Consider the following 56,660-nt stretch of genomic DNA (forward strand, 5'->3'; position numbering starts at 1 on the left):
GGATGAGGCGGTACGGTGCCATCTGCACCACCCCCCCCCCGAAACCCTCCCTGGAAGGGGGAGGGGACAAGTCACGCCCCGACCGAAGCGATCGACCGGAAACCCGTTCGATCCTGTGAACGGGGGCGTCGCGCCGTCTTCGTCCAAGGCAGGGCGCTGCCCTGCACCTTCGACGAGGTCTCGACCTCTCGAAACCGGACCTCACAGCTTCTCGGTCGGCGTCGTCGTCTCGCCGTCGGCCGGCTTGCGCTTCTCCGGCTTGGCCGGCTTCGGGCAGATGCCCTGAAGGCTCGCCCACTCGGCCTCGGACAGGATGCCCGGGCCGGCTGGCTTCTCCCCCGCCAGCGACCGGATCCGCGCCGCCCGCTCCGCCGTGAACGGGTGCGAGCGCAGGAACGAGACCGCGTCCGGCTTCTCGTCGTCCGCGTCGGTGATGCGCTCGAGGATCGCGGCGAGCGCCGCCCCGTCCCCGCCCGCCCGCTTCACCGCCGCCACCGCGTAGGCATCCGCCGCTCGTTCCGCGTCGCGGGAATAGCCCGCCGAGATCGCCGCCTGGCCGACCGTCACCAGCACCGTCGAGCCGGTGAGGTCGCCGAGCACGAGGCTCAGCAGGAACGAGGTGCCGCCCGCCGTGATCACCGAGCGCATCGGGTCGCGGGCGGCGACGTGGCCGAATTCGTGGGCGAGGATGCCGGCGAGTTCATCGCCGTTCCTGGCCTTGGCGATGATGTCGGAGAGCAGGATCACCCGGCCGCCCGGCAGGGCGAGCGCGTTGGCGACCGAGTGGCGGCGCACGCTCACCTGCGGCGTCGTCGGCAGCACCATGCCCTCGGCAAGCCGTGCCGTCAGCCGGTCCAGCACCGCCCGCGCCGCCGCCTCGTTGCAGAGCGGCGGGTCGCCGAGCAAGGTGACGATCTGCCCATCGACGCTGCGCCCCAGCTGCGACTCGACGGCCTGCGGCACCAGCGGTGCGAGCAGGCCGGACGCCGCCGGCACGCCGTAGATCGCCGTCAGCAGCACGGACACGCCCGCCGCGATCGACCAGAGCACGAGGCGGGTGAGGCCGCCCCCGCCCTCGGTCCGGTTCAGGTCGGGGCAGCGCGCCGTCAGCGCTTGCGCGAACGGCGCGTCGGCGAACTCGACGCTCTCCGGTCCCTGCGCGTGGCCGATCCGCATCAGGGGCGGCGCGGCCTCGGAAGCGCGCAGGTCGAGCAGGCTCCAGTCGCGGGACACGTCCTCGCCGACGATTTCGAGCCGGAACGTCAGCCGCAGCGTCACCGGTCGAGGCCGGGCGCTGATCCCGTCGAAGAAGGTGCCGGCGGTGGTGATCGCCTCCATCGTGACCCTAGAACCCGATCTCGAGGGCGCCGCCGACATCGAGCGCGTCGGCCAACCCCTCGTTCAGGCCGCTGGCCGGCGGGCGCGTCGAGGCGAGCACCGCTTCCAGCGCCGGCAGGTTCTCGATCTGCATCGTGGTCGCCACCGCGTGCCACAGGCGCACGGTGATGATGCGGACATAGAGCACGTTCGTGCCGAGGATGGCGCCGAGATAGAGCAGTACGGTCGAGACGATGACGAAGGCGTGAATGCCCGGATTGTCACCTCCAGTGGCGATCAGCGGCACGAGCAGGGCGAAGATGATGCCGAGCACGACGACGAAGCCGATTACCGCCAGCAGGTAGACGAGATAGGGGAAGTAGAACTGGCGCGCCTTGAGCGAGGAGCTGAGCTGCGCCCCGCCGAGATGTGTCGCGTTGAGGAACGCGCGGGTCTCGCGGGCGCGGTAATAGGGAATGAGCAGCAGCGCCAGCGGGATCGACACGCTGGCGGCGATGCCGACGGCGCTGGCGTAGGAGACCAGCGGCGAGTCGGCGTAGGCCGGGTTGAAGATGAGCTTGCTCTTCGCGCTCGCCGGATCCTGGATCAGCAGATCGGTCGGGATGTCGAACCCGCTCGCCGCCAGCAGCGCCAGGACGCTCACCAGGATCGGCAGCAGCGCGACGATGTAGAACATCAGCCACGGCAGCAGGATCGAGCGGCCGGTCGCGGTCGAGCGCATCCGGCTCTGTCCGACCAGGGTGTGGTCGATGCGGTAGCGCTCTAGGGCCGCGCGCATGAAGGGGAAGGCGAGGCCGAGGCTGAGGATGGTCCCGAGCCACCACAGGCTGGCGAAACCGGCATAGGCGAAGCCCGAACCGTCCTGGCCGAGGCGGATGCCGCGCCAGCGGGTGCGCGAGGCGCGATAGCGCCGGCCGCGGTACAGAGCGTACTGCCCGAGGACGAACAGGCCGATGAAGGAGATCGGCGCGGCGAGCGCGGCCAGCACCGGGCTCAGGAGGCCGATGATGAACAGGACGATGTAGATCGGCACGAGGATCGCGAGCGCCACGAGGAAGCCGAGGAACAGCTCCTTGCCGGTGCCGAGATACTCGGCCGGGCTGCCGGCCACGACCGTGCGGCTCCAGAAGTAGCGCCGCAGGTTGGTGATGTACCAGAACCGGTAGATCGAGAAGGTGACCAGCGAGAGGAGGAAGCCTTTGACGACGATGCCGGTGAGCCCCGCCGCCCTCCGGTCGAAGGCGATCTCCCCCGTTCGCGCCGGAGCCGGGCTCGGCACACCCTCAAGCTGGTTCATCGTCGCAATCCCCCTTGATTGGGGTGAGACTAGATTCCGTATTGGGTGCGTTGCAACAGCGCGGGCCGCACAATCTTCGCTTTAGGAGCGGCGAGCGGTCCGGGCAGGGGCCAGCGGCGCGGCTTCCTGGTTAATTTCACGTGAAAATCGGTTTGTTTACCGGCTTCTGATTCGCCATTCGCTCTGTCGCTTCGATCCCGCTTTCGTCATCGCTTCTCTGCCGCTCGCGATGACGGAGTAAGGTCAAACGAGAGGCCGTCGATCGGAAACCAGATAAGAACTCAAAACGAAGAACGCCGGGCCCCGTGAGGGCCCGGCGTTCTTGTTTGATGTCATTGCCAAACAACGGCTCCCGACGCGGAGCCGCCGCAGCTCAGCAGCAGCGGAAGCCCGACGTGTTGCCGACGCCGAAGCGGGCGTTCTCGCGGTTGCGGAAGAATTCGCGCTCCGTCATCGGCGTCTGGTCCGGATGGGTCTTGGCGATGTGGGCGACGTAGGTCCCGTAATCGCCCTGACCCACCATCAGCCGCGCGCCGTCGCAGACGCACTTGTTGAAGGCCCTGAGGCGATCGCGAAAGTTCTGCGAGGGGGCGGCGGTGCTGGTCATGTCGGCCTCACTCCGCGGGCGCGAGCTTGGGATCGGCTTCGAGGGCGGTCCAGCGGTCGGCGCGGTAGGCCTTGACGCAGGCCATCACCCCGAAGACGACGATCGCCACCACGAGGCCGACGAACATCACGGCGAGCGCCGCGTCGATCCGGTCGTTGAAGACGATCTTGTGCATGTCGTCCATGCTCTTGGCCGGGGCCAGCACCTTGCCCTCGGCGATCGCCGTCGCGAACCGGTTGGCGTGGCTGAGGAAGCCGATCTTCGGGTCGGGCGAGAAGATCTTCTGCCAGCCGGCGGTGAGGGTGCAGATGCACAGCCATACGGTCGGGATGATCGTGACGAAGGCGTAGCGCTCGCGCTTCATCTTGAAGATCACCACCGTCGCCAAGGTCAGCGCTACAGCCGCAAGCATCTGGTTCGAGATGCCGAACAGGGGCCACAGGGTGTAGATGCCGCCGAGCGGATCGGTGACGCCCTGGTGGAGGAAGAAGCCCCAGGCGCCCACGCAGAGCGCGGTGGCGACCAAGCTCGGTCCCCAGGACGCGGTGTCCTTGAAGGTCGGCGAGATCAGGCCGAGCAGGTCCTGCAGCATGAAGCGCCCGGCGCGCGTGCCCGCATCCACCGCCGTCAGGATGAACAGCGCCTCGAACAGGATCGCGAAGTGGTACCAGAAGGCCATCATCGTCTTGCCGCCGATGGCGGACGAGATGATGTGGGCCATGCCGACCGCCAGGGTCGGGGCGCCGCCGGTGCGGGAGATGATCGAGTGCTCGCCGACATCCTTGGCGGTCTGGGCGATCACGTCGGCGCCGATGGGGAAGCCGAGCGCCGTCACCGCCGCCGCCGCGCTCTCGGGCGTGGTGCCGACGAGGCCGCCCGGCGAGTTCATGGTGAAGTAGATGCCCGGCTCGATCACGCAGGCGGCGACCAGCGCCATGATCGCGACGAAGCTCTCCATCAGCATGCCGCCGTAGCCGATGAAGCGCGTGTCGAGCTCGTTGTCGACGAGCTTCGGCGTCGTGCCCGACGAGATCAGGGCGTGGAAGCCCGAGACCGCGCCGCAGGCGATGGTGATGAACAGGAACGGGAACAGGGAGCCGGCCCAGACCGGACCGGTGCCGTCCACGAACTTCGTCATCGCCGGCATCTGCATGTGCGGCGCCACGAAGACGATGCCGATGGCGAGGCCGACGATGGTGCCGATCTTGAGGAAGGTCGAGAGGTAGTCGCGCGGGGCGAGCAGCAGCCAGACCGGCAGGATGGCGGCGACGAAGCCGTAGCCGATCAGCATCCAGGTGAGCTGCACGCCGGTGAAGGTGAAGGCCGGACCCCAGTACGGGTCGGCGGCGATCTGGCCGCCGTAGACGATCGCGGCCATGAGCAGGACGAAGCCGATGATCGAGACCTCGCCGACCTTACCCGGCCGGATGTAGCGGGCGTAGAGGCCCATCAGCAGGGCGATCGGAATCGTCGCGCCGACGGTGAAGGTGCCCCAGGGGCTCTCGGCCAGCGCCTTGACCACCACCATCGCCAGCACGGCGAGCAGGATGACCATGATCATGAAGGTGCCGAACAGCGCGATCACGCCGGGGATCACCCCGAGTTCGGCCCGGATCAGCTCGCCGAGCGAGCGCCCGTCGCGGCGCATGGAGATGAACAGGATCATGAAATCCTGCACCGCGCCGGCGAGCACGACGCCGGCGAGGATCCAGAGCATGCCGGGCAGGTAGCCCATCTGCGCCGCGAGCACCGGGCCCACGAGCGGGCCGGCGCCGGCGATCGCCGCGAAGTGGTGGCCGAACAGGACCGACTTGTTGGTGGGGACGTAGTCGAGGCCGTCGTTGTGGCGGTGGGCCGGCGTCTCGCGCTTCGGATCGAGGCGCATGACGTTGTCGGCGATGTAGAGAGAGTAGTAGCGGTAGGCGATGAGGTAGACGCAGACCGCGGCGACGACGACCCACAGGGCGTTGATCGATTCCCCCCGTTGTGTCGCGACCACCGCCAGCGATGCGGCGCCCAATGCCCCGACGAGGGCCCAGGGCCCGTGTTTCTGTATTGCGCCCATGCGACGCCTCACTCCGTCATTGGCCGCATTCTTGATGCAGGCGGCCTTACACGGCTCTGTTTGACGCAATTTTTCCGGTGAGGCCAGTTGCCGGGAATACACAGGTCCGCGTTCCCCGACACGGGGAGTGACATCTTCCGGCTCGCGTTACCTCGCTGGCGGAGGGCGGACCGTCCCGCTCGCCTCGGGCCCGGCGCGTCAATCGAGGACGATGACCCGGTTGGGGAGCTGGTTGTCGGCGTCACGGCCGGGCAACTCCGCCGCGAGCACGACGCCGACCCGCTCCACCGCCGCGACGAGGCCCTCGGCCAGCGCCCCGCGCCCGGCGGCGGCGAGGAGGTCGGCGACGATGGCGTGCCACTGCGCCTCCTCGATGCGGGCCCGCACGCCCCGGTCGGCGACGATCTCGGCGTAGCGCTCGGCCAGCGCCACGTAGACCAGCACGCCGGTGCGCCCGCGCGTTCCGGTGAGGCCGTGGGCGAGGAATTCGCGGCGCGCGGCGGCATGCGCCCGCTCGCGGCGCCAGCGCCGCGGCGTCAGCGCGACCCGCAGGCCCTCGTTGAGGGTCAGGAGCAGGCTCGCGAGCACGCCGGCCGCCTGCGCGAGCGCGATCTCCCCCGCCCCGAGATCGGTGAAGACGATCAGCGGCCAGGGGAGGGCGAGGGCGACCGCCAGCGCGAGGGCGAGGCCGGGGGAGCGGTAGAGCCCGGCGCGCGCCGCCACGAGCACGACGATCTCGCCCGAGCTTCCGGCCTCCGCCCGGCCGATCGCCGCGGCGATCCGCGCCCGCTCGGCGCCGTCGAGGATCGTCGCGCTACCAGTCACCGGAGGCTCCTCCGCCGCCGAAGGAACCGCCGCCGCCGGAGAAGCCCCCGCCGCCGCCATCCGAGAAGCCGCCGCTCCAGCCGCCGGACGGCCCTGGGATGACCACGAAGCCGCCGCCGCGGCCCCGTCGTCCGCCGCCGTTCATCCGCGTCAGCACGACGACGAGGGCGATGATGACGACGATCCAGAAGATCACCGTGACGGGATCGACCGAATCTTCCCGGACCGGTGCCCGGCGCTGCCATTCGTCGGCATCGCCCGCGAGGATCGGCAGGATGGCATCCACCCCCGCCTCCACGCCGCCGGAAAAATCGCCCTGGCGGAAGCGGGGGGTGATCGCGCTGGTGATGATGGTCTTCGACAGCGCGTCGGTCAGCGCCCCTTCGAGCCCGTAGCCGACCTCGATGCGGACCTTGCGCTCCTTCGGCGCCACCAGCAGCAGCACGCCGTTGTTGGTCTTCTTCTGGCCGATGCCCCAGCTCCGGGCGAGGCGGTTGGCGTAGTCCTCGACGGTGAGATCCTGGAGGCTCGGCACGGTGGCGACGACGAGCTGATCGCCGGTCCTGTCCTCGTGCGCCTTGATCTTCCCGTCGATCCGCGTCCGCGCCTCCGGCGAGAGGATGCCGGCCGCGTCCACCACCCGCCCGGTGAGCTTGGGGAAATCGGGCTCGGCCGCGGCGGCGAGCCCGGCCCCGATCATGAGCGCGAGCGCCAGCACCGCCAGCAGGCCGGCCGCGGGGAGCCGGACGATCCGGCCGGGGCGCGTCATCACCGGGAAGCCGCTCGCGCGGGCAGGCTAGAACTTCACATTCGGTGCGCGCTCGGCGCCCGGCGTCGAGGTGAAGGTCTCCATCGGCTTCGCCTCCGGATAGAACCACGAGGCGATCCAGCGGCCGGGAATGGTGCGGATCTCGGTGTTGTAGGCCTGGACCGCCTGGATATAGTCGCGCCGGGCCACGGCGATCCGGTTCTCCGTGCCCTCGAGCTGTGATTGCAAGGCCAGGAAGTTCTGGTTGGACTTGAGATCCGGATAGGCCTCGACCGAGGCCAGCAGCCGCCCGAGCGCCCCCGAGAGCTGGTTCTGCGCGTCCTGGAACTGCTTGAATTTTTCGGGGTCGCTGACCGTCGAGGCATCGACTTGGACGCTGGTCGCCTTGGCCCGGGCTTCCGTCACCCGGGTCAGGGTCTCCTGCTCCTGCTTGGCGTAACCCTTCACGGTCTCGACGAGGTTCGGGATCAGGTCGGCCCGGCGCTGGTACTGGTTCTGCACCTCGCTCCAGGCCGATTTCGCCTGCTCCTCCAGGCTCGGCACCCGGTTGATCGCCCCGCAGCCGGAAAGGCAGGTGGCCAGCCAGAGCGCCGCGAGGGCGGAGGCGAGCCTAGCGAAAACAGACGTGCGGGATGGAGCTGTAATATTGAAGAAACAGATCATATGAATCGCCCCCACATTTGACAGGAAACTGAAACCCGGATTTGCAAATGAAACGGTACGCACGGTGAAAATTTATACGAAAGCAATGTGTTATGGATTTCGACAATTTCGAGTGATGTTGTCCAATTTTGTGCAAAGTAGATTAAACATTGACTGTCGCGATGAAAAATCATCCCTACGCTCTGGCTGAAGCCTGAGGCAGGGCATAGGAAGTTCCGTAGTTAGGGCGCGTTAGCCTTCCCATCCAAGCGTCGATGATTGATCCAACGTCCAATGCAACTCCTCCGCTTTGCTTGATTCTTGTGCAATACAATTTTCCCAAAATTCCGCCGGCAACTAGAAATAGCCGGCCATGAAGGGGCTGGCTCAGCTCGTTACATAGACTGTTGAATCTATCTGGAAAGTGCCGACCTTCTCCGGCATCGTTACCAAGCAGATGGACGTGAGCTTTCTCTCCGGGAATCCTGTAAAATTCGACATGATCAAGTTGGAAAGCCTGCTTGAGAGCTTGTGGTGCGTCGGTCATGCATGATATTAAAGAAATTTCCTTGTGATCGCGAACTAGATTCTCCAGTAGATTGCTCTGAAGCAACTCAGCATGAATCTGCTGCGTTGTCCAAGATTGCCCTCTGTCAACGGTGGGGACCTGTGCTAATCTCAGCGCATTAACTAGACATGTGATCCCAGTAGGGCTGCAAAACTTGTACTCGTGTTCGACCCACGATCGATAGGGCAAACCTAATACATCTGCATCGTACATTGCTTGTCGCAGCCCGAAGGCCGTATCAGTAAATCCAGATTTTATCAAATCGATTTCTCCATTGAACCATACTCGAGCGCGATCTTCGCGGCAATATCTATACAGATTTTGGAAGCGCTGTTCGTCTTCGCTCGAAATTCTGCAAAAAGCGCCCTCTCCATCGCCGAGCCGGATCATCGAGAAGCCACGCTTATCTCGCAAAGCGGCGCGGGTCCAATCAATTAAGCACTCCTTAGAAATATATCGATTATCTCTCTCGAATTTAGCACTGATTTTATCTGCCAAACCGGCGGGAAAAATTTCCATAAAAGCACATAGTTCACGTAGCCAAGCCGTATCAGAACTATCTGGCGACATTTCATCTACGAGGGCCACATAATTCCTTGCTGCAACGAAATCTCCGATGCGTGCCGACATACGAGCCGCAAACTTGATGCTTCGTACATCGCCGGGCATGCGTACGATGTTTTTTTCAAGACTCAGCAAGGCTTCAACGTGCCGCCCGAGCATCGCATCCAGCATTGCCAATTCATACGATGCAAAGCCATTATTAGCATTTTTGCTAAGAACATATCGGCAAATACGATATGAATCTTCAAATTTACCAAGATCTCGCGCAATAATGGCTATATCAACAAGCGATTGCTGATCATCAGGGATAGTTCGCTCCGCTGAACTTGTAAGCGCGGCAATCCCCTCACTATTTCCTTCCGCCACAAGTCTGCGTAAGTCTGAAAGGAGATTTTGTCCGTAGTCCATGCTAATGCTTCCCTGTATGATTGCTTATTGTCTGCTGACGTCAAATACGAAGTGAGAACTGAACATCAATCGGAAGAGATTCGTTTGAGCCGGGTTCAGTCCTTGCTTGCGGCCATAGTTGATAAATGCCTCTCCGATAGGATTAACTCCTGACATTAGAGGAGATAACGAGTTTTCGTCGGAACCGCTTGTGCAGATAATAAGCCGCCTGACGAGCCAGGTTATTGCATCAAATTTCGGATATATTTTATCAAGCCTCAGGCCCGCCTGCTCACATGCGATTTTGAAGCCGTAAGGGGTAAAATTAAATGTACTGTAATCATGGATTTGTTCCATGTAGCTAACTTGGCCTATTAATCTTCCCCCAGGCTTGAGCACACGCCGGATCTCGGAGAAAGTTTTTTTTATGTCTTGGATGTGTTCGAATGTTTGATATGAATATACAATATCAAATTTTTGGTCCCCATAGGGAAGACTCAGACCATCGTAGAAATCGATATTCTGGTCATGCTTCGCAGCTTCTCGCGCCTCTTGCGCCATTCCGGAACTGTAGTTGACGCCTGTCCATTTGAAACCGAAACTCTCGAGCATTCCTCGGTGCCCAGCGGTACCGCATCCGAAGTCAAGAAGATTCGAAAGTCCAGCGGCATACGCTGATCTTAATACGTCCTCTACGGAGCAAACATCTGTTGATTGATTATCGACAATATTGACCACTTGCTCATGAAATGAGCCATCAATTACTGTCATTGATGCTGAGTCGAGGATCGAGGTGACAAGACATTCAACAAGATGTGCAGCTGATATTTCATTTCGCATGTTGATTCGCCTCTATGATTTAGTTACAGGGCTTGAATACAATGCCCTGTTCTGACCATGGGAGACGAATAATATGAGCTCCCCGCTGACCAAAAAACTCATCGAGATCCCACGGGTCAATTGCGATATGTCCGTAGTTATCCAAAACCATCGGGGCGCCCGGATTGAGGTGGTCCCACAGAAACTCAACCGCTTCCGGTATGAATCCAAGATCGTAATGGGCAAAGCAGATTTTCTTGCCTCTTACTTGATCCAATAGATTATTATCATTCACTAGACCCTCTAGACGAACGCAATGCGGGTAAAACGATAGTCTTCGCGCTATTTCGTCATTGCACATGGTTGCATTCGGATGCATCATATGTGTTTCGAATACATCAAACATATAAATTGTACGTGTTTCGCCAAGGTTCTTCAGGACATGGGCGAGGTGCCACACGCTGCCACCTTGATAGCAGCCCATCTCGACTATATCTCCTTCACTCTTCAAGCCCGCTCTCATCAACTCAGACAGGAACTTCAGCTTGTTCGGTTCCATCATCGACATGGGCGACTGATGTTTACTGAAATCGATTTGATTATAAATGCCGTCTTGCTCGAAAACATTTATCTCGACGGTTGGTTTGTAATGCAGTCGAGGAGGGTAATATAGGCGTACTTTTTTGTCATATAGTGCTCTAATCTTGCCAGCAAAGGCGTAGAGCTGTGCATATTCACAGACAACTAGAAGATCTATTTCGAATTTTTCATTGCTAGAAACAACTTTTCTGTCACGAAACCTTATGCCTACCTTCCACTCCTCCTCATCATAAATGGCAACAATTTTGTCGGAATGCCAATTCAATAGGTGTTTGGAATATTCATTAAAACCAATCAAGGCAACTCGAACGCCTGGGGCTTCGATTTCTCGCCGCATTGCAGCCAGTGCTTCGTGGTCACAGGCCACAGTCGCTGTCTCGTGTACTGCGTATGTCAAATCAGCCTCCGAAGCGTTACGACACAAATAGGTGGAGAGTTGTTGCTATCACAAACTGCGTCCCCCCCTTCTGCCCATGTCTCTACCAAAAGGCAGGGCCACTTGCATACCCATGTCGAGCGGGGCCGTTCGGAACAGGAGCGTCATACCATATTCCTAAAATAAAACATCGTTCATATTAATGAGTTGCAGTTCCAAAGTGTGTTAGTTCTGTAAGGCAAAACTCAGGAATCGAGCATAAATATATAAATCCAGCGAGCTGTACAACCAAGCATCGAGGTTAGATCGTCGCCTTGGATCATCAATGTCGCTGACAATGCCTCACTTGGATCTTTATTGACTTTGCGTATCGGCTTAGCTTATAGTATCAAATATTTCGCATATTAGAATTCTCAACATCGATCTATACATGGTTTATATAAATCGAACAGGAGTCTTGATGGATAACACCATGCAAACTGCTATCCTCACACAGCTGCCTCGCCCCCGCATCACCATCACCTACTGCACCCAGTGCCAATGGCTCCTGCGTGCGGCGTGGATGGCGCAGGAGCTTCTGTCAACCTTTCGCGACGATCTCGGCGAGGTCGCGCTGCGGCCCGGCACCGGCGGGGTGTTCGTGATCGAGGTCGAGTCCGAGGTCATCTGGGAGCGCGTGCGCGACGGCGGCTTTCCCGATGTGAAGGCGATCAAGCAGCGGGTGCGGGACCGGCTCGATCCGGGACGGGATCTGGGCCACGTCGATCGCGCCGGGCGGGAGGGCTGAGGCGGGGCAGTTGGCAGGCGTGCCCGCGCTGGGGCATGATGGGCGGGCGCCACCCTCGAAAACCCTTCAGCGCAAAGCCGCGGGACGCCTTGATCCGACGCATGCTCTCCCGGCTCGGCCAGCGTGGCTTCTCCACGCAATTCTACCTGATCATGTTCGTGATCGCGCTGATCGGTCCGGGCCTGATCTTCACCGCGATCCTGCTGACCCGCTACGCCGCCACCGAGCGCGCCCGCTTCGAGCAGGACGCACGGGAGAACGTGCGCGGGATCGCCCTGTCGATCGACCGGGACACCGCCGGGCTCGTCTCGGTGCTGCAGACGCTCGCCACCTCGCCGCGGCTCAAGGACGGCGAGTTCGCCAACTTCGAGAACCAGGCCCGCCTGGTGCGCGAGGCGATCGGCCTCGATCTCGTGCTGCGCCGGCCGGACGGGCAGCAGATCGTCAACACGGCCCTGAAGCCGGGGGCGCCCCTGCCCGTGAGTTCGCTGCCGGTCGACCGCGAACTCATCGACAGCGGCCAGCGCTCCATGGTCACCGGTTATCTCGCGGGGGCGATGCCCGATCAGGCGCACTACGCCGTCGCGGTCCCGGTGCGGATCGACGACGGGGTCGCGTTCATCCTCAGCTTCTCGGTGCCCTTGACCCGAATCGCGGGGATCCTCGCCCGCGAGCAGGTCCAGGGCTGGGTCACCGGCGTCTCGGACCGCGACGCCGTCGTGCTGGCGCGCCTGCCCGAGATGCCGGGCGTGGTCGGAAATCCCCGGCTCGCGACGTTGCGCCAGACGGCGACGGGCACGCCCGGCGTCTGGGAGGGGCGCGACCGGAACTTCAAGCCCATCACCATGGTCGAGGCACGCTCGCGGCTCAACGGCTGGACCGTCGGGGCGAGCATCCCGCGCGAGCTAGTCGATGCCCGGCTGCGGCGCTGGATCTGGGCCTTCGGCGGATTCGGGCTTCTCGTGCTCGCCACCTCCTCGGTGCTCGCCGTGCACCTGTGGTCGCGGGTCTCGAAGCCGCTGCGGCAGCTCGCGGCCACGGGCCCGGCGCTCGCCCGGGGGCAGGCGATCCCCCGGGTCGCCTCGCCGATCCACGAGATCCGCCGCCTCGCCGACGTGCTCTCGGAAGCCTCGCTCCGACTGCGCACCCGCAGCGAGGAGCGCGACCGGGCCCTCGCCGAGACCCAGCGCGGCCTCGCCGCGCTCCGCGAGAGCGAGGCGCGCTTCCGCCACATGGCCGACTCGGCGCCGGCGCTGATCTGGATGACCGACGACACGGCGGAAGTGGTCTTCGCCAACATGCATTTCGACCACCTGTTCGGCCGCCCCGCCGCGGAGCTGGCCGCTGGCGGCTGGGAGTCGATCGTGCATCCGCCGGACCTGCCCGCCTTCCAGGCGACGTTCCAGGAGGCGTTCGAGCACCGCCACCCGTTCCGGGCGGAGATGCGGGTGATCGATCGCAACGGCGAGATCCGCTGGCTGCGCTGCGAGGGCGTGCCGCGGCTCGACGACCACGGCACCTTCCTCGGCTTCACCGGCTGCAGCGTCGACGTCACCGATGCCAAGCGGGCCGAGGAGCATCTGCGCCTGCTCATCAACGAGCTGAACCACCGGGTGAAGAACACGCTCGCCACCGTCCAGTCGATCGCCATGCAGTCCCTGCGCGGGCTCGATGGCGAGGAGGCGCAGGCGGCCAAGGCCGCCTTCGAGGCGCGGCTGCTGGCGCTCGCCCGCGCCCACGACGTGCTGACCCGCGAGAGCTGGGAGGGCGCCGAGCTGAAGACGGTGGTGGCCGACGCGATCCGCCCGCTGGAGGCCGCCGAGGGCCAGGATTCGCGCTTCGCGGTGTCGGGGCCGCGCCTGCGGCTCGCACCACGGCTGGCACTGTCCATCGCCATGGCCCTGCACGAGCTCGGCACCAATGCCGTGAAGTACGGGGCCCTGTCCAAGGAGGGCGGTCGGGTCACGATCACCTGGACCGTGCAGCGCCGGCCGGAACTCTCCCTCTCCCTGCGCTGGAGCGAGAGCGGCGGCCCGCCGGTCACGCCGCCGACCCGCCGCGGCTTCGGCTCGCGCCTGATCGAGCGCAGCCTCGCCCGCGAACTCGCGGGGCAGGTCGAGCTGCTCTACGAGCCCGGCGGCGTGGTCTGCACCATCGAGGCTCCGGTGCCGCCGCCCGGCCTGCTGGAGCGGAAAGGCGGGACGCAGCTCGCGGCGACGAAGCCGCTGCCGCTCGCGGGCTGAGGGCGAGCCGAGGGCGGGCTCCCGCCGGCCGCTACTGGAACGTCATCGGGTCGGGACCGATCCGCCCGTCCGCCCGGTCGAGGCCGCCGATCGCCGCGTGGTCCTCTTCCGTGAGGGCGAAGCCGAACACGTCGATGTTCTCGTGCATCCGGGTCGGCGTCGCCGATTTCGGGATCGCCACGAAGCCGTTCTCGACGTGCCAGCGCAGCACCACCTGAGCCGGGCTGCGCCCGAGGCGGTCGGCGATCCGGGTGATGATCGGATCGTCCAGCACCTGGGCCTGTCCCAGCGGGCTCCAGGCCTCGGTGATGATGCCGAGCCGGGCATGGGCCGCCCGCAGGGCGTGCTGCTGGAAATGCGGATGCAGCTCGATCTGGTTGAGAGCCGGGGTGACGCCGGTCTCGCTCACGAGCCGGTCGAGATGGGCCTCGGTGAAGTTCGAGACGCCGATCGAGGCCGCACGACCCTCCTCGCGCAGGCGGATCAGGGCACGCCAGCTGTCGAGGTAGAGCCCGCGTTCCGGGCAGGGCCAGTGGATCAGGTAGAGGTCGACCTGCTCCAGGCCGAGACGGGCGAGGCTCTGGTCGAAGGCACGCAGCGTCGCGTCGTAACCCTGGCTGTCGTTCCAGAGCTTCGTCGTCACGAACACCTCGGCCCGGGACACGATCGTCTCCCGCAATCCGCGCCCGACCCCGTTCTCGTTGCCGTAGGCCGCGGCGGTGTCGATCGAGCGGTAGCCGCTGCCGAGCGCCGTGCCGACGAGGGCGGGCGTCTCCGCCGCCTGCAATCGCCAGACGCCGAATCCGAGCTGAGGGATGGACCGTCCGTCGTTGAGGGCGATCTGCGGGACGGGGTCGGGGGCTGTCATGGCGTCGTTGTTCTCATGCGCTTGCCCGAGCGACGAGCCGGGGGCGGGGCACAGAGAATCGGCATGATCCTGCCTGCCGTACAGGCATTCTTGCGGGGGGGCAGGGCTGCGCGCGCGTCAGGGCCCGATGCGCACGACGTCCTCGGCGGCTCCGAGGTCGGGCATTCGGACGAGGTGCAGATAGGTCGGATCGAAATCGCAGAACGCCCGCAGGCGCGCGACGTCCGGGACGAGCAGCCGGCGGTCCTTCAGCTGGATCAGGCCGGCCAGGCGCAGGTCGCGCAGGATGCGGCTCACGTGGATCGTGGTGATGCCGAGGATGTCGGCGAGCATCGGCTGGGTCAGGGGCAGCGGGCATTCGCGCTCGCCGGCGGCGCCGACGAGCTGCTGGCGCAGCAGCAGCTCGCAGAACAGATGGGCGATGCGCTTGTCGGCGGAGCGCTGGCCCATGCTGGCGAGCCATTCCCGCAGGATGCTCTCGTCGACGAGGGTGGCCCACCACAGCGCCCGGGCGAGACGGGAATCGCGGAAGACCAGCGCATCGACCCGCTCCTGCGGGATGTCGGCGACGGTGCAGGCGGTCAGGGCGGCGATGTAATGGTCGGACGGGCCGAGCACGATCGATTGCAGGTCGCAGAAATCGCCCGGCAGGAGCAGCCCGAGGATCTGGCGCTGCCCGTCGTTGATGAGCTTGTAGCGGAAGGCGTAGCCTTCGAGGACGAGGTGGACGCCGGCCGCCCGGTCCCCGGCCCGCACGATGTCCTGCTGCGGCTCCAGGGTGCGGCGGCCCCGGGACAGGTCGGCGAGCATCGCCCGGTCCCCGGCGTCGAGATCCGCGCCGTAGCGAAGCCGGAGGATCAATGGGTTGCTGCGCGGGAGCGCCACGGTCGCGTCCATGCACGCTCAACGCGGAACGCTTCGTTCCGTGCCATGGAAAAGCGACGGCATCGTTCGGGAGAACCGCTGTCGCCGGGCGGTGTTCCCGTCCGGTCGCGTCTCAGGCCGCCTTCCAGCGGCGGGCGGTGTGGTTGCCGAAGGCGCGGGCGTAGAGGTTGCAGTAATTCAGGGCCGCCCCGTCCCAGCCGAAGGAGCGGGACATCGCGCTGCGCCGCATGGTGTTGAGGCGCTTCTTCTGGCCGAAGGTCTCGAAGGCGCGGCGGATCGCCGAGGCCAGTCCCCTCGGCGAGGCCTCGCCGAAGGTGAAGCCGGTGACCCCGTCCTCCACCGTGTCGTTGAGCCCGCCGGTGCGGCGCACGATCGGCAGGGAGCCGAAGCGCTGCGCGTACATCTGCGCCAGCCCGCAGGGTTCGAACCGCGAGGGCATCAGCAGGAAGTCGCTGCCGGCGAAGATGCGGCGCGCCTCCGTTTCGCGGAAGCCGACATGGACGCCGACATTCTCGGGATGGCGCCCGGCGAGATCGCGCAGGGCCTCCTCGAACCGGCCCTCGCCCTGGCCGATCACCACGAGCTGGCCGCCCTCGGCGACGATCGATTCGGCGGCGCTGATGCTGAGGTCGATGCCCTTCTGATGCACGAGGCGCGAGACGATGGCGAAGAGCGGTCCGCGGGAGACCGCCATGCCGAAGGCTTTGCGTACCTCGTCGGCATTGGCCCGCTTGCCCTTCCAGTCGTCGGGCTCGAAGCGGGTGGCGAGGTGCGGGTCGGTGCGCGGGTCCCAGCTCTCGTCGATGCCGTTGAGGATGCCGGTGAGCCGCCCCTGCGCGGCGCGGGTGCGCAGCAGGCCGTCGAGGCCGCAGCCGCCCTCGGGCGTGGTGATCTCGCGGGCATAGGTCTCGCTCACCGTGGTGATGTGCGAGGCGTGGTAGATGCCGGCCTTGAGGAAGGAGAGCTGCCCGTAGAACTCCACGCCGTCCATCTGGAAGGCGTAGTCCGGCACGCCGATCCGCCCGAGATTGTCGCGGTGGAACAGGCCCTGATAGGCGAGGTTGTGGATCGTCAGCACGCTGGGGCGGCGGATGCCGAGCCAGGACATGTAGGCCGGCGCCAGGGCCGTCTGCCAGTCGTTGAGGTGCAGCAGGTCGGCCGACCAGAACGGGTCGATCCCGGCGGCGAGTTCCGCCGCCGCCCGGCTGAGGCGGGCGAACCGCAGGTCGTTGTCACCGAAATCGCCGCCGGCATCGCCGTAGGGCGTGCCGTCGCGCTCGTACAGGTCGGGCGCGACCAGCACGTAGACGCCGAGGCCGTCCGGCGTGGTGCCGAAGCCGAGCTCGCAGCCCGGCACGCTGGCGAAGCTGCCGAACCGGGCGATCATGGTCAGGTTTTCGAGGCCGGCCAGCACCCGCGCGTAGCCGGGAATGAGGACGCGGACGTCGTAGTGGCGGCGCAGCGCCCGCGGCAGGGCGCCCGCGACCTCGCCGAGGCCGCCGGTCTTCACGAAATCCGCCATCTCCGGGGTGGCGTAGAGGATGCGGGGGAGAAGGGCGTTGCCGAGCCTGGGATCGGGGTCGGAGACGGATATCGGTGACGGCGGCTCGGCGACCGGGCGCGCACCGAGATCCACGTAAGCCATCGACTCGCCCCCACTCCACCCGCGCCGCTGGTGAAAAGCGGGAACCGCCGCTGCTGCGCTCGGCATTGAAATGCTCCGGAAGGCAATCCGTTCCGTTGCATCGCACAATTCAGGCCAGGTTCAGGCTAATAATTTTCGGCGTGGCCCCGCGTTGTCCTCATGGCTCACCCGCGCCGGACGAATGGGTCGACCGTTTTGCGCCTTTGGCCCGGCCGCGGGCGGGCCGAACGCGCAGTGTGCGCCGCAGCGGACCGGCCGCGGAGCGGACTCAGCGGCCCGCCGGTCCGAGGATCACGCCCTCGTCCGATTCGAGCCTGAGGCCGCCTTCGACCCGGTCGCCGGCCCGGCCGGAACGGGTCGAGAGCAGGATCGTCCAGGCGCCCCCGTCCTCCAGCGGCACGGTCCCGTCGCGGCCGCTGAAATTGAGCAGGATGCGCAGGGTTTCGGCTTCCGCGAAGCGCTCGAAGGCGAAGATGTCGGCGGCGAGATCCAGCGGCAGGTCGAGGCCGCGCCACCCGCCGATCGACAGGGCCGGGTGGTCGCGGCGCAGGGACAGGAGGCGGCGGTAGAGGGTCAGGATCGAGCGGGAATCGTCGCGCATCTCGTCGACGTTGCGCCGATCCGCATCGTCGCTGAGCGGCAGCCAGGGCGTGCCGGTGGAAAAACCGGCATTCGGCGCGTCCTCCCACTGCATCGGCGTGCGCTCCGGGTCGCGCCCGTGGCCGGGCTCGTTGCGTCCCCACGGGTCCTGTGCCCGTTCCGGCGGCACCGGGACATGCCCGAGGCCGATCTCGTCGCCGTAATAGAGGGTCGGCGTGCCCCGCAGGGTGAGAAGCAGCATCGCGGCGATGCGCGCTTGGCGCTCGCCGACGCGGGCGGCGATGCGTGGCTGGTCGTGGTTGCCGAGCACCCAGTTCGGCCAGCCGCCCTCGGGCAAGGCCGCCTCGTACTCCGCCACCAGAGCCGCCACCGCGTCGGCGCGCCACGGCGTCTGGATGAGCTGGAAGTTGAAGGGCAGGTCGGCCCCGGTCAGCCCCGGCCCGTAATAGGCCACCAGCCGCTCGATCGGCAGGTAGATCTCGCCGATCAGCACCCGCTCGCCGTATTCCCGCAGCACCGCGCGCATCCCGGCGATGACCTCGAGCACCTCGGGCCGATCGCAGGAATAGACCTGCTGGAAGCGGTTAATCCCGGCCTGATGCGACTGGAAGTCGGGATTGTGCGGGTTGTCGCGGAATCCCTCGTCCTTGATCAGGTGCCAGATCACGTCGACGCGGAAGCCGTCGACGCCGCGGGCGAGCCAGAAGCGCAGGGCATCGTGCATCGCCGCCCGCACCTGCGGGTTGCGCCAGTTCAGGTCCGGCTGCTCGGGCAGGAAGGCGTGGTAATAGTACTGGCCGGTGGCTGGATCGCAGGTCCAGGCCGGGCCGCCGAAATTCGAGAGCCAGTTGTTCGGCGGGCCGCCGTCGGGGGCCGGATCGCGCCAGATGTACCAGTCGCGCTTCGGGTTCTCGCGGCTCGCCCGGCTCTCGGCGAACCACGGATGCTCGATCGAGCTGTGGTTGGGCACGAAGTCGAGGATCACCTTGAGCCGGCGCCGGTGCGCCTCGCCGATCAGGGCGTCGAAATCCTCCAGCGTGCCGAACAGCGGATCGACGGCGCAGTAATCGGCGACGTCGTAGCCGAAATCGGCCATCGGCGATCGGTAGAACGGCGAGATCCAGACCGCGTCGACGCCGAGCCAGGCGAGGTAGTCCAGCCGCGCCGCGATCCCTCGAAGATCACCGACGCCGTCGCCATCGGTGTCCTGGAACGAGCGCGGATAGACCTGATAGACTGTCCCGCTCTGCCACCAGATCGTTTCGGAGCCGCTCGTCCCGGATATCGGACTTCCCATCGGACCTCCCGCGATGACGCCCGGCATCGGGCGCGCCGTTCCCGAGGTGGCGTAGGGCTGTTCAGGAAGCCTTCAAGCGGTCGGTGCCATTTCTCGTGCGGGCCGGCGGCCGATGCACGAGCGTTGTGTCCACAGTGACACAGACGTGCGGGCACGTGACTTGCGAACGACGTGTTTGCACGCATGTGTCGCGATGTGTCTCGACAAGCCCGGCCACCGGCAACACCATGGTGTGGCAGGGCGACAGACCACGTCGCAGATCATCGTGCCGCCGCAAGAAGAGGGCAGGATCTGCGTTGAACCGACATGCATCAGCTGCTTCGGCTGCAACGAAGGGGGAATCTGAGGTGCTGAACGAAGCTCCGTCCGCTCTCGTCAGAAATGGCGATTCGGACACATCCGCTTCATCGGCGAAGTCGGTCAAGGCCGCCGCCACCTATGTTAAGCCGCGTGAGAGCGCCGGACACGATGCCGTCGTGGCCCTGCGCGAGGACATCCGCGCCAAGCTCGTCTACGTGATCGGCAAGACGCCGGAGGCCGCCCGCGAGCGCGACTGGTTCGCCGCGACGGCTCTGGCCCTGCGCGACCGGATCGTCGATGCCTGCTACCGGGCCCAGTCCGGCACCGTGCCGGACAAGCGCGTCTACTATCTCTCGCTCGAATTCCTGATCGGCCGGCTCCTGTCGGACGCGATGAACAATCTCGGCCTCGTCGAGACCACCCGGGCGGCGCTTCGCGACCTCGGCGTCGATCTCGCCGATGTCGAGGGGGCCGAGCCCGACGCGGCGCTCGGCAATGGCGGCCTCGGACGGCTCGCGGCCTGCTTCATGGAGAGCATGGCGAGCCTGTCGATCCCCGCGATCGGCTACGGCATCCGCTACGACCACGGCATCTTCCGCCAGTCGCTGGAAGACGGCTGGCAGCGCGAGGCGCCCGAGACCTGGCTCGCGGAGGGCAACCCCTGGGAGTTCGCCCGGCCGGAATCGACCTACACGATCGGCTTCGGCGGCCACGTCACCATGACGAGCCAGGGCGACCACCACATCCGCCGCCACTGGCACCCGGCCGAGACCGTGAACGCGGTGGCCTACGACGTGCCGATCGTCGGCTGGCGGGGCAAGCACGTCAACGTCCTGCGCCTTTGGAAGGCGGAGGCCGACGCGCCGGTCGAACTCGCCCGCTTCAATGCCGGCGACCATGTCGGCGCGGTGGCCGGCCGCGCCCGGGCCGAGGCGATCTCGCGGGTGCTCTACCCGAGCGACTCGTCGGCCGAGGGCCAGGAACTGCGCCTGCGCCAGGAGTTCTTCTTCACCTCCGCCTCGCTGCAGGACCTCGTGCGCCGGCACGTGGCGGAGCGCGGCTCCCTGCGCTCCCTGCCCGACCACGCCGCGATCCAGCTCAACGACACGCATCCGGCGATCGCCGTGCCGGAGCTGATGCGCATCCTGATGGAGGACCACGGCCTCTCCTGGGAGGATGCGTGGCAGATCACCACCCACACGCTGCACTACACCAACCACACCCTGCTGCCCGAGGCGCTGGAGACCTGGCCGGTCGAGCTGATGGAGCGGCTGCTGCCGCGCCACATGCAGATCATCTACCTGATCAACTGGCTGCACCTCGAGGAGCAGAGCAAGAACGCAAAGGGCCGGACATCGGGCGGCCCGTTCGACGTATCCACCGTCTCGCTGATCGACGAGTCGCACGGGCGGCGGGTGCGGATGGGGCCGCTGGCCTTCCACGGCTCGCGCCGGGTCAACGGCGTCTCGGCGCTCCATAGCGAGCTGCTGAAATCGACCGTGTTCAAGGATCTCCACGCGATCGAGCCGGAGAAGATCATCAACAAGACCAACGGCATCACCTTCCGCCGCTGGCTGCACAACGCCAACCCGGAGCTGACGGCGCTCGCCGTCGAGGCGGCGGGCGAGGACGTGCTCGACGATCCGACCCGGCTCGAGAGACTCGTGCCGTTCGCCGACGACGCGGACTTCCGCAGGCGCTACGCGGCGATGCGCAAGATCCGCAAGCAACGCCTCGCCCAGGTGATCGCCGAGCGCACCGGCGTCACCGTCGATCCGTCGGCCTTGTTCGACGTGCAGATCAAGCGCATCCATGAGTACAAGCGCCAGCTCCTCAACCTGATCGAGACGGTGGCGCTCTACCAGGCGATCAAGCGGGCGCCGCACGAGGACTGGACCCCGCGGGTCAAGATCTTCGCCGGCAAGGCGGCGCCGAGCTACGTGCAGGCCAAGCTGATCATCAAGCTCGCGGGCGACATCGCGAATGTCGTCAACAACGATCCCGAGATCGGCGACCGGCTGAAGGTGGTGTTCCTGCCGAACTACTCGGTGAGTCTCGCCGAGGTGATCATCCCGGCGGCCGACCTCTCCGAGCAGATCTCGACCGCCGGCATGGAAGCCTCCGGCACCGGCAACATGAAGCTCGCCCTCAACGGCGCGCTCACCGTCGGCACGCTCGACGGCGCCAATATCGAGATCAAGGACCATGTCGGCGCGGAGAACATCTTCATCTTCGGCCTCGACGCCGAAGGGGTGCTCGCCCGCGCGGGTGAGCCGGACTATGCCGCCAAGGCGATCGCGGGCTCCCCGCGGCTGGCCGCGGCGCTCGACGCCATCGCGGGCGGCACCTTCTCGCCGGACGATCCCGGCCGCTTCGTCCCGCTCGTGGACGAGCTGCGCCACGGCGACCGCTACCTGACCACGGTCGATTTCGAGGATTACTGGCGCGTCCAGCGCGAGATCGACGCGGCCTGGAAGCGCCCGGCGCAGTGGTGGCGCGCGGCGATCCTCAACACCGCGCGGATGGCGTGGTTCTCCTCCGACCGCTCGATGCGGGAATACGCCGAGGAGATCTGGCGGGTGAAGGTGGCCTGAGGGCCGGCAGGATCGTGTCACGAAAGGAAGGGAGCGGCCGGATCGGCCGCTCCCTTCTTCGTTCTCGGATCAGGGGGGCAAGCCGCGGTCGCCCATCGCCGACAGGCTTCAAGCCGTCTCGGGCGGGACTACCGTTCCGACGCGGTCGGAGGGCGAACATGGGGAAGGTCGATGGGATCGGCGGCTCCGCAGGCCGCGTAGTTCCGGCGAGCCTCGGTCAACGACAGTCCACGATTGGGGCCGCCGCGGACGAGATCGGCATCGTGGTCGTCCTGCCCGTCGTCTTCCCAGAAACAGACGGGGCAGATTTCGAATCCACCCCGTTCGTCGAGCGTGAGGCAGCGGCAGCAGGGACAGCGGTGGTCTGCCCTCGAATGGTCCGTAGCCATGAACCTTGCCCACTGAACGGCGCGCGATCAGTCTTCCCGATGACGGGAGAAACCACGCGCCGGAGGTGTGATACCGTTCCCAATGGATTGGTTCGGTTCAGCCCCACCCCGTCATCCCGGGGCCGCGCAGCGGAACCCGGGATCCACCCGTGATGCGCGGCTCAATGTGGCATCACGGATGGATTCCGGGTTCGCCTCCGGCGTCCCGGAATGACGGGAAGCAGAACCGAAGGAATCAACCGAAAGCCGTGAGACCCTCACGCCCCCGGCTCGAGCGGGATCGGGTAGTACCGCGCCCCCGCCGCGGCGGCCAGAACCTCCACCGCGCCGAGCGTCGAGGGGCAGCCGGAGGCGTGCACCACGTCGGTCGCCCGTAAGGTGGGGATGTGGGCGGTGAGCGGGCCGGGGCGCACGTCGGGCGCCCGCTGGCGGTGGCGGTCGGCGGCGAGCGTGATGCGGGTCACGCCGGTGGCGCGCAGCCATTCGAGCGACGGGCGCATGTAGAGGTCGAGGGGATCGCGGGCGCCGACCACGAGGCAGATCTCGCGGGCCGGCTCGACGTAGCGCGCGGCGCGGGCGATGGCCCAGATGCCGGCGAACCCCGTCTCCGCCGCCACCAGCACGAGGCGACCGCCGCCGGGGCGGTAGGTGCCGTTGCCGACGGGACCCTTCACCTTCAGCGCGCGGCCGGGCTCGATCGCGCAGCCGAACAGGGCGGTGAGATCCTCGGCGCACTCGCCGCGCAGGTGGAAGACGAGTTCGTTCAGCTCCGCCCCGCCCTCGACGCCGAGCGTCGGCGTGAGCGTGACCGGGCGACCGCCCTCGACCGTGACGACGACCTGATCGCCCGGCTCGAAGGGAAGCCGCCGCTCCAGGGTCGCGACCACCTGCACGACCCGCGGCGCCAGCGCCGTGATCGTGTCGATGCCGCCGGTGCGGCGCGCAAGGGTGCGGGCGAGCGTCCGGGCGGGCGACCTGACGGGCCGGATCGTCGCGTCGGGGTCGGGGGCCGACAGCGTCACCGCCTCCGCCCGCCGGGCCCGGACGGGCAGCCGACGCGAGGCCGGGCCGGCGCCCTGGCCGAGAAGGCCGGTCATCGGCGCGATCACGCCGTCCGCCAGAGCGGTTTCCAGGGAGGTGTCGCCGGGGGAAACCCGCAGCGACTGGCCGTTGACGACAAGCGAGCAACGGGCGCTCGTGGGAGCACGCATGGCGGCAACCCGCTCCGATCAGATGTCAGGTGTCGTGAAGGATCAGCGCGGATCGTGGATCAGGCGCTCGACCAGGGCAGCCCAGCGCGCCCGCACGGCCTGCGCCTCCTCGCCGAGCGTCTCCGCCTCCGCGAGGCCGAGGCTGCTGCGAAGGGCCTCGCTCTCCCGGCGTTCGGCGGCGAGCGCCGCCTTCATCATCGCCACTTCGAGGCGCAGACGGGCGAGATCCGCCTCGCCCGCGGCCGCTTCGGCCGGCACGGGAGCAGGGGCTTCCTCGGAGATTTCGACGGGGGACTCGGCGACGGCCTCGACCGGAGCGTCGGCCGCCGCGTCGGCGACGACCGAACGCGGCTGCGCCGCGCCGGCGAGATGCGCATGGATCGGCCGCGTCATCAGGCGCCGCATCGCGTTGCCGGAGGGGGCCGGGCTCCTGCGTCTCGTCGCCTCGATCATCGTCCATCCTCAGACCGTCGGGCGCCGAACAGGCGGCCCGGATACTTCAGGTGGACCTTCCGCCAACATGGTTAAGGGAGGTTTAAACGAAAACCCGAGCGACCCGCCTCATCGCGGGACCAGGGGCCGGGGTCAGGCCGCCTCGGGGGCGGCGCCGACGAGCTGGCGGGCCTGGAGCACGGTCATCGGCTCGCCGAAGGCCGCCCCTTGTGCGTAGTCGCAGCCGAGTTCCTGCAGCCCCTGCGCGTCCTCCTCCGACTCCGCCCCCTCGGCGATGGTGGCGAGCCCCAGTTCCTGCCCCATCCGCAGGACCGAGCGCAGCATGGCGGTGCGGCCCTGGCCCATCTGGCGCACGAAGCTCTGGTCGATCTTGATCGTGTCGAAGGGGAAGCGCTGGAGATAGGAGATCGCCGAGTAGCCGGTGCCGAAATCGTCGAGGACGAGGCCGGCGCCGAGGTCGTGGATGCGGGTGAGCATCTGAGCGGCGTATTCCGGGTTCTCCATCACCAGCCCCTCGGCCATCTCCAGCTTGAGCGAGCCGGGCAGCACGCCGGTGCGGGCGATCACCGTCTTCACGTCGTGCAGGAGGTCGTGGCGCAGGAGCTGGCGCGAGGAGACGTTGACCGAGGCGAAGATCGGCGGCTCGACGTCGAGGGAGCGCTGCCAGGCGGCGAGTTCGAGCGCGGTGCGCTCGATCGCGAAATTGCCGAGCGGGACGATGACGCCGGTCTCTTCGGCCACCGGCAGGAAGGTCGAGGGCGGGATGCGGCCGAGCTTCGGATGGTCCCAGCGCAGCAGCGTCTCGAAGCCGGCGACGGTGCGGTCTTCGAGCCGCACGATCGGCTGGAACAGCACCTTGATCTCGTTGCGCTCCAGCGCCTTGCGCAGGTCGGCCTCCAGCATGAGCCGGTCGGAGCGCTCCAGCCGCATGTTGGCGCGGAACACCTCGATCCGGTCGCCGCCGCCGCGCTTGGCCTGGATCATCGCCATCTCGGCGTTCTTGAACACTTCTTCGCGCCGCGTCTGTCCCGTGCTCTGGCCGCCGGCGCCCGGCGTCGCCTCGTGGAGCGCGATGCCGATGGAGACGGTGAGGAACACCTCGCGGTCGGCGTAGGTGACGGGGGTGGCGATGGCGCGCCGGATCATCTCGGCGAAGGAGAGGATGCGGTCGGGCTCGCGCTCGGAGAGCAGGATCACCGCGAATTCGTCGCCCGCGACCCGGGCCAGGGTGTCCTGCGGGCGCAGCAGCCGCCCGAGCCGGCGCGAGAGGGTGAGCAGGATCGAATCGCCCGCCGAGAGGCCGATGGCGTCGTTGATCGCCTTGAACCGGTCGATGTCGAGGGCGATCACCGCGGGCTTGAGGCGCGGATCCTGGCTCGCCAGCGCCAGCGCCGCCTCCAGCCGGTCGTGGAACAGCTCGCGGTTCGGCAGGCCGGTGAGGCTGTCGTGCACGGCGTCGTGCAGCAGCCGCTCCTCGGCGGTCTTCGCCTCGGTGACGTCGCTGATGGTGCCGACGATGCGGATCACCTCGCCGTCGGTGCCGATCACGGGGCGCGCCTTGAGCCGGTACCACGCGTAGGGGCCGTCCGCCGAACGCAGGCGGAAATCGTGGATGATGCGCCCGCGCCGCTCCTCGATCACCGTGTCGAGGGCCGCCGAGTAGCGCTCCACGTCGAAGGGATGGAGCAGGCCGAGCCAGTTCGCCGCCGGCCCTTCGAGAGCGCCGCGCTTGAGCCCGAGCTGCGCCTCGATCTCCGGGCCGGCGAAGACGCGGTCGCTGGGCACGTCCCAGTCGAACACGATGTCGCCCGCCCCCGTCAGCGCCAGCGCCCGGCGCTCGGTGTCGGAGACGAGGCTGTGGCTCAGGCCGCCGCCGGCGAAGGCGTGCTGCATGACCGTGAAGCCGATCAGCATGACGATGAGCACGAGGCCGCCGATCAGTGCCGGCTGCACGAGGTCGGAGCCGATCTGCCCGGTGATGGCGAAGCCCGCCGCCACCACCCAGACCAGCAGCAGCAGCCAGGTCGGCACCAGCAGGATGGCCCGGTCGTAGCCGTTATGGACGGCGAGATAGAGGATCAGCAGGAGCCCGACGCCCGCCACCGCGGCGATGGAGATGCGCGCCACGCCCGCCGCCACCGGCGGGTCGAACACCGCGAGCGCCACGAGGCCGGCGAGGAAGGTCAGCCAGAAGAAGGCGACGTGGCTGTAGCGCACGTGCCAGCGCGACAGGTTCAGGTAGGCGAACAGGAAGACGAGGAGCGTCGCCCCGAGCACGGCTTCGGCGGAGGCACGGTAGATCCGCTCGGCGAGTTCGGTGACGGGGAAGACCCGCTGCAGGAAGCCGAAATCGATGCAGGCATAGGCCAGCACCGCCCAGGAAAGCGCGGCCGCCGCGGGGAAGATGATCGCGCCCTTCACCACGAAGATGATGGTGAGGAACAGCGCGAGCAGCCCGGCAATGCCGATGATGATGCCCTTGTAGAGGGTCAGCCCCGAGGTCTTCTTGCGGTAGGCGTCCTGATCCCAGAGGTAGACCTGGGGGATGTTCGGACCCTTCAGCTCGGCGACGTAGGTCACCGTCGTACCGGGATCGATGGTGATCAGGAACTGGTCGGCGTCGAGGCTCTCGTCGCGCTCCGGCCGGATCCCCTCGCTCGCGGTGATCGCGGCGATGCGCGAGCCGCCGAGATCGGGCCAGATCACTCCGGAGCCGACGAGGCGGAAATGCGGGGCGACAAGCAGGCGGTCGATCTGCTCGTCGGTGTCGTTGGTGAGCGCGAACACCATCCAGTCGGGCCGTGCGCCCGCCTCGCGCGCCTTCACCGCGATGCGCCGCACGATGCCGTCCTTGCCCGGCGCGGTGGAGATCTGGATCAGGTCGCCGTCCGAGCGGTAGCGCTCGATCGTCGGCGTCAGGTCGATCGCGGGCGCGTCGAGGGTGACGCGCACGGCCTCGACCGCGTAGGCGGGGGCGGTGGTCCCGAGGAGGCAGGCGAGGGAGCCCGCCGCGGCCGTCAGGATCGCGAGGACCAGGGCAAGGGCCAGTGAAAGCGTGCGCAACGGGCGATTCTTGACAACCGGCTTGAGCGGTGGGGGCGAGCGGCCAAGTCGTATCGGCGGCTCCCCGCCCCCGCAAGGCAAGCCGGCCGTGACGCGCGGCCCGCCCACCGCTCTTTCGGAGGACCGCGTCACGCGGATCGCGTGGCTTTGCGGCCAAAACAAGTTGGGAGCGGTCGCCGCGGCCTCGCTTGGGCCGGTGCGGGCGGGTAGAGCGGGGGCTATGCGAAGGATCGGACGACAAAGCCGAAAAACCCTCCCCCCATTCGATCTCGGACTTGTCCGAGGTCTGCACCCAGCTGCCCAGGTCGGGCAGGCCCGACACGGGTGGGGGAGGGTGGCCGCGGAGCAGGGGGAAGAGGGGCAGCGCGACGGTGCCGCCCTCGGGCGGCGTAGGCTCAGTGGAAGCGGTGCTCCCCTCATCCGGCCTCCTTCGGGGGCCACCCTCTCCCGCGGAGGGGAGAGGGCCTGCTCGCGATTTCCGGCAGCGCGATGACCCTCGCCCCCCTCCTCATCGTGCCGCTGGCGGCCCTCCTGTCCGCCGGGCTCATCGTCCTGCTGAAGCCGCTGCTGCGGCGCTACGCCCTGGCCCGGCCGAATGCCCGTTCCAGCCACCGGGTGCCGACACCCCAGGGCGGCGGGATCGCGATCATCGCCGCCGCGCTGGTCACGACGGCCGTCCTGGCCGTGCCGGCCGGGATCACGCTCGAAGGTGCCGAACTGCCGGTGCTGGCACTCTCCGTTCTCGTGCTCGCCGCGACCGGCGCCGTCGACGACATCCGGCCGCTGCCGGCCTCGCTCCGGCTCGTGATCCAGGCGGGGGCAGTCGCCGCCGTCGTGCTCACCGCCGAGGGCCGTCTGCTGCCGGAAGCCCCGCTCTGGCTGGAACGGGCCTTCGCGATCCTTGCCGGGCTCTGGTTCGTGAACCTCGTCAACTTCATGGACGGGCTCGACTGGATGACGCTGGCCGAGTTCGTGCCGCCGTTGGCCTTCCTGTTCGCCCTCGGCCTCGCGGGCCGCTCCGCGCCGGAGCCGACGCTGGTCGCCGGGGCCCTGCTCGGCGGGCTCATCGGCTTCGCGCCGTTCAACCGCCCGGTGGCGCGGCTGTTCATGGGCGATGTCGGCTCGCTGCCGGTGGGGCTGATCGTGGCGTGGCTGCTGTTCCGCCTCGCGGGCGAAGGCGGGCTCGCCGCCGCGCTGATCCTGCCGCTCTATCCGCTGGCCGACGCGACGCTCACCCTGCTGTGGCGCCTGCGGCGGGGCGAGCCGGTGTGGCAGGCCCATCGCAGCCATTATTATCAGGTCGCCACCGTCAACGGCTTCTCCGTGCCGGGCGTGGTCGGCGCGGTCTTCGCCGTGCAGGCGGCGCTGGCCGCTTTGGCGGGCGCGACCTTGCTTTGGCCGTCTCTGCCCGTCACGCTCGCCTGCCTCGTCGTCGCGGCGGGGCTCGTCGGATGGCTGCTGCGCCGGTTCGCGGCGCCGCGGATCGCCAGCGCGTGAGGGAAAACGGGTGAGCGGAAAGCTGATCGCGCTGACGGGAGCCACCGGCTTCATCGGACGCCACCTGCTGCGGTCGCTCTCGGCGCGGGGCTATCGGGTGCGGGTGCTGCTGCGCCGGCCGGTCGCGGTGCCCGACGGCGCGAGCGGCGCGGTGGTGGGCGATCTGGCCCGGCCGATGAACATGGCCGCCGCGCTCGCCGGCGTCGATGCGGTGGTGCATTCGGCGGGCCTCGCCCACGCCATGTCCGGCGCGCCCGAGGACGATTTCCGCAATTCCAACACCGAGGCGACGCGCACGCTCGCGGAAGCCGCGCAGCGGGCCAAGGTGGGACGCTTCGTCTTCCTGTCCTCGATCCGGGCGCAGGCCGGTTCGAGCGCCCCGGCGCCCCTCTCCGAGGCGGACGCGCCGGCGCCGACCGATCCGTACGGCCGCTCGAAGCTCGCCGCGGAGGGAGCGCTGGCGGGGACCGGGCTCGACTGGGTCGCCCTGCGCCCGGTGCTCGTCTACGGCGCCGGGGTGAAGGGCAACATGGCGGCGCTGTTGACGCTCGCCCGCACGCCCTATCCGCTGCCGCTGGCGAGCCTGACCGGCCGCCGCTCGCTGGTCTCGGTCGAGAGCCTCGCGGGCGCGGTCGCCACCGTTCTGGAAACCCCCGGCCCCCTGCGGCGGCCGCTGGTGGTGGCCGATCCCGATCCGCTGACCCTGCCCGAGATGCTGGCCGCGCTCCGCGCCGGCCTCGGCCGCGGGCCCGGCCTGCTGCCCTGCCCGGTGCCGCTGATCGGGCTCGCCTGCCGCGCCGCCGGCCGCGAGGCCGCCTTCGACCGGCTGTCCGGCTCGCTCGTCGCCCGTGCCGAGGGCCTGGAGGCCCTGGGCTGGCGGCCGGCGCAGGCGTCGCGGGACGGGCTCGCGGCGCTGGCGCGGGCCGGCGGTTGAGGGCTCAGGCGGCCTTGAGCGCCGCCGCCGCGTCGAGGGCGCCGGCCAGCGCCCGCTCGCGGGCCTCCGACCCCAGGGCGATCCCTTCGGCGACGATGATCTCCGGCGCCGTGATGCCGATGAAGGCCAGCACCGTGCGCAGATAGGTCTCCGCGTGCTCGGCGGCGGCGGCGGGGGTGCCCGGTCCGTAGAGGCCGCCGCGCGAGACGACGGCGATGACCCGCTTGCCGCCCGCGAGGCCCTCGGCCCCGGACGGTCCGTAGCGGAAGGTGACGCCCGCCACGAGGATGCGGTCGATCCAGGCCTTGAGCTGGCTCGACAGGGTGAAGTTGTAGAGCGGCGCGCCGATCACCACGATGTCCGCCGCGAGGAATTCCTCCAGCACCTGCCGCCCGAGATCGACGTCGTGCTGCACGTCTGGCGTGTTCGTGGCGTTCGGCTGCGCTCCGGCGAGGACCGCGCCGGAGAGGTGCGGCAGCGGCGTCCGCGCGAGGTCGCGGTAGGTGACGTCGAGACCGGGATGCTGCGCCCGCAGGCGGTCCACGATGGCCGCGGAGACGGTCCGGCTGACGGAATGCGGCCCCAGGATGCTGCCGTCGACGTGAAGGAGCTTCATGTTTGATCCTCGGTATCAGAAATGAACCGAGGCGCTATAGATAACCACCACCATCCGCGCGCAAGGAGGCACATTCTTGGAACCCGGGCACATCGAGGGAACCGACGCGACGCCGCGGCCCGACCATTCCGGGCAGGATTGCCGCCTCGTCGGCACGGTGCTGGCGCGGATCGGCGACAAGTGGAGCGTCCTCGTCGTCATGATGCTGGGGGACGGTCCGCGGCGCTTCAACGAGCTGAAGCGGATGATCGGCGGCATCTCGCAGCGGATGCTAACCTTCACCCTGCGCGGGCTGGAGCGCGACGGCCTCGTGACGCGCACGATCTTCCCGACGATCCCGCCGCGGGTCGATTACGAGCTGACCGAACTCGGGCGCTCGCTCCGGGAGCCGATCCAGGCGCTCGGCGCCTGGGCCTTCGCCCACCTGCCGGAGATCCAGGAGGCCCGCGCCCGCTTCGACCGCCGCGACGGCGACGGAGCCTGAGCCTCCGGGCTTTAGCCTCAGGCGGTCGCCGCCTCGGCGGCTTGCGCCGACGGGGCGATGCTCTCGGGCGTCGTGTTCGGAACCGCCCCGGCCCGGTTGCGGAAGTCGGGGATCGCCTCCTCGAACACGGCTTCCGCCGCCGCCCGGTCGCCGCGCGTCACCGCCTCGCGCAGGCGCTCGGTCCAGCCGGCGAGCACCGTGCGGTCGGCGAAGACCGGCTTGGCCGCCATCACGCCCTCGATCCCGGCCAGCGCCACGCGCGGCTCCTCCTTGGCGAAGAGGATCTCGTTGAGCCGCTCGCCCGGCCGCGCGCCGGTGACCTGGATCTCGATCTCCTCGCCGGGCTCGAAGCCGGCGAGCCGGATCATCCGTTCGGCGAGGTCGCGGATGCGCACGGGCTGGCCCATCTTCAGCACGTAGACCGCCGCGCGCTGGTCGCCGGCATCGCCGCGCCCTTCCGCGTCGGCGTGGGAGGCGGCGGTGAGCACGAGGTCGGACGCCTCGCGCACGGTCATGAAGTAGCGCACCATCTCGGCGTGCGTCACCGTGACCGGGCCGCCGCGGGCAATCTGCGCCTTGAACACCGGCACCACCGAGCCCGCCGAGCCCAGCACGTTGCCGAAGCGCACGGCGATGAGCCGGGTCGCCGCCGGGCCCGAGCGTTCCGCGTCCAGCGCTTGCGCGACCATCTCGGCGAAGCGCTTGGTGACGCCGAGCTGCGAGACCGGCTCGATCGCCTTGTCGGTGGAGATCATCACCAGGGCGCGGGCGCCGGCCGCCACGGTGGCGTCGGCCACGTTGATCGAGCCGAACACGTTGGTCTTGATGCCCTCCGCCCAGTCGCGCTCGAGATAGGGCACCTGCTTCAGCGCCGCGGCGTGGAACACGTAGGTCGGCCGGAAGTCGCGGAGGATGGCGTGCAGCCGCTCGCGGTCGCGGATGTCGGCGAGCGCGCCCTCGACCTCCGCCTCGGCGTGGAGCAGGGCCGGGCCGTTGAGGACCGCGTGCAGGGCCGGCTCCGAATTCTCGATCACGAGCAGCGCCGAGGCGCCGAAGGCGACGGCGCGGGCGCAGATCTCCGCGCCGATCGAGCCGCCGCCGCCGGTCACGACGACGCGGGCGCCGGCGAGGAAGCGTTCGAGCCGCGGCCGGTCGATGGCGACGGTCGGGCGCAGGAGCAGATCCTCGATCTCCAGCGGCGCGAGTTCGGCGTCGCGCATCCCCTCGCCGAGGCTGGTGACGCGGGCGAGCGGCAGGCCGAGCCGCCGGGCGCGGGCGATCAGGTCGTCGGGCTCGGATTCGGGGGCCAGCGCGCTCGGCGTCGCCACGAGCCGGCGCACCGGCAGGCCGCGGTTGGCCAGGTCGGCCACCACCTGTTCGAGGTCGCGGAACCCGCCGAGCACGGGGACGCCGCGCATCATCTGGCCCGCCTCGTCCGCCCGCGGCGAGAGGATGCCCTTCGGCGAGAGCCGCTTCACCGAGCCGGATTCGATTGCCCGCAGGACGATCTCGATGTCGGCACCGCGGCCGAGCAGCAGCGTCGGCGTGGTGGCGCCCCGCGCCTGGCTCTGCCGCGAGCGGGCGTATTTCAGGTAGCGGAAGGCCAGCCGCGGCCCGCCGAGCAGGAAGATCTGCAGCACCCAGTAGAGGGCGATGGCGACCTTGCCGAAGAAGTAGAACCCGTAGAGGTTCGAGGAGACCAGCACGTAGTCGAGCACGAGCAGCGTCAGCGCGGTGACGCTGGCGGCGCGCACGATGCCGGCGAGGTCGGGCAGCGAGGCGAAGCGCCACTTGGTGCGGTAGAGCCGGAACCACGCGTAGATCAGCCCGGCATAGGCCAGGAACGGCGGCAGCAGCAGCGGCAGCGCGTGCAGGCGCTCGGCGAGCGCCCCGTCCTGGAAGCGGAAGACGAAGGTCAGCACCACGGCCGCCGCGGTCGCGGCGAGGTCGTGGACGACCATCACCGCCGTCTTGAAGGTGCGCTTCTGCATGGTGCTTTGTGTCAGAGCATCGGCCCGAACGAGGATGCCGGTTTCCGGCCGACGGCCGATGCTCAGGCCGAGCGCGGTATCGGCGCCGACCGGGGGGATGTCAACGCGCGGCGCGGACCGCCTTGGCGACCGCTCCGTCCGCATCGCCGAGATCCGGGGCGTCGATGTGGCGATAGCGCGCCTGGATCAGGCCGAAGGCGCCGAAGGCGAAATGGCCGGCGGCGACGATGGCGAGCAGCACCCAGCCGTAGGGCTGAGCCCTGAGGGCCGAGAAGGCGCCCGACAGGCCGGTTGCATCCGAGGAGGCCTGCGTCCAGGCGGCGGTGAGCACGAAGCCGCCGATCATCAGGAAGACGAGGCCGCGCGCCGCGTAGCCGAACCGGCCGAGCCGGGCGGCCCATGTCTCCGAGCCCGAGGGAAGGGAGAGCCGCTCGGTGACGTTGCCCTTCCAGGCCTTGGCGGCGTAGCCGATCCCGGCGCCGACGATGCCGAGGCCGACGATCCCGACGAGCCACGGGCCGAGGGGCTGGGCGAGCAGCCACTTGGTCCAGTCCCGCACCCCGTCCCCGCCGGCGGAGGCGCGGCCGATGCCGAAGGCGAGCTGCCCCGCGGTGAGGGCGAGGCCGGCATAGATCACGGCGCTGATCAGGTGGGCACCGCGCACGGCGAGGGCCTTGGGCGAGCGCCCGCGCCGGTCCGCGTCGGTCGCGCCCTCGACGAGGCGCCACAGGGCGAAGCCCGCGAGGCCGAGCGCGATCAGCCCGACGATGACGACGCCGAAGGGGCCGCCGAGCACGGCGCGGATCGCGCTCTTGCTGTCGCCGGCCGAGCCGCCTTGCCCGAAGGCGGCGAGCACGGCGAGCGCCCCCACGACGCAGTAGACGACGCCGCGGGCGCCGTAGCCGAAGCGGGCGAAGTGCTCCAGCGCGTTGTCGTTCCGGCTCCAAGCCATCCCGGTTCAGTCGCGCTCGCGGTCGGGCTTGCCGGCCAGCGCCACGTAGAAGCCGAGCCCGTCGCCCGCGGGCAGCGTCTGCAGCCGGTCGATCCAGCCGCGGCGCTTGGCGTCGAGGAGCTGGCGCCCGATCGGCTGGAACAGGGTCTCGCCCCCGCCCTCCGGCGGCGGATCGAGGCGGATCGCCACGGTCTTGCCCTTGGCGAAGCGGCTGCGCTCCAGCATGTCGGTCAGCGAGGCTTCCGCGGTCGGGCGGTTGGCCCCGCGCAGATCGAGCACCGATTCCGCGTCGGTGACTCCGAGCGAGCCGCGCAGCTTGTTGGCGTAGTAGTCTTCGAAATGGGGCAAGGCCGGTCCCGCGCGGGTTCGTCGTCTAGAAGGCGATGTCGTCGTAGATCTCGGCAACGGCTAAGCGGCCGCCGAGTTCGGGCAGGTCGATCGCGGCGTTCAGGTCCCGGGCCTCGAACGCCCAGAAGCCGTCGGCGTCGCGCCGCCAGACCTCGACCCGCGGCTCGTCCTGATAGACGATCAGGGAAACCTTGAGCGAGGCGACGCTGCGATAGAAGTCGGTCTTGCGGCCGCGGTCCCGGCTCATGGTCGAGGGCGAGAGCACCTCCGCCACGAGGACGGGGTCGCGGGCATAGCCGTCCTTCAGCATCGGGCCGCCGCGCACCACCACGTCGGGGATCGGCGCGAAGGTGTCCATGGCCTCGCTCAGCACGGCGATGCCGGGAACGGCGCGGCAGCCGCGGTCTCGCCCGAATGACCGGAGGTGCCGGACCAAGTTCGCGACGATCTGCTGATGCCGCTCGCTCTGCGGCGCCATCGGCACCGGCTCGCCGTCGATCAGCTCCCAGCGTTCCTCGTCGGGAAGGGGAGCGACCCAGGCCTGATACTCCGCGACCCGCATGCCGGGGTCGCGCCGAAGGGCGAGCGCCATCGAGGGACCTCCGAGAACGAGCCCGATGCTAGCATCGCCCGTCCGGCAGGCAAGCGCTCTGCGGTGCAGGATCAGAGGGTGAGGCGCGCATAGACCTTCGAGACCGGCAGCGTGCCGCCGAGTTCGGGCAGCTCGATGACCGTGTCGGGGCCGGCGAGCTGGACCGTCCAGTCCGGCGCACGGCGCCAGACCTCCACCCGCGCCTCGTCCTGATGCACGAGCAGGAGCACGGCGAGCGAGGGGATGCTCTGGTAGAACTCGGTCTTGCGGCCGCGGTCGAGCAGGAGGGTCGAGGGGGAGAGAACCTCGACGACGAGCAAAGGATCGCTGGTGTAACCGTCTTCCGGCGGCTCGCCGCATTGCACCACCACGTCCGGGATGGGCGCGTAGTCATCCATGGCCTCGCTCAGGATCGCGAGTCCCGGATAGGCACCACAGCCTCGGCGCTCGGCGAGGTCGTCGAGATGCTTGGCGATATTCATGACGATGCGCTGATGCCGGCCCTTGGCAGGCGACATCAGCACCGGCACGCCTTCGATCAATTCCCAGCGCTCGCCGTCCGGCCGCGTCGCGGCCCAATCCCGATACTCGACAACCCGCATGCGTGTATCGCGGCGCGCCGGTACAGCCATCGCCGTCGTCTCCTGTGCGAAGGCCGGAACGTAACGAAAAAGGGCCGCCCCGAACAGGGCGGCCCCAATGACCTTCAGCGCAGAAGCACTCAGCCGTGCACGAGCACGTTGCGGAACTGCCAGGGATCGCTCGGATCGATGTCCTCCGGGAACAGGCCCGGACGGTCGGTGAGCGGGGTCCAGTCGGTGTAGACGCCCACGACCGGGCCGAGATACGGCGTCTGCACGTCCAGGCAGCGGCGGAAGTCGATCTCGTCGGCCTCGACGATGCCGGCCTCCGGATTCTCCAGCGCCCAGACCATGCCGGCGAGCACGGCGGAGGTCACCTGAAGGCCGGTGGCGTTCTGGTAGGGGGCGATGCGCCGGGTCTCCTCGATGGAGAGCTGCGAGCCGTACCAGTAGGCGTTCTTCTTGTGGCCGTAGAGGAGGACGCCGAGCTCGTCGATGCCGTCGACGATCTCGTTCTCGTCGAGGATGTGCTGGCGCTCCTGCACCTTGCCGGCATTGCCCCACATCTCGTGCAGCGAGAGCACGGCGTCGTTGGCCGGGTGATAGGCGTAGTGGCAGGTCGGGCGGTAGACCGCCTCGTCGCCCTCGCGGACCGTGTAGTAGTCCGAGATCGAGATCGCCTCGTTGTGGGTCACGAGGAAGCCGAACTGCGCGCCCGCGGTCGGCACCCAGGTGCGCACGCGGGTGTCGGCGCCGGGCTGGAGCAGGAAGATCGCGCAGCGCGAGCCCTTGGTCTGGCCCTCGGCGTTGGCGGGCTTCCAGGTCTCGTGCGTGCCCCAGCCGAGTTCGGCCGGCTGGTTGCCCTCGGAGACGAAGCCCTCGACCGACCAGGTGTTGACGAACACGCCCATCGGCTTCGGATGCTTGGCGCGCTGGGTGTCGCGCTCGGCGATGTGGACGCCCTTGACGCCGAGTTCGCGCATCAGCGCGGCCCATTCCTCGCGGCTCTTCGGCTCGGGGGTGGTCGAGCCGGTATCCTTGGCGATGTTGAGGAGCGCCTGCTTGACGAACCACGAGACCATGCCCGGATTGGCGCCGCAGCACGACACCGCGGTCGGGCCGCCGGGGGCGGCGCGGCGGGCGGCGAGGATGTTCTCGCGCAGCGCGTAGTTCGTGCGGTCGGCCTGGCTCAGGTCCTTGTCGAAGTAGAAGCCGGCCCAGGGCTCGGCCACCGTGTCGATGTAGAGCGCGCCGAGTTCGCGGCAGAGTTCGAGGATGTCGCGCGAGGAGGTGTCGACCGACAGGTTCACGCAGAAGCCCTGGCCGCCGCCCTCGGTGAGGAGCGGGGTGAGAACGTCGCGGTAGTTCTCCTTCGTCAGCGCGACCTTCTCGAACCGCAGGCCGTGCTTGTCGGCGAGATCCTTGTGCGCGTCGGACGGGTCGATGACCGTGAAGCGGCTCTTGTCGTACGTGAAATGCCGCTCGATCAGGGGAAGGGTTCCCCGCCCGATCGAACCGAAGCCGATCATGACGATCGGGCCGGTGATGCGGCCGTGGACCGGCCAATCCTTCTGCGGGCCATCGGACATGCGCGGACACTCCTTGTCGAGGCTGCTCTACGGTTGAGAGCGGCGTGCTTGATGCCTGGAAATGACGAGCGGATGACGGTTCGGCGCCTGCCGGTCAACCGGTCGGTTCAAGAGAATGTTGCGGAACTGTGAAGGAAGCGGAGCCTCGGCCATGACTGAATCGCATGGCTCAAGCGAGTTCGCGTCGGAGGTGCGCGCTGAGGAAGCTGCCTATGTTGCGATGCAACAAAAGAGGGGACGTCCAGGAGCCGCCAGCACGCACAGGGATTTGAGCTATGCTGACCGTTCTCACCGCCCCGACCCTGCATCCGGAAGTCGAGTCGCTCGACCGCGATCCGGGCATCATCACGCTCCTGAGCGCCCTCGTCCGCAACAGCGGCCACGCCGTCCACGCCGCGGCCCGGCATGCCCGCGCCTACCACGCGAGCGCGAGCCGGCTGTCGTTCTCCTCCGCGGCGTGGCCCTATCATCGCTGAGGTCGCGGGGACGATGACCGCTCGCTTCGAGGCGGCGATCCGCGGCGTCGAGAAGTGATGACAGTTTTATGACAACGGTGCGAACCGGCTGAGCCGTTCTCGGGTTGACCGGAGAGACCTGGGCGGACACCGCCCCGGGGCGGAGCGCAGCCATGATCTTCCGCAGCATCGGTGAACTCATCGAGGGCCGGCCTCTCCACGCTGTCGGCAGCCATGAAACCATCCTCGAGGTCTGCCGCCGCCTCGACGGCCACCATGTCGGTGCGCTGGCGGTTCTCGACGGCGACGAACTCGTCGGCATCATCAGCGAGCGGGACGTCGTGTCCCGCGTCGTCGCCCGCGGGCGAAGCCCGGCCGAGACGCCGGTGCGGTCGGCGATGACGCCGGATCCGAAGACCGTCGAGATCGGCGACGGCCTCGCCGACGCGCTGCAGGCGATGCTCGACGGCCATTTCCGCCACCTCCCGGTGATGCGGGACGGCCGGGCGGTCGGCATGATCTCGATGCGCGACATCCCGACCGAGTACCGCCTCATGTACCAGCGCTTCCGCGAGGCGCGGCAGGCGCAGGAGGCGGTCGAGGCCTGACGGCGGTCCGGAGGGAGGCGGGCGGAGCCGCCCTCACCGTGGGATCAGGCGGCGCGTCGTCGCGCGGCGACCGCGGCGATGTCGGCGGCGACCTCCGGTAGGGTGTCGAGCGCGCCCGTCGCGCGCAGCACGCCCGCGGCGCCTTCGAGCGCGCCGGCCGCGAGTTCCAGTCCGAGGAAGCGCTCGCGCTCGAACGGGCCGGGCATGTAGAGGTCGGCGGCCTTCGCCTGCGCGAAACCGAAGCGGGCGTAATAGGGGGCGTCACCCACCAGCAGCACGGCACCATGGCCGAGGTCCGCGGCCTTGGCGAGGGCCCCGCGCATCAGCGTTCCGCCGAGACCGACGCCCTGCAGCGCCGGATCGACCGCGAGCGGGCCGAGCAGAAGGGCCGGACGGCCGCAGCCGGTCTCGACATCCCACAGCCGCACGGTGCCGACGAGCTTTTCGTCCCGCACGGCGGAGAGGGCGAGGCCGCGCGCGGGACGGCGGCCCTCGCGCAGGCGCTGCGAGGTCTTCAGGAAGCGGCTCGGACCGAAGCAGGCGTCGAGCAGGTGCTCGCGGGCTGCGACGTCCGAGGCGATCTCATCGCGGATCTGGATCACGGCCGTACCCTCCCAGGTCGCTGACAAGCGGGAAGAAACAGCCCTCGCACCCGCGGGAAGCGGGCCGTCCGGGACACATCGACGGGCGCGCCTCGTGAGGCGCGCGGCTCTTCTGAAGGGAAAGGCGTGAACGAAGCCTGACCGGCCCCGCAGCGGAGCGCGGGGCCCCGCGCGGATCAGATCACGATCTGTTCGAGCGGCGGGAAGCCGTTGAAGGCCACCGCGGCGTAGGTCGTGGTGTAGGCGCCCGCGCCCTCGATCCACACCTTGTCGCCGATCGAGAGGGAGACCGGCAGCGGGTAGTGGTTCTTCTCGTAGAGCACGTCGACCGAGTCGCAGGTCGGGCCGGCGACGACGCAGGGGCTCATGCGGTCCTCGTCGTGGTCGGTCAGAATCGCGTAGCGGATCGACTCGTCCATGGTCTCGGCCAGCCCGCCGAACTTGCCGATGTCGAGATAGACCCAGCGCACCTCGTCCTCGGCCTCCGACTTCTTGGAGACGAGAACGACCTCGGCCTCGATCATCCCGGCATTGCCGACCATGCCGCGGCCCGGCTCGATGATCGTCTCCGGGATCCGGTTGCCGAAATGCTTGGTCAGCGCGCGGAAGATCGCGTCGCCGTAGGATTCCACGCCCGGCACCTGCTTGAGGTACTTGGTGGGGAAGCCGCCGCCGAGGTTGACCATCGACAGGCCGATGCCGCGCAGCGCGCATTCGCGGAAGATCTCGGAGGCCGAGGCGAGCGCCCCGTCCCAGGCCTCGGTGTTGGCCTGCTGCGAGCCGACGTGGAAGGAGACGCCGTAGGCGTGCAGGCCGTGCCGGTGGGCGTGCTCCAGCACGTTCACCGCCATCTCCGGCTCGCAGCCGAATTTTCTCGAAAGGGGCCAATCCGCGCCCGCACCGTCGCACAGGATGCGGCAGAAGACCTGGACGTCGGCGGCCGCGACCTCGGCCTGCGTCGTCGCGGAAAGAATCTTCTCGACCTCGGCCTGGCAATCGACGGCGAAGAGGCGGATGCCGAGCTTGAGCGCGCGGACGACGTCGCGCTCCTTCTTGATGGTGTTGCCGAAGGAGACGCGGTCGGCGGTGGCGCCGGCGGCGAGCGCCATCTCGATCTCGGCCACCGAGGCGGTGTCGAAGCAGGAGCCCATCTCGGCGAGCAGGCGCAGCACTTCCGGGGCCGGGTTCGCCTTCACGGCGTAGAACACGCGGGTGTCGGGCAGCGCGCGGGCGAAGGCGGTGTAGTTGTCGCGCACGACCTCGAGGTCGAGCACCATCACCGGACCCTCGTCCCGGCCGAGATCACGGCGCGCGCGCAGGTAATCGCGGATGCGATCGGTCATTGGTCGTCCCCACCACAGGTTCGAGGCGCCATCGTCGGGCGCGAGATCGAATCGGGACGGCCCGGACACGAGCCGTCGGCGTCAGGGGGCGATGCGTCGCATCATCCGTGCGCTTTGGAGACGCGCGGATGGCAACAGGCGCAGAGCACCCGGAAGCTGCCGTGGATTGGATGGGGGGAACCCCAACCGCACGCCGGGCAAGGAAAAACAAGCCTCTTCGGTGTCGGCCTTTGGAGGAGCCGACGAGACCAAAAAAGCCCGTTCGTCGTTGCTTTAAGCTGCGTCCCCCGTGGAGAGCGGGGTTCGCCGGTTTCGCCTCCGGCTGCCGGTTGTTGTTGGAGTCTGGTGTTGCCACCCGGATGCCGGCCGTAGGGATCCACCCTTGCGACCATCGATCCTTTAAGACCCCTGGCGGCTGTCCGGCAGTTGACCGGATGCCCACCAACCGACACGCGGCCACAGGCACGTGCGAAATTGGGCAGGGGCGATATACGGCGGAGGGCTCCCGGCGACAAGGGAAAAAGGCCGATTCCACTCTGGATTTCGGGGATCGAGGGCGGCCGGGCGGGATTGTGGCGCGAAAGACGCACCGTCCCCCAGCACGGGTCCGGACGACCCCTTCCCAAGCCCGACCGAAGCGGCCATTGAACCGTGGCATTTCGGAATGGGATCATGATCCGCGCCAGAGGCCATCACCCCAATGAAAGCCGCCCCGCGCAGACGCCGTCGGCGGGGGCACCCTCCCGCCGGGACGTGATGGCGGGCCTGGCCGGCGCCGGCCTCGCCGCGGCCCTGCCCGCCGCCGCCGAGGAGGGAGCCCGGATCCCGTCCTTCGCCGAACCTGTTCCCTTCGAGCCCGGTGTCGTCGAGCGCTGGGCGCAGGCGCTCGCGGCGCGGCCCTTCGACGGAGGCTTCCCGCCGCTGCCGCCGCCGCTGGCAGACCTCGATTACGACGCCTATCGCGACATCCGCTTCCGGAAGGAGCGCGCCTTTCTCGGCGAGGCCGGCGGGCCGTTCCGGCTCCAGCTGTTCCACCGGGGCTTCCTGTATCCGAGGCCCGTCGCGGTGAATCTCGTGCGCGACGGGGTCAGCACGCCGATCGTCTACGATCCGGCCCTGTTCGATTTCGGCCGCACGCGGATCGAGGGGACGCTGCCGAGCGACCTGAACTTCGCCGGCATCCGGATCCACGCGCCGCTCAACCGCCCCGACCGCCTCGACGAACTCATCGTCTTCGTCGGTGCGAGCTATTTCCGCTTCCTCGGCCAGGACCAGCTCTACGGCCTCTCCGCCCGCGGCCTCGCGATCGGCACGGATGGCGACGGGGAAGAGTTTCCCTTCTTCCGCGCCTTCTTCATAGAGGTTCCGCCCGAGGGCGCGACGGCGCTGACGATCCACGCCCTGCTCGACAGCCCCTCGGTCGTCGGCGCCTACCGTTTCATGGTCGAGCCGGGCCGGAACACGAGCGTGCGGGTCAGCGCGACGCTCACGCCGCGACGGGACCTGGCCACCGTCGGAATCGCGCCGCTGACCTCGATGTTCTTCATCGGCGAGACCGACCGCGGCCACAGCGACGACTACCGGCCGGAACTGCACGATTCCGACGGGCTGCAGATCGCCGCCGGCTCCGGCGAGTGGCTGTGGCGGCCGCTCGACAACCCGCAGAGCCGGCGGATCTCGACCTTCCTCGACCGCGACCCGAAGGGGTTCGGGCTGATGCAGCGCGACCGCGCCTTTGCCAGCTATCAGGATCTGGAAGCCGGCTACGAGCGACGCCCCGGCTACTTCGTCGAGCCCGAGGGGGCCTGGGGCGAGGGCAGCGTCGTGCTGATGGAACTGCCGACGGACAACGAGACCGCCGACAACATCGTCGCCTTCTGGCGCCCGAAGCAGCCCTATCCGGCGGGAAAGTCGGTGCGGCTCGCCTACACGATCCGCGCGCATACGGGCGAGGACCTCCACCCGAACGGCAAGGTGGTGAACACCTTCATCGCCGAGCCCGCCGCGAGCGGCGCGGCGCGCAAGGCCAACGCGGCCGCGGATGCCGCCCTCCTGCGCAGCCTGCGCTTCCTGATCGATTTCGGCGGCGGGGGCTTGGCCCGGATTCCCGGAGAGGCGCCGCCCGAGATCGTCGCGGACGCGAGCCTCGGCCGCATCGTCGCGACCTCGATCGTGCCCAATCCCCATATCGGCGGCTTCCGCGTCGCCCTCGACGTCCGCCTCGACGGGCCGGGCACCACCGAATTGCGGGTCTATCTGAAGAAGGACGATCAGGCCCTGACCGAGACGTGGTCCTATCCCTGGAGCGCGGCGTGAGCACCCGGACCGGGCGCGCCGCCGCCCGCCTGCCCGTGGAGATCCGGCCGGCCGGCCTCGCCGACCTCGACGCGCTGGTGGCGCTCGAACACGCCGCCTTCGCCACCGACCGGGCCGAGCGGCGGGCGATCCGCCACGCGATCCGTTCGGCCAGCATGACCCTTCTCGTCGCGATCATCCGGGAGCGGGCGGAGGGCGGCGAGGCCGAAATCCTCGTCGGCGCGGCCACCATGGAGCGGCGGCGCACCAGCCGCGTCGCCCGGCTCTCCTCGCTCGCCGTCGCCCCCGCCCGAACCGGCCTCGGGCTCGGCCGCCGGCTGCTCGAGGCGGCGGAGGCCGATGCCCGCGCCCATGGCTGCGAGCGGCTGCGCCTCGAAGTGCGGGCCGACAACGGCAGCGGCATCCGGCTCTACGAGCGGGGCGGCTATGCGCGGACCGGGACGAAGCCGGACTACTACGAGGACGGCATGGAGGCGGGCTGCTACGAGAAGACGCTGACCGGGGGCTGACCCGCGGCGTCACCTTGCCTTGTGCACCGCAGCGCAGGTGCGCCAGCGCACTGGCGAACCGGAGGGCCGGATACAAGGTTCAGCCCACCCGAAGGCCGCTCTCGCGCTCATGACACGGCGCTCCCGAGAGCCGCCCCCTCCAGACAGAGTCTCGAATGCCCTCACTGTTCGACCCGATCACGCTCGGCGCGCTGAAGCTGCCGAACCGCATCCTCATGGCCCCGCTGACCCGCGCCCGCGGCACGCGGACCCATGTCCCGACGCCGCTGATGGGCGAGTATTACGCCCAGCGCGCCGGGGCCGGCCTCATCATCTCCGAGGCCACCGGCATCAGCCAGGAAGGACTCGGCTGGCCCTACGCGCCGGGCATCTGGTCCGACGAGCAGACCGAGGCCTGGAAGCCGGTGGTGAAGGCCGTGCACGAGGCGGGCGGGCGCATCGTCTGCCAGCTCTGGCACATGGGCTATCTCGTCCATTCAGACTTCCTCGGCGGCGAGCCGCCGGTCGCCCCCTCGGCCGCCACGGCGCCGGACCAGGCGCACACCTATTCGGGCAAGAAGCCCTACAGCCAGGCCCGAGCGCTGCGCGAGGACGAGATCCCACGGCTCATCGCCGATTACGAGCGGGCGGCGAGGAACGCCGTCGCGGCGGGTTTCGACGGCGTGCAGATCCACGCGGCGAACGGCTACCTGCTCGACGAGTTCATCCGCGACGGCAGCAACAAGCGTGAGGATCGCTACGGCGGCTCGGTCGAGAACCGGGTGCGGCTGGTGACCAAGGTCGCGCAGGCGGTGGCCGGCGTGGTCGGCGCGGACCGCACCGGCATCCGCTTCTCGCCCAACGGCCCGATCCAGGGCGTGGACGATTCCAACCCGCACGAGGTCTTCGGGCTCGCCGCCGAGATGATGGAGCGGGTCGGCCTCGCCTTCATCGAGATGCGCGAGCCGGGTCCGGACGGCACCTTCGGCAAGGCGACCGTGCCGCCGGTGGCCCCCGTGATCAAGGAGCGCTTCGGCGGTCCGGTCATCCTCAACTGCGACTACGATGCCGCGCGCGCCGAGCAGGCGGTCGCCTCGGGCGAGGCCGACGCCATCGCCTTCGGCCGGCCCTACATCGCCAACCCCGATCTGGTCGAGCGCATCGCCCAGGGCCTGCCGCTCGCCAAGGACGACATGAAGACCTGGTACAGCCAGGGTCCGGAAGGCTACGTCGATTATCCGACGCTGTCGCAGAAGGCGGCGTAACCCGAAGCGGCCCTCGGGCCGCGCGCATGATCGTCACGGGAGGCGGCCTCGCGGAAGCGGGGCCGCCTTCGTCCGTCCGGGGAGCCGAGTCCGTGAGTGCCACGACGCCGAGTGCCACGACGCCGGAGGCCGTTTCCTACCGCCTCGTCGCCTTCGACTTCGACGGCACGCTGGCCGACACCTTCCCGTGGTTCTGCGCCAACCTCAACGACGTGGCCGCGCGCTACCGCTTCCGCCGGGTCGAGGCGGACGAGACCGGGTGGCTGCGCGCGCTGAGCGCCCGGGCGATCCTGAAGGATCTCGGCATTCCCGCCTGGAAGGTGCCGCTGATCGCCCGCCACATGCGCGGGCTGGCGACCCGCGACGCCGGGCAGGTGCGGCTGTTTGCCGGCGTGCCGGAGATGCTGGCGGGCCTCGATGCCGCGGGATTTCGGCTCGCCGTGGTCAGCTCGAACGGCGAGGCGAATGTCCGCCGGGCGCTCGGCGCGTCGGCGGGGCTGATCCGCCACTACGAGTGCGGCGCCTCGCTCTTCGGCAAGGCGCGCCACCTGCGGGCGGTCGCGCGGCAAGCGGGCGTCGAACCCGCCGCGATGCTGGCGGTGGGCGACGAGATCCGCGACGCGGAGGCGGCAGCGCAGGCGGGTTGCGCCTTCGCCGCGGTGGCCTGGGGCTACAACAGCCCCGAGGCCCTGGCCGGCGCGGGGCCGGCCCACCTGTTCGCCGAGCCCGGCGCGGTGGTGCGGGCCCTCGCGGACCCGGCCGGGCGCTCTTACTGACCCGCGCGGGCGCCGGGGACGACCGAGGCGCCGGCGCCGCTGCCGAACGGCTCGTAGCGGGTCAGGCCGCGGAAGAGCTGGCTGAGGAAGGCGCGGTCGGCGCCGCTGGACGGGGTCGTGCGCTCGATGAAGTCGAAGACGCGTCCGTCCTGCAGGCCGTAGAGCGCGACGCGCTCCACCTTCATGCCGGCGTTGAAGTAGACCGCGGTGACCTTCTGGTCCTCGACCTGCTCGCCGAGGAACATCACCGTGCGGCGGGTGTTCTGGCTGATGTAGTACCAGGACTTGTTGCCGACCGTGGAGACGGTGGACGGCGTGCCGAGGATCTGCAGCACCTGCTCGGCGCTCATGCCCGGTTTCACCGTGGCCAGGGCCGCCTGATCGATCTGATAACCGTGGCGGATCTCCTCGCCGATGCAGCCTGATACGCCGATCGCGACGGAGCCGAGAACGGCCGCGCGGGCAAGCGACGAGACGAGACGGCGCGACATCGGCCCCCCTGATTTTCTGCCAAAAGGGCCTTCATCCGCGGCGCGCTTGGAACGCGCGCGTCTTCGGACTTGCACCCTGGTCCGCGGTTGCCGTACCGCGGGGTTATGGCTTTGACAAGGCAAGCTCGGCCACAGCGCCGTCCGATCCGGTGGATCGCATGATAGCGGGGCTTTTCCGCCGCGCCGGCCGACGGCGCGAGACGATCCGGACGCTGCACCAGCGGATCGGCGAGGCCGCGCGCCGGCCCGGCCTCTACACCGTGCTCGGCGTGCCCGACACCGTCGAGGGACGGTTCGAGGCGCTGAGCCTGCACGTCATCCTCGTGCTGCGCCGCCTCGGCCAGTTGCCGCCGCCGGCCGCGGACGTGGCGCAGGATCTGGTCGATTCCGTCTTCATGCAGCTCGATGCCTCGCTGCGCGAACTCGGCATCGGCGACATGGGCGTGCCCAAGCGCATCAAGAAGCTCGGCGCCTCGTTCTACGCCAGGGCCGGGTCCTACGGCGCGGCGCTCGATGCGGGGGACCGCGCAGGGCTCGCCGCCGCGCTCGCCCGCAACGTGCTCGACGGCGCCGACGCCGCGTCGGCCGGTCCGCTCGCCGCCTACGTCGAGGCCGCCGCTTCCGCCCTGGCGGCGCAGGATCTCGACGGCCTGCTGGCGGAGGGGCCGCGCTTCCCCGAGCCGGCCGGTGCGGCCGACGAGTCAGGAGACCATCGATGACGCCGAAGCCCGCCGGGCCGCTCTCCCGCTCCGTCAACGTCGAGCGCCTGCCCAAGGACCGCGCCGAGATCGTCGTCGAGGCGAGCCCGGCCGAGTGCGAGGCGCTCGCCCGCGACTTCAAGATCCCCGCCATCCGCGACCTCGTCGGTCGCTTCGCCCTGAGCGGCTCGCTGACGCGGCTGCGCGCGGAGGGGCGGGTCGAGGCGGTCGTGACCCAGGTCTGCACGGTGACGCTGGAGCCGTTCGAGGCGAAGATCTCCGAGCCCGTCGAGGTCGAGTTCACCAATGCCGACATCCTCGAGGGCACCGAGGCGGAGGAGGTCGACCTGCCCGATCCGATCGTGAACGGGCGCGTCGATTTCGGCGTGCTGACCGCGGAGTTCCTGGCGCTGGGCCTCGATCCCTATCCGCGCAAGCCCGGCGTCGCCTTCGAGCCCGTCACGGTCGGCGAGGAGCCGCTGCCGTTCTCCGACCTCGCCGCGCTGCGGGACAAGCTCGGCCAGGACAAGGCGTGATCCGCGAGGCGTGATCCACAAGGCGTGATCCGCCCTCCGACGGGAGCCCGCGCGAGAAAGGGTTGAGTTTTTGTTTGCCCGGCCGGGCTCTGCCGCTATTTTGCGCCGCCGATTCCGGGGCCCGTGACGCCCCTTCACGCTCGCTGCCCGCCGGCTCTTCCCGCGGCCTCCCAAAGGAACCATGTCGAACCGCGTTTGCATCTCGCTCGACGCCATGGGCGGCGATCATGGCCCCACGACCGTCGTGCCCGGTGCGGCCATCGCCCGCGAGCGGCACCCCGAGCTTCACTTCATCCTGTTCGGCGACGAGGCGGTGGTGCGCCCCCTCGTCGAGGCCGAGCCGCGGCTGAAGGGCGCCGTCGAGATCCGTCACACCACCGTCTCCATCGCCATGGACGACAAGCCGAGCCAGGCGGTGCGCCAGGGCCGGGGCAAGTCCTCGATGTGGCGGGCGATCCAGGCCGTGCGCGACGGCGAGGCCCAGGCCGCGGTCTCGGCCGGCAATACCGGCGCGCTGATGGCGATGTCGAAGATCTGCCTGAAGACCATGGCCGGCATCGAGCGCCCGGCCATCGCCTGCCTGTGGCCGACGGTGCGCGGCGAGAGCGTGGTGCTCGATGTCGGCGCCACCATCGGCACGGATGCCGAGCATCTGGTCGAGATGGCGGTGATGGGCTCGGCCATGGCCCGGATCGTCCTCGACGTCGAGCGGCCGACGGTGGGCCTCCTCAATGTCGGCACCGAGGAGATGAAGGGCAACGAGGCCGTGAAGGAGGCCGCCCGCCTCCTGCGTGAGTCGGAGCCGGCCAACTTCGCCTATCACGGCTTCGTCGAGGGCACCGATCTCGGCCGCGGCACCACCGACGTGGTGGTGACGGAGGGTTTTACCGGCAACATCGCCCTCAAGACGGCGGAGGGCACCGCCAAGCAGATCGCCTCCTACCTCAAGGCGGCGATGGGGCGGACGCTCTCGGCCAAGATCGGCTACCTCTTCGCGCGCCAGGCCTTCGCGGCCCTGCGCGAGAAGATGAACCCGAGCCGGGCCAATGGCGGCGTGTTCCTCGGGCTGGAGGGCATCGTCATCAAGAGCCACGGCTCGGAGAACGCGCAAGGATTCGCGGCGGCGGTCGATCTTGCCTACGACATGGCGCGCTACGACCTGATGCGCACGATCCGCGACATGCTGGAACAGACGCCGGCCATCGCCGCCGGCATGGATTCCGGGCTCGATGCGAGCCTGGCACAGAAGTGAGAAAAGGACGGATCTGATGGCGCATCGGCGCTCCGTCGTGGTCGGCTGCGGGGCGTACCTGCCCGACACCGTCGTCACGAACACGAACCTCGCCGAGCGCGGGATCGAGACCTCCGACGAGTGGATCGTCCAGCGCACCGGCATCCGCCAGCGCCATATCGCGCGGCCGGACGAGACCACCTCCGTCCTCGGGACCCGCGCGGCGCTCGCGGCGCTCGACGAGGCCGGGCTCTCGCCGGCCGACATCGACCTCGTGATCTGCGCGACCTCGACGCCCGACCACACCTTCCCCTCCACCGCGACCCAGATCCAGGCGGCGCTCGGGATCGAGGGCGGCTTCGCCTTCGACCTTCAGGCGGTCTGCGCCGGCTTCGTCTACGCGGTGGCGACCGCCGACCGCTTCCTGACCACGGGCGGCGCCAAGCGCGCCCTGGTGGTCGGCGCCGAGACCTTTTCGCGGCTGCTCGACTGGGAGGACCGCACCACCTGCGTCCTGTTCGGCGACGGCGCGGGCGCCATCGTGCTGGAGGCCCGCGAGGGCGAAGGCAAAGACATAGGAACGCGTGCCGACCGCGGCGTGCTGTCGAGCTGCCTGCGCTCGGACGGGCGCCACCGCGCCAAGCTCTACGTCGATGGCGGCCCCGGCTCGACCGGTACCACCGGCAAGCTGCGCATGGAGGGCCGCGAGGTGTTCCGCTTCGCCGTCGGCTCGGTGACCGACGTGATCGAGGAGGCGTTCCGCGCCTCCGGCACCACCGCCGACGACCTCGCGTGGTTCGTGCCGCATCAGGCCAACCGCCGGATCATCGAGGCGTCCGCCGACAAGCTCGGCATCGCCCGCGAGAAGGTGGTGCTCACCGTCGATCGCCACGGCAACACCTCCGCCGCCTCGATCCCCCTGGCGCTCGACGCCGCCCGCCGCGACGGGCGCATCCGCGAGGGCGATCTCGTGATGATCGAGGCGATCGGCGGCGGCTTCACCTGGGGCGCCGCACTGATCCGCTGGTAGGCCGAAGCGGCCTTCGCGGCCGGCTCCGATATTCTGTCAACCGCAAGGTTCTGTTGACCGTCGTCCCTCTGCCGATTAGCGTGTTCGATCATAGAGATACACGGCGAGATCCTGTTTCGGGGGCCTCGCCCGGCATGTGAGCGGAGACGGGGTCCGTGCGTCCTGAAGCAGCGGCGCGGATGCCAAAAACTCGGCCGAAGGGGGAGCGCATGGCAGGCAAGACGGTCACACGCGCCGATTTGAGCGAGGCCGTTTACCAGCAGGTCGGCCTGTCGCGGGCCGAATCGGCCGCCCTGGTCGAGACCGTGCTCGGCGAGATCTGCAACTGCCTGTCCGCGGGCGAGACGGTGAAGCTGTCCTCGTTCGGCTCCTTCGTCGTGCGCTCGAAGGGCAAGCGCATCGGCCGCAACCCGAAGACCGGTGTCGAGGTCGAGATCGAGCCGCGACAGGTCATGGTGTTCAAGCCGTCGAACGTGCTCAAGGCGCGCATCAACGGCGGCCACGTCAACGGGCTCGACGCGGACGAGGACGAGTGATCCGGCCGGGCCGTCCCGGTCCGCTCCGGCACAGATCGGTTTGAGGCGCTGCCATGGGACAGCCGATGGGACGAGCGATGGGACTGCCGCTGGAATCCCCGACCCTCGAATCACCCGCCGACGAGGAGCGCGGCGAGAAGAGTCCCGGCGCCTTCCGCACCATCACGGAAGTGTCCGAGGAGCTCGGCGTGCCCCAGCACGTCCTGCGCTTCTGGGAGAGCCGGTTCAGCCAGATCAAGCCGATGAAGCGGGCGGGCGGCCGGCGCTATTACCGGCCCGACGACGTCGATCTGCTCAAGGGCGTGCGCCGGCTGCTGCACGGGCAGGGCTACACGATCCGCGGGGCGCAGCGCGTGCTCAAGGAGAACGGCGTGCGCTTCGTCCAGGCGCTCGGCCGCGGCGAGGTGGAAGTCGGCGCGCCGACCGGGGCCGACCGGGACGAGGAGAGCGTCGAGGCCGCCGCGGCGGATCGCCGGGCCCTGGAAGGGGCGCTCGCCGAATTGCGCGCCTGCCGCGCCCTGCTCGCGGGCCTCGATGAGGTGGATCACGAGGCGAACAACGAGGCCGCCTGAGGCTGGTCGCAACTCGCTTGTGCGCAAGGCATTGACTGGCCTTGCGGATTTCCGCTGGCTGCGGCGGTAGCGCGCGCCGATGTGAGCTGAACTTTACCGGCGGATCGGCGTTGAGGCGCCATGGCTGCCCCTCGCCCCCGGATGTCTCCGACCCAGGAACTCATCGCCCGCGTCATGCGGATCGTGCGCGCTTGCCCGGAAGCCGCCAACGAGGTTCTGGAATTGATGTTCCTCGTCAGCCAGATCGAGGCCTCGACCACGGTCGATCGGGAGTACCGCGACGCGCGGCGGGTCATCAGCCGTCTGCGGGCGCCGCTCTGGGATATGGGACCGGCGGATCGGGAGACCCTGCTCAAGGCCGCCGACACCATCCGCCGCGTCTGCGACCTCGCCGACGGGGACATCCCGCCCGCGCCCTTCGCCGACCTCGGCGAGCGCGAGCGCGTCGAGAAGGCGCTGACCCAGGCGCTGGCGGGCCATCTCGACGAGGCGCAGATCGCCCGCGTGGCTGGGACGGTGGCCGCTGCGCTGCAGCACTGAGCGCGCCGCGTCCGGCTGGATTCGAGGAGGCAAGATTCGACGCGGCAAGCCTCGACGCGGACCTTCGATCTCCCCACATCCTCGTTTGCGCCCTGCGGCGCCGAGGCCGGATCGTCCGGCCGCCCGCGGCGGGTCGCGCGATGACGCTCAAGGAAACGCCGATGGATCTGCCGACCTCTGCCGCGAAACCGATTGCGGTCCTGCCCGCCGCCCTCGCCACCGCCGTCGCAGCCTCCTGGCTCTGCCTCGCCGGACCGGCCCTCGCGCAGACAACCGTCACCAAGAGCGAGACCGTCCCCGCCGGCAAGCAGGCCCGCCTCGTCATCGTGCCGAACCTCAAGAAGGATTGCTCGCTCGGCCCGATGCCCGAGATCAAGGTGGTGACGCCGCCGACCTCCGGCTCGCTCATCACCAAGGCCGGCAAGCTGAAGACCCCCGCCAAGTACCGCTGCCCGAACAAGGATGCCGAGGTTCAGGCGATCTTCTACCAGCCCAACGGCGGCTATACCGGCTCCGACGGGGTCGTGGTCGAGATCAAGAATTCCGACGGCGAGGTCGAGAAGCGCGACATCCGCATCACCGTCGACAAGGGCGACAAGCCCAAGGATGAGAAGAAGAGCGGCACGGATCTCTGATCGGGAGGACGGCCCGGCACGCCGCCGCGCTGCGATGCAGCAATTTTCGTCGATCTTGGAAGCCTCCGGCTTTTGGCCGGGGGCGGCCGCCTCATATCCGAAGCCGGTTAAGCTCGCGCTAAATCCCGGCCAACTTTGAGTGTGTCCCGTTTCACACGCCGGACGGCCAGCCTGTGGGCGGTGCGACAAAACCCGCAATGTCGGTTGCGTTCGACCCGAGACAGGATGAAGCTGTCATCAGCCTGAAGGGGGTGTTCGAATGCCGCTGCACTCGACGAACGACCTGTTCCAGAGCTTCGCTCGCGGCTATGAAGCGCGCCGCGACACGGAGATGACCCTCTCCGAGTACCTTGAGGCGTGCCGCGACAATCCGCTGATGTACGCCTCCGCCGCCGAGCGCATCCTCGATGCGATCGGTCAGCCCGAGATGGTGGACACCGCGCGCGACGCCCGCCTCGGCCGCGTCTTCATGAACCGGACGATCCGGGTCTACCCGGCGTTTGCCGAGTTCTACGGCATGGAGGAGACGATCGAGCGGATCGTCTCGTTCTTCCGCCACGCCGCCCAGGGGCTGGAGGAGCGCAAGCAGATCCTCTACCTGCTCGGCCCCGTCGGCGGCGGCAAGTCGTCGCTCGCCGAGCGCCTCAAGGCGCTGATGGAGGTCCACCCGATCTACGTGCTGAAGGCGGGCGACGAGATCTCGCCGGTCTTCGAGAGCCCGCTCGGTCTGTTCGACCCCGAGGCGATGGGCCGGGAGATCGAGGAGCGCTTCGGCATCCCGCGCCGCCGCCTCACCGGTCTGATGAGCCCCTGGGCCCTGAAGCGCCTCGACGAGTTCGACGGCGACATCTCGCGCTTCAAGGTGATCAAGGTGCGGCCCTCGCGGCTGCGCCAGATCGCCATCGCCAAGACCGAGCCGGGCGACGAGAACAACCAGGACATCTCCTCGCTGGTCGGCAAGGTCGATATCCGTCGGCTCGAGACCCTCTCCCAGGCCGATCCGGACGCCTATTCCTACTCGGGCGGCCTGAACCGGGCGAACCAGGGCGTTCTCGAATTCGTCGAGATGTTCAAGGCGCCGATCAAGATGCTGCACCCCCTGCTCACCGCGACGCAGGAGGGCAACTATGTCGGCACCGAGAATATCGGCGCGATCCCCTTCACCGGCGTGATCCTGGCGCACTCGAACGAGGCCGAGTGGCAGTCGTTCAAGACCAACAAGAACAACGAAGCCTTCATCGACCGCATCTACGTCATCAAGGTGCCCTACTGCCTCCGGGTCACGGAGGAGCAGCGCATCTACGAGAAGCTGATCTCGGGCTCGGAGCTGTCGACGGCCGCCTGCGCCCCGGGCACGCTGGAGATGCTGGCCCGCTTCTCGGTGCTCTCCCGCTTGCGCGAGCACGCCAATTCCAACCTGTTCTCGAAGATGCGGGTCTACGACGGCGAGAGCCTTCGCGAGGTCGATCCCCGCGCCCGCTCGATGCAGGAGTACAAGGACACCGCCGGCGTCGACGAGGGCATGGACGGGATCTCGACCCGCTTCGCCTTCAAGGTGCTGGCCGCGACCTTCAACCACGACACGACGGAGGTCTCGGCCGACCCGGTCCACCTGATGTACGTGCTGGAACAGGCGATCCGGCGCGAGCAGCTGCCGCCGGAAACCGAGAAGCGCTACATCGAGTTCATCAAGACCGAACTCGCCCCGCGCTACGCCGAGTTCATCGGCCACGAGATCCAGAAGGCCTACCTCGAATCCTACCACGATTACGGCCAGAACCTGTTCGACCGCTACATCGACTACGCCGACGCCTGGATCGAGGATCAGGACTTCAAGGACGCCGAGACCGGCCAGCTCCTCAACCGCGAGCTCCTGAACCAGGAGCTGACCAAGATCGAGAAGCCGGCCGGCATCGCCAATCCGAAGGATTTCCGCAACGAGGTCGTCAAGTTCGCCCTGCGCTCGAGGGCGCAGCACGGCGGGCGCAACCCCTCTTGGACCTCCTACGAAAAACTCCGCGAGGTGATCGAGCGGCGCATGTTCTCCCAGGTCGAGGAACTGCTTCCCGTGATCTCATTTGGTTCCAAGAAGGACAGCGAGACCGAGAAGAAGCACGGCGAGTTCGTCGATCGCATGACCGACCGGGGCTACACCGAGCGGCAGGTCCGGCGACTCGTGGAATGGTACATGCGCGTGAAGCAGGCGGGTTGAGGGGAGCGTTTTCCCCGGGCATCCGCCGCACTTTCGCACCTTTGTCCCGCACAACGGGACGTGAGACTTAAGGCGCTGAGCGACTCCGGATGCACATCGTCGACCGTCGGCTCAATCCAGGTGGGAAGAGCCTCCCGAACCGCCAGCGCTTCCTGCGCCGGGTCAAGGACGTCGCGCAGCGCGCGGTTCGGGAATCCGCCCGCGAGAAGGACATCAAGGATCTCGGCAAGGACGGGCGCATCTCCGTGCCGGGCGACGGGGTGCGCGAGCCGCGCTTCTCCCGCCAGCCGGGCACGGGGCATCAGGACTACATCCTGCCCGGCAACAAGACCTACGTGGAGGGCGACCGCATCGAGCGCCCGCCGGGCGGCGGGGGCGGCGGCGGCGCGGGCGAGGGCGGCGAGGGCTCGGAGAACAGCGAGGACGCCTTCCACTTCGTCCTGACGCGGGAGGAGTTCCTCGACCTCTTCCTCGAAGACCTCGAACTGCCCGACCTCGCCAAGCGCCGCCTCGCCGTGGTGGAGACGGAGGGCCTGCGCCGGGCCGGCTACACCGTCTCGGGTTCGCCGGCGAACCTCGCGCTCTCGCGCACCCTGCGCAACTCGATGTCCCGGCGCATCGCCCTCAAGCGGCCGAAGCTGGAGGAGGTCGCCGCGCTGGAGGCGGAGATCGCCAAGGCCGAGGCCGCCAACGACCCGCGCCTGCCCGACCTGACGCTCAAGCTGATGGAGCTGCGCGAGCGCTCCAAGCGCATCCCCTACGTCGATCCGATCGACCTGCGCTTCCGCCGCTTCGAGCCCTATCCGAAGCCGATCGCCCAGGCCGTGATGTTCTGCCTGATGGACGTCTCGGGCTCGATGACCGAGCACATGAAGGATCTGGCCAAGCGGTTCTACATCCTGCTGCACATCTTCCTGACGCGCCGCTACAAGCACGTCGAGATCGTCTTCATCCGCCACACCGACAAGGCGACGGAGGTGGACGAGGAGACCTTCTTCGGATCCCGCGAGACCGGCGGCACGCTGGTCTCCTCGGCGCTGGTCGAGATGAAGCGCGTCGTCACCGAGCGCTACTCGCCGGACGACTGGAACATCTACGCGGCGCAGGCGTCGGACGGCGACAACGTCTCCTCCGACGGGCCGACCTCCACCGAACTCCTGCGCAGCCACATCCTGCCCGCCTGCCAGCACTTCGCCTACCTGGAGGTGGGCGACGAAAACGGACCGCGCGCCGGCTTCGTCGAGCACCGCACCACCCTGTGGCGGACCTACGAGGCGTTGGCCAAGGCCGGCGAGCCGCTCGCCATGCGCAAGGTGAACCACCGCCGCGACATCTACCCCGTGTTCCGCGAGCTGTTCGGCCGCAAGAACGCGAAGGCGGAGGCGTGAGAAGCTTTCCCCTCCCCGCAGGGGGGAGGGGAGACAGCGTCGAGAAGGATTCTCGCATGGTCGCGAGCCTGAGCCGCACGAAGTCCACCGCCCCGAAGCCGGGCGAGTTGCTGTTTTCCGGCAACGACTGGGATTTCGAGACGATCCGGCGCATCCACGACGCCTGCGAGGCGGTGGCCGGGCCGGAACTCGGCCTGTCGTGGTACCCGAACCAGATCGAGATCATCACCGCCGAGCAGATGCTCGACGCCTATGCCTCGATCGGCATGCCGCTGTTCTACAAGCACTGGTCCTTCGGCAAGCACTTCGCCCAGCACGAGGCGAGCTACCGCCGCGGCCTGATGGGGCTCGCCTACGAGATCGTCATCAACTCCGATCCGTGCATCTCCTACGTCATGGAGGAGAACACGGCGACGATGCAGACGCTGGTGATCGCCCACGCCGCCTTCGGCCACAACCACTTCTTCAAGAACAACTATCTATTCCGCCAGTGGACCGACGCGGAGGGCATCCTCGACTATCTCGACTTCGCCAAGGGCTACATCGCCCGCTGCGAGGAGCGCTACGGGCATCAGGCGGTGGAGCACGTCCTCGATGCCGCCCACGCCCTGATGAGCCAGGGCGTCCACCGCTACCCCCGCAAGAAGCGGCCGGACCTGGCGTCCGAACAGCGCCGGGAGCGCGAGCGCGAGGAGCACGGCGAGCAGATCTACAACGACCTCTGGCGCACCCTGCCGGCCAAGGCCGGCGGCCAGAAGGGCGACCCGGCACTGGAGCGGCGGCGCGCCCTCCTGGAACTGCCCCAGGAGAACATCCTCTACTTCCTCGAGAAGGTGGCCCCGCGCCTGCGGCCCTGGCAGCGCGAGATCCTGCGCATCGTGCGCCTCGTCGCGCAGTACTTCTACCCGCAGCGCCAGACCAAGGTGATGAACGAGGGCTGCGCCACCTACTGCCACTACCGGATCATGAACGCGCTCTCGCAGAAGGGGCAGCTCAGCGAGGCGGCCTATCTCGAGTTCCTGACCTCGCACACCAACGTCATCCGCCAGCCGAACTTCGACGACCGCTCCTTCGGCGGCCACAACCCCTACGCCCTGGGCTTCGCCATGATGCAGGACATCGCCCGCATCGTGGAGCAGCCGACCCAGGAGGACCGCGACTGGTTCCCCGACATCGCCGGCACCGGCGACGCCATGGCGGTCCTGCGCGATTGCTGGGAGAATTATCGCGACGAGAGCTTCATCGCGCAGTTCTTGAGCCCGAAGCTCATGCGCGACATGCGCCTGTTCCACGTGGTGGACGATCCCGACGAGCCGGAGATGCGGGTCGAGGCGATCCACGACGAGCGCGGCTACCGCAAGATGCGCCGCTCGTTCGCCCGGCAATACGACGTGGCGTGGCTCGACCCCGATATCGAGGTGGTGGACGTCGATCTGGAGGGCGACCGCCGGCTCATCCTGCACCACAAGGCGCTCAACCGCATCACCCTCCAGCGGGAGGACGCGCGCCGGGTGCTGCAGCACCTCGCCGACCTCTGGGGCTACGACGCGGTGCTGAAGGAGGTCGATCCGGCGACCGGCGCGGTGCTGGTCGAGCACTCCGCGAGCGCGCGTCCGATCTTTTTCTGATCTCTTGGAGCGTTTGCTCCGCCACTCTTCTCCAACCCTCACCCTCATCCTGAGGTGGCGGCGCGCAGCGTCGCCCTCGAAGGATCTTCCAGGGATCGCGCGGGAACGGGAGGATCCTTCGAGGCCCGCTGCAGCGGGCACCTCAGGATGAGGTGGTGGATGGAGAGCAGTGCGTGAAATCAGGGCTCAGAGCGACAGGATCGCGGCCCCCGCGTCGCGCGCCCGCGCGGTGAAGCGCACCCGGCCCCCCTCCAGCACGGCGTCGCCGCCGGCGACCAGGGCGAGCGCCGCCGGGTAGAGCCGGTGCTCCTGCACGATCACCCGGGCGCTCAGCGTGTCGGCGTCGTCGCCGGGCAGAACCGGCACGGCGGCCTGGGCCACGATCGGCCCGGCATCGAGCTCCGGCACGACGTAGTGCACGGTGCAGCCGTGCAGGCGCATGCCCGCGTCCAGCGCCCGCTCGTGGGTGTGCGTGCCCTTGAACAGCGGCAGCAGCGAGGGGTGGATGTTGATCATCCGCCCCGCCCAGGCTTC

General features: G+C 68.5%; 52 protein-coding genes (1 of these 52 running past the window's edge). 23 read left to right on the forward strand and 29 right to left on the reverse strand.

Going from position 1 to position 56,660, the window contains the following annotated elements:
* Positions 1 to 201: 201 nt before the first annotated feature.
* From ABS772_RS04915 to ABS772_RS04960, 10 genes are all read right to left on the reverse strand, one after another.
* The gene (locus ABS772_RS04915) at positions 202 to 1,338 is read right to left on the reverse strand and encodes a M48 family metallopeptidase (protein WP_350392632.1); all 1,137 of its coding nucleotides are present in this window, start codon (positions 1,336 to 1,338) and stop codon (positions 202 to 204) included.
* A 7-nt stretch (positions 1,339 to 1,345) separates the two neighbouring features.
* Positions 1,346 to 2,635, reverse strand: coding sequence for a YjgN family protein (locus tag ABS772_RS04920; RefSeq protein ID WP_350392635.1), 1,290 nt, complete (start codon positions 2,633 to 2,635; stop codon positions 1,346 to 1,348).
* A 373-nt stretch (positions 2,636 to 3,008) separates the two neighbouring features.
* Entirely contained in the window at positions 3,009 to 3,242 is a 234-nt protein-coding gene (locus tag ABS772_RS04925) for a YbdD/YjiX family protein (RefSeq protein ID WP_183436336.1), read from the reverse strand.
* A gap of 7 nt (positions 3,243 to 3,249) precedes the next feature.
* Positions 3,250 to 5,307, reverse strand: coding sequence for a carbon starvation CstA family protein (locus ABS772_RS04930; RefSeq protein ID WP_350392641.1), 2,058 nt, complete (start codon positions 5,305 to 5,307; stop codon positions 3,250 to 3,252).
* A 198-nt stretch (positions 5,308 to 5,505) separates the two neighbouring features.
* Positions 5,506 to 6,132, reverse strand: a complete 627-nt coding sequence (locus tag ABS772_RS04935; protein WP_350392644.1) for a TPM domain-containing protein — start codon at positions 6,130 to 6,132, stop codon at positions 5,506 to 5,508.
* Positions 6,122 to 6,901, reverse strand: a complete 780-nt coding sequence (locus tag ABS772_RS04940; RefSeq protein ID WP_350392647.1) for a TPM domain-containing protein — start codon at positions 6,899 to 6,901, stop codon at positions 6,122 to 6,124. Before ABS772_RS04940 ends, ABS772_RS04935 begins: the two co-directional genes overlap by 11 nt.
* Before the next feature lie 27 nt (positions 6,902 to 6,928).
* Positions 6,929 to 7,564, reverse strand: a complete 636-nt coding sequence (locus ABS772_RS04945) for a LemA family protein (protein WP_238253598.1) — start codon at positions 7,562 to 7,564, stop codon at positions 6,929 to 6,931.
* Positions 7,565 to 7,739: 175 nt separating this feature from the next.
* Positions 7,740 to 9,083: a tetratricopeptide repeat protein gene (locus ABS772_RS04950; protein WP_350392651.1), complete on the reverse strand. Its 1,344-nt coding sequence runs from the start codon at positions 9,081 to 9,083 to the stop codon at positions 7,740 to 7,742.
* A gap of 24 nt (positions 9,084 to 9,107) precedes the next feature.
* On the reverse strand, positions 9,108 to 9,902 hold the full coding sequence (locus ABS772_RS04955; RefSeq protein ID WP_350392654.1) for a class I SAM-dependent methyltransferase: 795 nt from the start codon (positions 9,900 to 9,902) through the stop codon (positions 9,108 to 9,110).
* A gap of 19 nt (positions 9,903 to 9,921) precedes the next feature.
* Positions 9,922 to 10,848 carry a TylF/MycF/NovP-related O-methyltransferase gene (locus ABS772_RS04960; RefSeq protein WP_350392657.1) on the reverse strand — a complete coding sequence of 309 codons (927 nt, stop codon included), beginning with the start codon at positions 10,846 to 10,848 and terminating at the stop codon, positions 9,922 to 9,924.
* Positions 10,849 to 11,317: 469 nt separating this feature from the next.
* Between ABS772_RS04960 and ABS772_RS04965 the strand changes: the two genes are divergently transcribed.
* Together ABS772_RS04965 and ABS772_RS04970 are read left to right on the forward strand one after the other, a co-directional pair.
* Entirely contained in the window at positions 11,318 to 11,644 is a 327-nt protein-coding gene (locus ABS772_RS04965; RefSeq protein ID WP_350392661.1) for a SelT/SelW/SelH family protein, read from the forward strand.
* A gap of 101 nt (positions 11,645 to 11,745) precedes the next feature.
* Positions 11,746 to 13,887, forward strand: a complete 2,142-nt coding sequence (locus ABS772_RS04970; RefSeq protein ID WP_350392665.1) for a sensor histidine kinase — start codon at positions 11,746 to 11,748, stop codon at positions 13,885 to 13,887.
* Between the two features lie 31 nt (positions 13,888 to 13,918).
* On the opposite strand, the gene ABS772_RS04975 is transcribed toward ABS772_RS04970, so the two are convergent.
* The 4 genes from ABS772_RS04975 to ABS772_RS04990 form a co-directional block, all read right to left on the reverse strand.
* On the reverse strand, positions 13,919 to 14,755 hold the full coding sequence (locus ABS772_RS04975) for an aldo/keto reductase (protein WP_238253602.1): 837 nt from the start codon (positions 14,753 to 14,755) through the stop codon (positions 13,919 to 13,921).
* Positions 14,756 to 14,872: 117 nt separating this feature from the next.
* The gene (locus ABS772_RS04980; RefSeq protein WP_350392671.1) at positions 14,873 to 15,652 is read right to left on the reverse strand and encodes a Crp/Fnr family transcriptional regulator; all 780 of its coding nucleotides are present in this window, start codon (positions 15,650 to 15,652) and stop codon (positions 14,873 to 14,875) included.
* 100 nt (positions 15,653 to 15,752) lie between these two features.
* Entirely contained in the window at positions 15,753 to 17,285 is a 1,533-nt protein-coding gene (glgA, locus tag ABS772_RS04985) for a glycogen synthase GlgA (protein ID WP_350392674.1), read from the reverse strand.
* A gap of 268 nt (positions 17,286 to 17,553) precedes the next feature.
* Positions 17,554 to 19,182, reverse strand: coding sequence for an alpha-amylase family glycosyl hydrolase (locus ABS772_RS04990; protein WP_350392677.1), 1,629 nt, complete (start codon positions 19,180 to 19,182; stop codon positions 17,554 to 17,556).
* A 347-nt stretch (positions 19,183 to 19,529) separates the two neighbouring features.
* Between ABS772_RS04990 and ABS772_RS04995 the strand changes: the two genes are divergently transcribed.
* The gene (locus ABS772_RS04995; protein ID WP_350392680.1) at positions 19,530 to 22,076 is read left to right on the forward strand and encodes a glycogen/starch/alpha-glucan phosphorylase; all 2,547 of its coding nucleotides are present in this window, start codon (positions 19,530 to 19,532) and stop codon (positions 22,074 to 22,076) included.
* A gap of 128 nt (positions 22,077 to 22,204) precedes the next feature.
* Here ABS772_RS04995 and ABS772_RS05000 read toward each other — a convergent pair whose 3' ends face one another.
* The 4 genes from ABS772_RS05000 to ABS772_RS05015 all read right to left on the reverse strand — a co-directional run bounded on the left by ABS772_RS05000 (position 22,205) and on the right by ABS772_RS05015 (position 27,192).
* Positions 22,205 to 22,465, reverse strand: coding sequence for a CPCC family cysteine-rich protein (locus ABS772_RS05000; protein WP_350392683.1), 261 nt, complete (start codon positions 22,463 to 22,465; stop codon positions 22,205 to 22,207).
* Between the two features lie 257 nt (positions 22,466 to 22,722).
* Entirely contained in the window at positions 22,723 to 23,676 is a 954-nt protein-coding gene (locus tag ABS772_RS05005) for a ferredoxin reductase domain-containing protein (protein WP_350392686.1), read from the reverse strand.
* A gap of 42 nt (positions 23,677 to 23,718) precedes the next feature.
* On the reverse strand, positions 23,719 to 24,129 hold the full coding sequence (locus ABS772_RS05010) for a hypothetical protein (protein ID WP_350392689.1): 411 nt from the start codon (positions 24,127 to 24,129) through the stop codon (positions 23,719 to 23,721).
* A gap of 132 nt (positions 24,130 to 24,261) precedes the next feature.
* Positions 24,262 to 27,192, reverse strand: a complete 2,931-nt coding sequence (locus tag ABS772_RS05015; RefSeq protein WP_350392691.1) for an EAL domain-containing protein — start codon at positions 27,190 to 27,192, stop codon at positions 24,262 to 24,264.
* Between the two features lie 489 nt (positions 27,193 to 27,681).
* On the opposite strand from ABS772_RS05015, the gene ABS772_RS05020 reads away from it, so the two are divergent.
* Positions 27,682 to 28,689 (forward strand): MraY family glycosyltransferase, encoded by a 1,008-nt coding sequence (locus tag ABS772_RS05020; protein ID WP_350392694.1) that lies wholly within the window; start codon positions 27,682 to 27,684, stop codon positions 28,687 to 28,689.
* Between the two features lie 10 nt (positions 28,690 to 28,699).
* Positions 28,700 to 29,623 carry an NAD-dependent epimerase/dehydratase family protein gene (locus ABS772_RS05025; protein ID WP_350392697.1) on the forward strand — a complete coding sequence of 308 codons (924 nt, stop codon included), beginning with the start codon at positions 28,700 to 28,702 and terminating at the stop codon, positions 29,621 to 29,623.
* 4 nt (positions 29,624 to 29,627) lie between these two features.
* Here ABS772_RS05025 and ABS772_RS05030 read toward each other — a convergent pair whose 3' ends face one another.
* Positions 29,628 to 30,239 (reverse strand): FMN-dependent NADH-azoreductase, encoded by a 612-nt coding sequence (locus ABS772_RS05030; protein WP_350392699.1) that lies wholly within the window; start codon positions 30,237 to 30,239, stop codon positions 29,628 to 29,630.
* 76 nt (positions 30,240 to 30,315) lie between these two features.
* On the opposite strand from ABS772_RS05030, the gene ABS772_RS05035 reads away from it, so the two are divergent.
* Positions 30,316 to 30,723 carry a winged helix-turn-helix transcriptional regulator gene (locus tag ABS772_RS05035; RefSeq protein WP_350392703.1) on the forward strand — a complete coding sequence of 136 codons (408 nt, stop codon included), beginning with the start codon at positions 30,316 to 30,318 and terminating at the stop codon, positions 30,721 to 30,723.
* 17 nt (positions 30,724 to 30,740) lie between these two features.
* On the opposite strand, the gene ABS772_RS05040 is transcribed toward ABS772_RS05035, so the two are convergent.
* The 6 genes from ABS772_RS05040 to ABS772_RS05065 form a co-directional block, all read right to left on the reverse strand.
* Positions 30,741 to 32,714 carry a nucleoside-diphosphate sugar epimerase/dehydratase gene (locus ABS772_RS05040; protein WP_350392706.1) on the reverse strand — a complete coding sequence of 658 codons (1,974 nt, stop codon included), beginning with the start codon at positions 32,712 to 32,714 and terminating at the stop codon, positions 30,741 to 30,743.
* 100 nt (positions 32,715 to 32,814) lie between these two features.
* Positions 32,815 to 33,666 (reverse strand): DUF1206 domain-containing protein, encoded by an 852-nt coding sequence (locus tag ABS772_RS05045; RefSeq protein WP_350392708.1) that lies wholly within the window; start codon positions 33,664 to 33,666, stop codon positions 32,815 to 32,817.
* 6 nt (positions 33,667 to 33,672) lie between these two features.
* Positions 33,673 to 34,014 carry a hypothetical protein gene (locus ABS772_RS05050; protein ID WP_141951228.1) on the reverse strand — a complete coding sequence of 114 codons (342 nt, stop codon included), beginning with the start codon at positions 34,012 to 34,014 and terminating at the stop codon, positions 33,673 to 33,675.
* A 25-nt stretch (positions 34,015 to 34,039) separates the two neighbouring features.
* Entirely contained in the window at positions 34,040 to 34,606 is a 567-nt protein-coding gene (locus tag ABS772_RS05055; RefSeq protein WP_350392711.1) for a Uma2 family endonuclease, read from the reverse strand.
* 71 nt (positions 34,607 to 34,677) lie between these two features.
* Positions 34,678 to 35,238 (reverse strand): Uma2 family endonuclease, encoded by a 561-nt coding sequence (locus ABS772_RS05060; RefSeq protein WP_350392715.1) that lies wholly within the window; start codon positions 35,236 to 35,238, stop codon positions 34,678 to 34,680.
* Positions 35,239 to 35,327: 89 nt separating this feature from the next.
* Positions 35,328 to 36,776, reverse strand: a complete 1,449-nt coding sequence (locus tag ABS772_RS05065) for a homospermidine synthase (RefSeq protein WP_350392718.1) — start codon at positions 36,774 to 36,776, stop codon at positions 35,328 to 35,330.
* Positions 36,777 to 37,051: 275 nt separating this feature from the next.
* Between ABS772_RS05065 and ABS772_RS05070 the strand changes: the two genes are divergently transcribed.
* Entirely contained in the window at positions 37,052 to 37,252 is a 201-nt protein-coding gene (locus tag ABS772_RS05070) for a hypothetical protein (RefSeq protein ID WP_238255551.1), read from the forward strand.
* Between the two features lie 152 nt (positions 37,253 to 37,404).
* On the forward strand, positions 37,405 to 37,839 hold the full coding sequence (locus ABS772_RS05075; RefSeq protein ID WP_350392722.1) for a CBS domain-containing protein: 435 nt from the start codon (positions 37,405 to 37,407) through the stop codon (positions 37,837 to 37,839).
* A gap of 44 nt (positions 37,840 to 37,883) precedes the next feature.
* Here ABS772_RS05075 and ABS772_RS05080 read toward each other — a convergent pair whose 3' ends face one another.
* Together ABS772_RS05080 and ABS772_RS05085 are read right to left on the reverse strand one after the other, a co-directional pair.
* Positions 37,884 to 38,441, reverse strand: a complete 558-nt coding sequence (locus tag ABS772_RS05080; RefSeq protein ID WP_350392724.1) for a GNAT family N-acetyltransferase — start codon at positions 38,439 to 38,441, stop codon at positions 37,884 to 37,886.
* A gap of 176 nt (positions 38,442 to 38,617) precedes the next feature.
* A complete protein-coding gene (locus ABS772_RS05085; protein WP_350392727.1) occupies positions 38,618 to 39,784 on the reverse strand; it encodes a type III PLP-dependent enzyme in 1,167 nt (388 codons plus the stop codon).
* A gap of 672 nt (positions 39,785 to 40,456) precedes the next feature.
* Here ABS772_RS05085 and ABS772_RS05090 point away from each other — a divergent pair.
* From ABS772_RS05090 to ABS772_RS05105, 4 genes are all read left to right on the forward strand, one after another.
* On the forward strand, positions 40,457 to 42,100 hold the full coding sequence (locus tag ABS772_RS05090) for a glucan biosynthesis protein G (protein WP_350392731.1): 1,644 nt from the start codon (positions 40,457 to 40,459) through the stop codon (positions 42,098 to 42,100).
* Positions 42,097 to 42,609, forward strand: a complete 513-nt coding sequence (locus ABS772_RS05095) for a GNAT family N-acetyltransferase (protein ID WP_350392733.1) — start codon at positions 42,097 to 42,099, stop codon at positions 42,607 to 42,609. Before ABS772_RS05090 ends, ABS772_RS05095 begins: the two co-directional genes overlap by 4 nt.
* Before the next feature lie 155 nt (positions 42,610 to 42,764).
* On the forward strand, positions 42,765 to 43,853 hold the full coding sequence (locus ABS772_RS05100) for an alkene reductase (RefSeq protein WP_350392734.1): 1,089 nt from the start codon (positions 42,765 to 42,767) through the stop codon (positions 43,851 to 43,853).
* Between the two features lie 26 nt (positions 43,854 to 43,879).
* Entirely contained in the window at positions 43,880 to 44,629 is a 750-nt protein-coding gene (locus ABS772_RS05105) for an HAD hydrolase-like protein (protein WP_407942964.1), read from the forward strand.
* Here ABS772_RS05105 and ABS772_RS05110 read toward each other — a convergent pair.
* Positions 44,623 to 45,120 carry an outer membrane protein assembly factor BamE gene (locus tag ABS772_RS05110; protein ID WP_238255560.1) on the reverse strand — a complete coding sequence of 166 codons (498 nt, stop codon included), beginning with the start codon at positions 45,118 to 45,120 and terminating at the stop codon, positions 44,623 to 44,625. The genes ABS772_RS05105 and ABS772_RS05110 overlap by 7 nt on opposite strands.
* A 158-nt stretch (positions 45,121 to 45,278) precedes the next feature.
* Here ABS772_RS05110 and ABS772_RS05115 point away from each other — a divergent pair, with 158 nt between their 5' ends.
* The 11 genes from ABS772_RS05115 to ABS772_RS05165 all read left to right on the forward strand — a co-directional run bounded on the left by ABS772_RS05115 (position 45,279) and on the right by ABS772_RS05165 (position 56,126).
* Positions 45,279 to 45,839 (forward strand): ubiquinol-cytochrome C chaperone family protein, encoded by a 561-nt coding sequence (locus tag ABS772_RS05115; protein WP_350392740.1) that lies wholly within the window; start codon positions 45,279 to 45,281, stop codon positions 45,837 to 45,839.
* Positions 45,836 to 46,354 (forward strand): YceD family protein, encoded by a 519-nt coding sequence (locus tag ABS772_RS05120; protein WP_350392743.1) that lies wholly within the window; start codon positions 45,836 to 45,838, stop codon positions 46,352 to 46,354. Before ABS772_RS05115 ends, ABS772_RS05120 begins: the two co-directional genes overlap by 4 nt.
* Positions 46,355 to 46,535: 181 nt before the next feature.
* Entirely contained in the window at positions 46,536 to 47,606 is a 1,071-nt protein-coding gene (gene plsX, locus ABS772_RS05125) for a phosphate acyltransferase PlsX (protein WP_238255563.1), read from the forward strand.
* 16 nt (positions 47,607 to 47,622) lie between these two features.
* Positions 47,623 to 48,615 carry a beta-ketoacyl-ACP synthase III gene (locus ABS772_RS05130; RefSeq protein WP_238255564.1) on the forward strand — a complete coding sequence of 331 codons (993 nt, stop codon included), beginning with the start codon at positions 47,623 to 47,625 and terminating at the stop codon, positions 48,613 to 48,615.
* A 209-nt stretch (positions 48,616 to 48,824) separates the two neighbouring features.
* Complete coding sequence (locus ABS772_RS05135; RefSeq protein WP_238255565.1) at positions 48,825 to 49,151, forward strand: integration host factor subunit alpha; 327 nt, start codon at positions 48,825 to 48,827, stop codon at positions 49,149 to 49,151.
* Positions 49,152 to 49,228: 77 nt separating this feature from the next.
* Positions 49,229 to 49,723: a MerR family transcriptional regulator gene (locus ABS772_RS05140; protein ID WP_350392788.1), complete on the forward strand. Its 495-nt coding sequence runs from the start codon at positions 49,229 to 49,231 to the stop codon at positions 49,721 to 49,723.
* 120 nt (positions 49,724 to 49,843) lie between these two features.
* Entirely contained in the window at positions 49,844 to 50,263 is a 420-nt protein-coding gene (locus ABS772_RS05145) for a hypothetical protein (protein ID WP_238255566.1), read from the forward strand.
* Between the two features lie 161 nt (positions 50,264 to 50,424).
* Positions 50,425 to 50,898: a 4-aminobutyrate aminotransferase gene (locus ABS772_RS05150; protein WP_238255567.1), complete on the forward strand. Its 474-nt coding sequence runs from the start codon at positions 50,425 to 50,427 to the stop codon at positions 50,896 to 50,898.
* 259 nt (positions 50,899 to 51,157) lie between these two features.
* The gene (locus ABS772_RS05155; protein WP_017485416.1) at positions 51,158 to 53,110 is read left to right on the forward strand and encodes a PrkA family serine protein kinase; all 1,953 of its coding nucleotides are present in this window, start codon (positions 51,158 to 51,160) and stop codon (positions 53,108 to 53,110) included.
* An 89-nt stretch (positions 53,111 to 53,199) separates the two neighbouring features.
* Entirely contained in the window at positions 53,200 to 54,498 is a 1,299-nt protein-coding gene (locus ABS772_RS05160) for a YeaH/YhbH family protein (RefSeq protein ID WP_350392758.1), read from the forward strand.
* 56 nt (positions 54,499 to 54,554) lie between these two features.
* A complete protein-coding gene (locus tag ABS772_RS05165; RefSeq protein WP_238255569.1) occupies positions 54,555 to 56,126 on the forward strand; it encodes a SpoVR family protein in 1,572 nt (523 codons plus the stop codon).
* Positions 56,127 to 56,312: 186 nt separating this feature from the next.
* Here the strand turns inward: ABS772_RS05165 and purN are convergent, their stop codons facing one another.
* Positions 56,313 to 56,660, reverse strand: the 3' portion of a protein-coding gene (gene purN, locus ABS772_RS05170) for a phosphoribosylglycinamide formyltransferase (protein ID WP_350392762.1). Its footprint extends 312 nt past the window's final position; 348 of the gene's 660 nt are visible here — the last part of the coding sequence; the start codon falls outside the window, past its right edge; it ends in the stop codon at positions 56,313 to 56,315.

Source organism: Methylorubrum podarium (assembly GCF_040270385.1).
In the GTDB taxonomy this organism is placed as follows: domain Bacteria; phylum Pseudomonadota; class Alphaproteobacteria; order Rhizobiales; family Beijerinckiaceae; genus Methylobacterium; species Methylobacterium podarium.

Bases quoted from the DNA above. Each gene is read 5' to 3' on its own strand.
- ABS772_RS04915 (WP_350392632.1), bottom strand. From the start codon at position 1,338: ATGGAGGCGATCACCACCGCCGGCACCTTCTTCGACGGGATCAGCGCC.
- ABS772_RS04920 (WP_350392635.1), bottom strand. From the start codon at position 2,635: ATGAACCAGCTTGAGGGTGTGCCGAGCCCGGCTCCGGCGCGAACGGGG.
- ABS772_RS04925 (WP_183436336.1), bottom strand. From the start codon at position 3,242: ATGACCAGCACCGCCGCCCCCTCGCAGAACTTTCGCGATCGCCTCAGG.
- ABS772_RS04930 (WP_350392641.1), bottom strand. From the start codon at position 5,307: ATGGGCGCAATACAGAAACACGGGCCCTGGGCCCTCGTCGGGGCATTG.
- ABS772_RS04940 (WP_350392647.1), bottom strand. From the start codon at position 6,901: ATGACGCGCCCCGGCCGGATCGTCCGGCTCCCCGCGGCCGGCCTGCTG.
- ABS772_RS04945 (WP_238253598.1), bottom strand. From the start codon at position 7,564: ATGATCTGTTTCTTCAATATTACAGCTCCATCCCGCACGTCTGTTTTC.
- ABS772_RS04950 (WP_350392651.1), bottom strand. From the start codon at position 9,083: ATGGACTACGGACAAAATCTCCTTTCAGACTTACGCAGACTTGTGGCG.
- ABS772_RS04955 (WP_350392654.1), bottom strand. From the start codon at position 9,902: ATGCGAAATGAAATATCAGCTGCACATCTTGTTGAATGTCTTGTCACC.
- ABS772_RS04965 (WP_350392661.1), top strand. From the start codon at position 11,318: ATGGATAACACCATGCAAACTGCTATCCTCACACAGCTGCCTCGCCCC.
- ABS772_RS04970 (WP_350392665.1), top strand. From the start codon at position 11,746: ATGCTCTCCCGGCTCGGCCAGCGTGGCTTCTCCACGCAATTCTACCTG.
- ABS772_RS04975 (WP_238253602.1), bottom strand. From the start codon at position 14,755: ATGACAGCCCCCGACCCCGTCCCGCAGATCGCCCTCAACGACGGACGG.
- ABS772_RS04980 (WP_350392671.1), bottom strand. From the start codon at position 15,652: ATGGACGCGACCGTGGCGCTCCCGCGCAGCAACCCATTGATCCTCCGG.
- glgA (WP_350392674.1), bottom strand. From the start codon at position 17,285: ATGGCTTACGTGGATCTCGGTGCGCGCCCGGTCGCCGAGCCGCCGTCA.
- ABS772_RS04990 (WP_350392677.1), bottom strand. From the start codon at position 19,182: ATGGGAAGTCCGATATCCGGGACGAGCGGCTCCGAAACGATCTGGTGG.
- ABS772_RS05000 (WP_350392683.1), bottom strand. From the start codon at position 22,465: ATGGCTACGGACCATTCGAGGGCAGACCACCGCTGTCCCTGCTGCCGC.
- ABS772_RS05005 (WP_350392686.1), bottom strand. From the start codon at position 23,676: ATGCGTGCTCCCACGAGCGCCCGTTGCTCGCTTGTCGTCAACGGCCAG.
- ABS772_RS05010 (WP_350392689.1), bottom strand. From the start codon at position 24,129: ATGATCGAGGCGACGAGACGCAGGAGCCCGGCCCCCTCCGGCAACGCG.
- ABS772_RS05020 (WP_350392694.1), top strand. From the start codon at position 27,682: ATGACCCTCGCCCCCCTCCTCATCGTGCCGCTGGCGGCCCTCCTGTCC.
- ABS772_RS05030 (WP_350392699.1), bottom strand. From the start codon at position 30,239: ATGAAGCTCCTTCACGTCGACGGCAGCATCCTGGGGCCGCATTCCGTC.
- ABS772_RS05040 (WP_350392706.1), bottom strand. From the start codon at position 32,714: ATGCAGAAGCGCACCTTCAAGACGGCGGTGATGGTCGTCCACGACCTC.
- ABS772_RS05045 (WP_350392708.1), bottom strand. From the start codon at position 33,666: ATGGCTTGGAGCCGGAACGACAACGCGCTGGAGCACTTCGCCCGCTTC.
- ABS772_RS05055 (WP_350392711.1), bottom strand. From the start codon at position 34,606: ATGGCGCTCGCCCTTCGGCGCGACCCCGGCATGCGGGTCGCGGAGTAT.
- ABS772_RS05060 (WP_350392715.1), bottom strand. From the start codon at position 35,238: ATGGCTGTACCGGCGCGCCGCGATACACGCATGCGGGTTGTCGAGTAT.
- ABS772_RS05065 (WP_350392718.1), bottom strand. From the start codon at position 36,776: ATGTCCGATGGCCCGCAGAAGGATTGGCCGGTCCACGGCCGCATCACC.
- ABS772_RS05070 (WP_238255551.1), top strand. From the start codon at position 37,052: ATGCTGACCGTTCTCACCGCCCCGACCCTGCATCCGGAAGTCGAGTCG.
- ABS772_RS05075 (WP_350392722.1), top strand. From the start codon at position 37,405: ATGATCTTCCGCAGCATCGGTGAACTCATCGAGGGCCGGCCTCTCCAC.
- ABS772_RS05085 (WP_350392727.1), bottom strand. From the start codon at position 39,784: ATGACCGATCGCATCCGCGATTACCTGCGCGCGCGCCGTGATCTCGGC.
- ABS772_RS05090 (WP_350392731.1), top strand. From the start codon at position 40,457: ATGATCCGCGCCAGAGGCCATCACCCCAATGAAAGCCGCCCCGCGCAG.
- ABS772_RS05100 (WP_350392734.1), top strand. From the start codon at position 42,765: ATGCCCTCACTGTTCGACCCGATCACGCTCGGCGCGCTGAAGCTGCCG.
- ABS772_RS05105 (WP_407942964.1), top strand. From the start codon at position 43,880: ATGATCGTCACGGGAGGCGGCCTCGCGGAAGCGGGGCCGCCTTCGTCC.
- ABS772_RS05110 (WP_238255560.1), bottom strand. From the start codon at position 45,120: ATGTCGCGCCGTCTCGTCTCGTCGCTTGCCCGCGCGGCCGTTCTCGGC.
- ABS772_RS05115 (WP_350392740.1), top strand. From the start codon at position 45,279: ATGATAGCGGGGCTTTTCCGCCGCGCCGGCCGACGGCGCGAGACGATC.
- ABS772_RS05120 (WP_350392743.1), top strand. From the start codon at position 45,836: ATGACGCCGAAGCCCGCCGGGCCGCTCTCCCGCTCCGTCAACGTCGAG.
- plsX (WP_238255563.1), top strand. From the start codon at position 46,536: ATGTCGAACCGCGTTTGCATCTCGCTCGACGCCATGGGCGGCGATCAT.
- ABS772_RS05130 (WP_238255564.1), top strand. From the start codon at position 47,623: ATGGCGCATCGGCGCTCCGTCGTGGTCGGCTGCGGGGCGTACCTGCCC.
- ABS772_RS05135 (WP_238255565.1), top strand. From the start codon at position 48,825: ATGGCAGGCAAGACGGTCACACGCGCCGATTTGAGCGAGGCCGTTTAC.
- ABS772_RS05140 (WP_350392788.1), top strand. From the start codon at position 49,229: ATGGGACTGCCGCTGGAATCCCCGACCCTCGAATCACCCGCCGACGAG.
- ABS772_RS05145 (WP_238255566.1), top strand. From the start codon at position 49,844: ATGGCTGCCCCTCGCCCCCGGATGTCTCCGACCCAGGAACTCATCGCC.
- ABS772_RS05150 (WP_238255567.1), top strand. From the start codon at position 50,425: ATGGATCTGCCGACCTCTGCCGCGAAACCGATTGCGGTCCTGCCCGCC.
- ABS772_RS05155 (WP_017485416.1), top strand. From the start codon at position 51,158: ATGCCGCTGCACTCGACGAACGACCTGTTCCAGAGCTTCGCTCGCGGC.
- ABS772_RS05160 (WP_350392758.1), top strand. From the start codon at position 53,200: ATGCACATCGTCGACCGTCGGCTCAATCCAGGTGGGAAGAGCCTCCCG.
- ABS772_RS05165 (WP_238255569.1), top strand. From the start codon at position 54,555: ATGGTCGCGAGCCTGAGCCGCACGAAGTCCACCGCCCCGAAGCCGGGC.